43 protein-coding genes, 1 tRNA gene and 1 pseudogene (1 of these 45 running past the window's edge) are annotated in these 41,975 nt (G+C 71.9%); 30 read left to right on the plus strand and 15 right to left on the minus strand.

Annotation, left to right across the window (positions count from 1 at the left end):
- From ACZ6N8_RS15850 to ACZ6N8_RS15860, 3 genes are all read left to right on the plus strand, one after another.
- A protein-coding gene (locus ACZ6N8_RS15850; protein WP_466010577.1) for an acyl-CoA dehydrogenase family protein crosses the window boundary here: on the plus strand, positions 1–66 show its 3' portion. The gene continues 1,101 nt to the left of window position 1, outside the view; 66 of the gene's 1,167 nt are visible here — the last part of the coding sequence; its start codon lies beyond the left edge, outside the window; its stop codon occupies positions 64–66.
- 91 nt (positions 67–157) lie between these two features.
- The gene (locus ACZ6N8_RS15855; RefSeq protein WP_466010579.1) at positions 158–1,201 is read left to right on the plus strand and encodes a type III polyketide synthase; all 1,044 of its coding nucleotides are present in this window, start codon (positions 158–160) and stop codon (positions 1,199–1,201) included.
- Between the two features lie 32 nt (positions 1,202–1,233).
- Complete coding sequence (locus ACZ6N8_RS15860; protein ID WP_466010581.1) at positions 1,234–1,866, plus strand: hypothetical protein; 633 nt, start codon at positions 1,234–1,236, stop codon at positions 1,864–1,866.
- Between the two features lie 10 nt (positions 1,867–1,876).
- Here ACZ6N8_RS15860 and ACZ6N8_RS15865 read toward each other — a convergent pair whose 3' ends face one another.
- On the minus strand, positions 1,877–2,563 hold the full coding sequence (locus tag ACZ6N8_RS15865; protein WP_466010583.1) for a hypothetical protein: 687 nt from the start codon (positions 2,561–2,563) through the stop codon (positions 1,877–1,879).
- 328 nt (positions 2,564–2,891) lie between these two features.
- Between ACZ6N8_RS15865 and ACZ6N8_RS15870 the strand changes: the two genes are divergently transcribed.
- From ACZ6N8_RS15870 to ACZ6N8_RS15885, 4 genes are read left to right on the plus strand one after another with little or no spacing between them, the layout of a single operon-like run.
- Positions 2,892–3,377 carry a CarD family transcriptional regulator gene (locus tag ACZ6N8_RS15870; protein WP_007073334.1) on the plus strand — a complete coding sequence of 162 codons (486 nt, stop codon included), beginning with the start codon at positions 2,892–2,894 and terminating at the stop codon, positions 3,375–3,377.
- 56 nt (positions 3,378–3,433) lie between these two features.
- Positions 3,434–4,129, plus strand: a complete 696-nt coding sequence (gene ispD / locus ACZ6N8_RS15875; RefSeq protein ID WP_466010585.1) for a 2-C-methyl-D-erythritol 4-phosphate cytidylyltransferase — start codon at positions 3,434–3,436, stop codon at positions 4,127–4,129.
- Positions 4,130–4,142: 13 nt separating this feature from the next.
- Positions 4,143–4,628 (plus strand): 2-C-methyl-D-erythritol 2,4-cyclodiphosphate synthase, encoded by a 486-nt coding sequence (gene ispF, locus ACZ6N8_RS15880; RefSeq protein WP_466010903.1) that lies wholly within the window; start codon positions 4,143–4,145, stop codon positions 4,626–4,628.
- 10 nt (positions 4,629–4,638) lie between these two features.
- Positions 4,639–5,667, plus strand: a complete 1,029-nt coding sequence (locus tag ACZ6N8_RS15885; protein WP_466010587.1) for a tetratricopeptide repeat protein — start codon at positions 4,639–4,641, stop codon at positions 5,665–5,667.
- Here ACZ6N8_RS15885 and ACZ6N8_RS15890 read toward each other — a convergent pair.
- A complete protein-coding gene (locus ACZ6N8_RS15890; protein WP_466010589.1) occupies positions 5,664–6,830 on the minus strand; it encodes a homogentisate 1,2-dioxygenase domain-containing protein in 1,167 nt (388 codons plus the stop codon). The two genes, ACZ6N8_RS15885 and ACZ6N8_RS15890, sit on opposite strands and share 4 nt — an antisense overlap.
- A 94-nt stretch (positions 6,831–6,924) precedes the next feature.
- On the opposite strand from ACZ6N8_RS15890, the gene ACZ6N8_RS15895 reads away from it, so the two are divergent.
- The 6 genes from ACZ6N8_RS15895 to ACZ6N8_RS15920 all read left to right on the plus strand — a co-directional run bounded on the left by ACZ6N8_RS15895 (position 6,925) and on the right by ACZ6N8_RS15920 (position 11,781).
- A complete protein-coding gene (locus ACZ6N8_RS15895) occupies positions 6,925–7,794 on the plus strand; it encodes a hypothetical protein (RefSeq protein ID WP_466010591.1) in 870 nt (289 codons plus the stop codon).
- Complete coding sequence (fahA, locus tag ACZ6N8_RS15900; RefSeq protein ID WP_466010592.1) at positions 7,791–8,987, plus strand: fumarylacetoacetase; 1,197 nt, start codon at positions 7,791–7,793, stop codon at positions 8,985–8,987. The genes ACZ6N8_RS15895 and fahA overlap by 4 nt, the downstream gene beginning before the upstream one ends.
- Before the next feature lie 190 nt (positions 8,988–9,177).
- Positions 9,178–9,387: a DUF397 domain-containing protein gene (locus ACZ6N8_RS15905; protein WP_466010594.1), complete on the plus strand. Its 210-nt coding sequence runs from the start codon at positions 9,178–9,180 to the stop codon at positions 9,385–9,387.
- A 138-nt stretch (positions 9,388–9,525) separates the two neighbouring features.
- Entirely contained in the window at positions 9,526–10,008 is a 483-nt protein-coding gene (locus ACZ6N8_RS15910; RefSeq protein ID WP_466010595.1) for an SRPBCC family protein, read from the plus strand.
- 75 nt (positions 10,009–10,083) lie between these two features.
- On the plus strand, positions 10,084–11,343 hold the full coding sequence (locus ACZ6N8_RS15915; protein WP_466010597.1) for an outer membrane protein assembly factor BamB family protein: 1,260 nt from the start codon (positions 10,084–10,086) through the stop codon (positions 11,341–11,343).
- Positions 11,344–11,433: 90 nt separating this feature from the next.
- Positions 11,434–11,781, plus strand: coding sequence for an LPXTG cell wall anchor domain-containing protein (locus ACZ6N8_RS15920; protein WP_466010599.1), 348 nt, complete (start codon positions 11,434–11,436; stop codon positions 11,779–11,781).
- Positions 11,782–11,800: 19 nt separating this feature from the next.
- On the opposite strand, the gene ACZ6N8_RS15925 is transcribed toward ACZ6N8_RS15920, so the two are convergent.
- The 6 genes from ACZ6N8_RS15925 to hppD all read right to left on the minus strand — a co-directional run bounded on the left by ACZ6N8_RS15925 (position 11,801) and on the right by hppD (position 17,554).
- Positions 11,801–12,715: a hypothetical protein gene (locus ACZ6N8_RS15925; RefSeq protein WP_466010600.1), complete on the minus strand. Its 915-nt coding sequence runs from the start codon at positions 12,713–12,715 to the stop codon at positions 11,801–11,803.
- Between the two features lie 127 nt (positions 12,716–12,842).
- Positions 12,843–13,397 (minus strand): hypothetical protein, encoded by a 555-nt coding sequence (locus tag ACZ6N8_RS15930; RefSeq protein WP_466010602.1) that lies wholly within the window; start codon positions 13,395–13,397, stop codon positions 12,843–12,845.
- Positions 13,398–13,531: 134 nt separating this feature from the next.
- Positions 13,532–14,635, minus strand: a complete 1,104-nt coding sequence (gene hisC, locus ACZ6N8_RS15935) for a histidinol-phosphate transaminase (protein ID WP_466010604.1) — start codon at positions 14,633–14,635, stop codon at positions 13,532–13,534.
- Positions 14,632–15,645: an RDD family protein gene (locus ACZ6N8_RS15940; protein ID WP_466010606.1), complete on the minus strand. Its 1,014-nt coding sequence runs from the start codon at positions 15,643–15,645 to the stop codon at positions 14,632–14,634. The genes hisC and ACZ6N8_RS15940 overlap by 4 nt, the downstream gene beginning before the upstream one ends.
- Positions 15,642–16,337 (minus strand): RDD family protein, encoded by a 696-nt coding sequence (locus ACZ6N8_RS15945; protein ID WP_357983102.1) that lies wholly within the window; start codon positions 16,335–16,337, stop codon positions 15,642–15,644. The genes ACZ6N8_RS15940 and ACZ6N8_RS15945 overlap by 4 nt, the downstream gene beginning before the upstream one ends.
- A gap of 11 nt (positions 16,338–16,348) precedes the next feature.
- Positions 16,349–17,554: a 4-hydroxyphenylpyruvate dioxygenase gene (gene hppD, locus ACZ6N8_RS15950; protein WP_466010608.1), complete on the minus strand. Its 1,206-nt coding sequence runs from the start codon at positions 17,552–17,554 to the stop codon at positions 16,349–16,351.
- Positions 17,555–17,684: 130 nt separating this feature from the next.
- Here hppD and ACZ6N8_RS15955 point away from each other — a divergent pair, with 130 nt between their 5' ends.
- From ACZ6N8_RS15955 to ACZ6N8_RS15975, 5 genes are all read left to right on the plus strand, one after another.
- Positions 17,685–18,176 (plus strand): Lrp/AsnC family transcriptional regulator, encoded by a 492-nt coding sequence (locus ACZ6N8_RS15955; protein WP_387114832.1) that lies wholly within the window; start codon positions 17,685–17,687, stop codon positions 18,174–18,176.
- Positions 18,177–18,246: 70 nt separating this feature from the next.
- Positions 18,247–19,692, plus strand: a complete 1,446-nt coding sequence (locus tag ACZ6N8_RS15960) for an outer membrane protein assembly factor BamB family protein (RefSeq protein WP_466010905.1) — start codon at positions 18,247–18,249, stop codon at positions 19,690–19,692.
- Positions 19,693–19,762: 70 nt separating this feature from the next.
- Entirely contained in the window at positions 19,763–21,430 is a 1,668-nt protein-coding gene (locus ACZ6N8_RS15965; RefSeq protein WP_466010610.1) for a fumarate hydratase, read from the plus strand.
- Between the two features lie 259 nt (positions 21,431–21,689).
- Positions 21,690–24,671, plus strand: coding sequence for an AfsR/SARP family transcriptional regulator (locus tag ACZ6N8_RS15970; RefSeq protein WP_466010612.1), 2,982 nt, complete (start codon positions 21,690–21,692; stop codon positions 24,669–24,671).
- A 35-nt stretch (positions 24,672–24,706) separates the two neighbouring features.
- Positions 24,707–26,116, plus strand: coding sequence for a class II fumarate hydratase (locus tag ACZ6N8_RS15975; RefSeq protein ID WP_466010614.1), 1,410 nt, complete (start codon positions 24,707–24,709; stop codon positions 26,114–26,116).
- A gap of 24 nt (positions 26,117–26,140) precedes the next feature.
- Here the strand turns inward: ACZ6N8_RS15975 and ACZ6N8_RS15980 are convergent, their stop codons facing one another.
- Entirely contained in the window at positions 26,141–26,407 is a 267-nt protein-coding gene (locus ACZ6N8_RS15980) for a hypothetical protein (RefSeq protein ID WP_466010616.1), read from the minus strand.
- A 388-nt stretch (positions 26,408–26,795) separates the two neighbouring features.
- Here ACZ6N8_RS15980 and ACZ6N8_RS15985 point away from each other — a divergent pair, with 388 nt between their 5' ends.
- The 3 genes from ACZ6N8_RS15985 to ACZ6N8_RS15995 all read left to right on the plus strand — a co-directional run bounded on the left by ACZ6N8_RS15985 (position 26,796) and on the right by ACZ6N8_RS15995 (position 28,441).
- A complete protein-coding gene (locus ACZ6N8_RS15985; protein ID WP_466010618.1) occupies positions 26,796–27,608 on the plus strand; it encodes a helix-turn-helix domain-containing protein in 813 nt (270 codons plus the stop codon).
- On the plus strand, positions 27,599–27,781 hold the full coding sequence (locus ACZ6N8_RS15990) for a DUF397 domain-containing protein (protein ID WP_466010620.1): 183 nt from the start codon (positions 27,599–27,601) through the stop codon (positions 27,779–27,781). The genes ACZ6N8_RS15985 and ACZ6N8_RS15990 overlap by 10 nt, the downstream gene beginning before the upstream one ends.
- Positions 27,782–27,865: 84 nt before the next feature.
- A complete protein-coding gene (locus tag ACZ6N8_RS15995; protein ID WP_466010622.1) occupies positions 27,866–28,441 on the plus strand; it encodes a GNAT family N-acetyltransferase in 576 nt (191 codons plus the stop codon).
- Here the strand turns inward: ACZ6N8_RS15995 and ACZ6N8_RS16000 are convergent.
- On the minus strand, positions 28,408–28,953 hold the full coding sequence (locus tag ACZ6N8_RS16000) for a CGNR zinc finger domain-containing protein (protein ID WP_466010623.1): 546 nt from the start codon (positions 28,951–28,953) through the stop codon (positions 28,408–28,410). The two genes, ACZ6N8_RS15995 and ACZ6N8_RS16000, sit on opposite strands and share 34 nt — an antisense overlap.
- Positions 28,954–29,039: 86 nt before the next feature.
- Here ACZ6N8_RS16000 and ACZ6N8_RS16005 point away from each other — a divergent pair, with 86 nt between their 5' ends.
- Both ACZ6N8_RS16005 and ACZ6N8_RS16010 read left to right on the plus strand, forming a co-directional pair.
- Positions 29,040–29,996, plus strand: a complete 957-nt coding sequence (locus ACZ6N8_RS16005) for an EamA family transporter (RefSeq protein WP_466010625.1) — start codon at positions 29,040–29,042, stop codon at positions 29,994–29,996.
- Positions 29,997–30,009: 13 nt separating this feature from the next.
- Positions 30,010–30,102, plus strand: a pseudogene (locus ACZ6N8_RS16010) (HAD family hydrolase); the annotation flags it as partial.
- 104 nt (positions 30,103–30,206) lie between these two features.
- Here ACZ6N8_RS16010 and ACZ6N8_RS16015 read toward each other — a convergent pair.
- Both ACZ6N8_RS16015 and ACZ6N8_RS16020 read right to left on the minus strand, forming a co-directional pair.
- Positions 30,207–31,160, minus strand: a complete 954-nt coding sequence (locus ACZ6N8_RS16015; protein ID WP_466010627.1) for an endonuclease domain-containing protein — start codon at positions 31,158–31,160, stop codon at positions 30,207–30,209.
- 218 nt (positions 31,161–31,378) lie between these two features.
- Complete coding sequence (locus tag ACZ6N8_RS16020; RefSeq protein WP_466010907.1) at positions 31,379–32,038, minus strand: IclR family transcriptional regulator; 660 nt, start codon at positions 32,036–32,038, stop codon at positions 31,379–31,381.
- 114 nt (positions 32,039–32,152) lie between these two features.
- Here ACZ6N8_RS16020 and cysS point away from each other — a divergent pair, with 114 nt between their 5' ends.
- Positions 32,153–33,568 (plus strand): cysteine--tRNA ligase, encoded by a 1,416-nt coding sequence (gene cysS / locus ACZ6N8_RS16025; RefSeq protein ID WP_466010628.1) that lies wholly within the window; start codon positions 32,153–32,155, stop codon positions 33,566–33,568.
- A complete protein-coding gene (gene rlmB / locus ACZ6N8_RS16030) occupies positions 33,568–34,716 on the plus strand; it encodes a 23S rRNA (guanosine(2251)-2'-O)-methyltransferase RlmB (protein ID WP_466010629.1) in 1,149 nt (382 codons plus the stop codon). The genes cysS and rlmB overlap by 1 nt, the downstream gene beginning before the upstream one ends.
- 50 nt (positions 34,717–34,766) lie before the next feature.
- Here rlmB and ACZ6N8_RS16035 read toward each other — a convergent pair whose 3' ends face one another.
- Positions 34,767–35,339, minus strand: a complete 573-nt coding sequence (locus tag ACZ6N8_RS16035) for a hypothetical protein (protein ID WP_466010631.1) — start codon at positions 35,337–35,339, stop codon at positions 34,767–34,769.
- Between the two features lie 169 nt (positions 35,340–35,508).
- A complete protein-coding gene (locus ACZ6N8_RS16040; protein WP_364372646.1) occupies positions 35,509–36,600 on the minus strand; it encodes an ABC transporter ATP-binding protein in 1,092 nt (363 codons plus the stop codon).
- Between the two features lie 341 nt (positions 36,601–36,941).
- Here ACZ6N8_RS16040 and ACZ6N8_RS16045 point away from each other — a divergent pair.
- Positions 36,942–37,018, plus strand: a tRNA-Thr gene (locus ACZ6N8_RS16045).
- 6 nt (positions 37,019–37,024) lie between these two features.
- Here ACZ6N8_RS16045 and ACZ6N8_RS16050 read toward each other — a convergent pair.
- Entirely contained in the window at positions 37,025–37,660 is a 636-nt protein-coding gene (locus tag ACZ6N8_RS16050) for a CGNR zinc finger domain-containing protein (protein WP_466010634.1), read from the minus strand.
- A gap of 117 nt (positions 37,661–37,777) precedes the next feature.
- On the opposite strand from ACZ6N8_RS16050, the gene ACZ6N8_RS16055 reads away from it, so the two are divergent.
- The 4 genes from ACZ6N8_RS16055 (at position 37,778) to ACZ6N8_RS16070 (ending at position 40,549) form a co-directional block, all read left to right on the plus strand.
- A complete protein-coding gene (locus ACZ6N8_RS16055; protein ID WP_466010635.1) occupies positions 37,778–38,920 on the plus strand; it encodes an MFS transporter in 1,143 nt (380 codons plus the stop codon).
- 78 nt (positions 38,921–38,998) lie between these two features.
- A complete protein-coding gene (locus tag ACZ6N8_RS16060) occupies positions 38,999–39,397 on the plus strand; it encodes a helix-turn-helix domain-containing protein (RefSeq protein WP_387114869.1) in 399 nt (132 codons plus the stop codon).
- 35 nt (positions 39,398–39,432) lie between these two features.
- Positions 39,433–39,852, plus strand: coding sequence for a VOC family protein (locus ACZ6N8_RS16065; RefSeq protein WP_357983044.1), 420 nt, complete (start codon positions 39,433–39,435; stop codon positions 39,850–39,852).
- 61 nt (positions 39,853–39,913) lie between these two features.
- Positions 39,914–40,549 (plus strand): histidine phosphatase family protein, encoded by a 636-nt coding sequence (locus ACZ6N8_RS16070; protein ID WP_466010637.1) that lies wholly within the window; start codon positions 39,914–39,916, stop codon positions 40,547–40,549.
- Positions 40,550–41,975: the final 1,426 nt, after the last annotated feature.

The following is a 41,975-nucleotide window of genomic DNA, read 5'->3' on the forward strand; positions in this document are numbered from 1 at the left end:
GACTGGCTCGGCGTCGCGGCACTGGGCGGTGACCCGGACCGCGATGGATCGACTCCTCGTTGGTGAGTCGGCGCGGCACGACTGACGTGGAGGAACGGCCGGGCACGATGGCCGGTGGGACGGACCGGGGGACAACTTCGGACGAGAGGTGGCGATCGTGCCCGTACCAGTGATCGCGGGGCTCGGGGTGGCGCAGCCGCCATCGGCCTCGCAGGACGAGTTGTGGGAGGGCTTCTTCTCCCGGCACTTCTCCGGTACCACAAGGTCATTGGCCCAGCGGATCTTCGCCAACTCGGGGGTGACCCGGCGGCAGGCCGCCGTCAATCCCCTGTTGGAGGACGTCTCGGACTGGCCCACCGAGCGCCGGATGCGCCGCTACCAGGTGGAGGCCCTGCCGCTGGGCAAGGAGGCGGTGGGCCGTGCGTTGACGGCGGCCGGGTTGGACGCCGGGGACATCGGGTTGTTCATCGTCTGTTCCTGCACCGGGTACGCGACCCCGGGCCTGGACATCCTGCTCGCCCGGGATCTCGGCATGGCACCGGACACGCAGCGGATGTTCGTGGGCCACATGGGCTGTTACGCGGCGCTGCCGGGGTTGGGGGCGGCGAGTGACTTCGTCACCGCCCGGGGGCGTCCGGCCCTGCTGCTCTGCGCCGAGTTGACAAGCCTGCACATCCAGCCCGCCAGCGCCCGGGTGGACACGCAGCAGATCGTCTCGCACGCGCTCTTCTCGGACGCGGCAGTCGCGGCAGTGGTGGTGCCGGACGGCCGGGGGTACGCGTTGAGCGAGGTCACCGCGGTGACGGACACGTCCACGGCCGACCACATGACCTGGGACGTGACCGATGCGGGTTTCCGGATGGGGCTGTCGTCGAAGGTGCCGCAGGTGCTGTCGCGGCATGTGAGCGCCCTGGTGGACGACCTGCTGGCCCGGCACGGCACGACCCGTTCCGAGGTGGACGGTTGGGCGGTGCATCCGGGTGGGCCGAGGATCCTCAACGTGGTGGAGCGGGAGTTGGCGTTGCCGCCGCAGGCGCTCGCGGCGTCCCGGGCGACGCTCGACGAGCAGGGCAACTGTTCCTCGCCGACCGTGTTGCTGATCATGGACCGGCTGGCGCGTGCGGCTCCGCGCCGGATCGTGATGCTGGCGTTCGGTCCCGGTCTCACCCTGTACGCCGCTCTGCTCGATCGACAGGACTGATCGTCCGCGGTCCCGGCGGTACGCTCACCACCATGGACGGGGCGGACGACCGGCTGCGGTCGGCGGTGCTGGTCGGGGTGGCCCTGGCCGCGTTGGCGGTGGGTGGCTGGTGGTGGCGGGCGTCCGCCCCTGCCCCGACGGCCGGGTCCGCCGGCCCGCCGACGGCCGCGCCGAGCGTCAGCACCGAGCTGGAGCGCGTCATCGCTTCAGCGATGCCCGATGAGCGGGTGACCATCCGGGTGGACGCCCGGACCGGCGACGTCGCCGGCTTCGAGCGCCGCCCGTCGCTCATCGACCCCGCGACGGGCGCGTTCACTGGTGTCGACGGCGACGAGGGGGTGCTCTCACCGGGGAGTGATCTGCCGTCGTTCCGCGAGACGATCTGGCGGGAGGACACGGATCTCGTTCCGGGCCAGGAGTTGGTCCGGCAGGCTGCCGACGACGGTTCCCGTTATCTGCTCCAGTACCGGTGCACCCGGCCCGGGACGATGGCGGTGACGAGCACCGAGGCCGAGATCGTCGGCCCGCCGCGTATCGACTGCGACGGTACTGTCGCCTCCGCCGAGGTGCTGCCCATCGGCGGGCCGTTCCGGGTGTCCCTGTCGGCCGTCGGCGATCAGCCGATCGTCGCCCAGGCGCAGCTCGTCGCCCTGCCCCCTCGCTAGACCGGGCCGGTCAGGCGGCCAAGGCGCTGAGGTCTCCCCGGTACGCGTCGATCGGCCCCAGCTCCGGCAGCACCCGGGTGACAGTGCCGGCGCGGTCGACGAGCAGCGCCGCCGCGGTGCCGGGGCGGGCCGGCTGGCCGAGGAAGGAGCGCAGCCCGCCGGCGGGGTCGGCAAGCGCCTGGACGCCGTGCACAGGTGGCGGCGCCGCCGTTCGCCCGCCGGTCACGGTGACAACTGTTACTCCGGCGGGCGCCGCCGCCACGGCCTCCGTGACGACGGCCGGGCACGGGCAGCCGTCCACGAGGATGATCATGGCGGGGAGCAGGCCGCGCAGCGGCACCGGCGCCTGTCCGGCGTCGACCAGGTCCAGCGCGGGCAGCGCCCGGCCGGTGAGGGCCGGGGGTGGCGAGGAGGGCGTCAGGGTGGGCCGGTCGGTGCCCCGGTTGGCCCGTGGCAGGGTCACCGCGATCAGGCCGGCCAGCGTGGTGAGCAGCGCGACAAGCAGGACCAGCATCGGCAGGACCAGCGCGCGGTGCGGGCCGGTCCGCCCGGCGGCCCGGCGCAGCTCACGGCGGATCTGGGCGGCCTCGTCGGCGAGCGCCGAGGCGTCGTCGGGGACCACCACCCGACCCCATTCGGGGGGCAGGTCGGGCAGACCGTCGGACGGCCCGTGGCCCTCTGCGTCCGGCTTGCCCATCGGACCCCCTGGAAGCGTCTCGAGAGCGGACTGCTGTGCGACCTCAAGCGTCCCGCACCGGGGGCACCTCTCGCCACACCTGGGCGCGATCGCGCAAGGCGGGATACCATGAGGTGAGCGCATAGCCCTTGATCTCGACGTTCTGTTCACCCGTACCGGGCAGTCATCCGTACGTTACGGAGCGTGTTCGAACCATCGGTTTGACCGCCTGTCAAGCTGAAGAAAGACCTCTCACAGGGCCCCTGAGCTGCGCCAACAGTCAGGACATCGGTGAGACATCGGTGCCTGACCGTGTTACCCTAGACACAGCGAAAGGGGTTTCGAACCTATGGTTTTCAGTGTCGGCGAGACCGTTGTTTACCCCCACCACGGGGCCGCACTCATCGAGGCAATCGAGACTCGGGTCATCAAGGGCGAGCCTAAGCAATACCTCGTCCTGAGGGTCGCGCAGGGTGACCTGACGGTCCGGGTGCCCGCCGAGAACGCCGAGATCGTGGGCGTACGCGAGGTGGTCGGCGAAGAGGGCCTCGGCAAGGTCTTCGACGTTCTCCGGGCTCCGCACACCGAGGAGCCGACCAACTGGTCGCGGCGTTACAAGGCCAACCTGGAAAAGCTGGCTTCCGGCAACCCGCTCAAGGTCGCCGAGGTCGTGCGCGACCTGTGGCGCCGGGAGCGGGAGCGGGGTCTTTCGGCGGGTGAGAAGCGGATGCTCGCCAAGGCCCGCGACATTCTCGTCGGCGAGGTCGCGCTGGCGGAGAAGAGCACCAAGGACGAGGCGGAGACGCTGCTCGACAAGGTGCTCACCGAGGCCTAGTCCGCACAGCATCGTCGTACCCGATTAGTAGCGAACAAACCACCGAGGACCGCGACGTGACCGCGCAGCTCAACCCGCGCGGTGACGTCGCGGTCCTCGTGCCTGCGGCGGGCGCTGGCGTACGGCTCGGCCCCGGCCGACCGAAGGCGCTGCGCCTGCTCGCGGGCGAGCCTCTGCTGGTGCACGCCGTACGGCGGTTGGCGGCGGCGCCCTCGGTGCACACGATCGTGGTCGCCGCTCCGGCCGCCGAGGTGACCGCGGTCCGCGAGCTGCTGGCCCCGGTGGCGCCCGTGACAGTGGTGCCCGGTGGCGCGGAACGGCAGGCCTCGGTCGCCGCGGCGCTGGCCGCGGTGCCCGACGGGCCGACGATCGTCCTGGTGCACGACGCCGCTCGCGCGCTGACCCCGCCCGAGCTGGTGGAGTCCGTCGCGGCGGCGGTCCGCGACGGGTGTGCCGCGGTGATCCCGGTGCTGCCGGTCGTCGACACCATCAAGGAGGTGGGCGCGGACGAGGTGGTGCTCGGCACCGTCGACAGGTCCGCCCTGCGCGCCGTGCAGACCCCGCAGGGTTTCCGCCGGGCGGTGCTCACCGCCGCGCACGCCGCAGCCGGTGATCCGCTCACCGACGACGCCGGGCTCGTCGAGAAGCAGGGCGTCCCGGTGACCTGCGTACCCGGCTCGGAGTACGCGCTGAAGATCACCCGCCCGTTCGACCTGGCGCTGGCGGAGCATCTGCTCGCCGCCGCCGGTTGACGCGTACCCTCTGATCATGATCGTTCCCCTGGTGGCCATCGGCACCGACGTGCACGCGTTCGAGCCCGGGCGGCCCTGCTGGGTGGCGGGCCTGCTCTGGCCCGAGCAGGACGGCCTGGCCGGGCACTCGGACGCCGACGTGGCCGCGCACGCCGCCTGCAACGCGCTGCTCTCCGCCGCCGGCCTCGGTGATCTCGGGTCCGTCTTCGGGGTCGGCCAGCCGGAGTGGGCCGGGGCCTCCGGGGTGGCTCTGCTGACCGAGACCGCCCGCCGGGTGCGGGCCGCCGGCCTGGAGATCGGCAACGTCTCCGTGCAGGTCGTCGGCAACCGGCCCAAGATCAGCCGTCGTCGGGAGGAGGCCCAGCAGGTGCTCTCCGCCGCCGTCGGCGCTCCGGTGACCGTCTCCGCCGCGACCACCGACGGTCTCGGTTTCACAGGCCGCGAAGAGGGTTTGGCGGGCATCGCGGTGGCGCTGGTGTACGACGCCACGGCCGCCTAGGCTCGCCGCGATGTCCAGCGACCCCACCCCCGACCAGTCCGCCGCCGACGGCTATCTGCAGCGCGCCCAGCTCCTCGCCGAACTCGGCCGCCATGACGAGGCGGCCGGTGAGCTGACGTACGGGCTGGCCCTCCAGCCGGATGACGTGGCCGCCCTCACCATGCTGGCCCGGGTGCACCTGGCCGCCGGCCGGCCAACGGATGCGCTGGCCGCAGCCGACACGGCCGTCGCCGCCGCACCGGACGCGCTTGCCCCGCTCGTCACGCGTGCCATGGCGCTGGCCGACCTGGAGCGGTACGCGGAGTCGGCCGCCACCGCCGACCGGCTCCTCGCCCTCGGCCCGGCCGACGCGTACGCCCAGCGGAGCGCGGCGGCGATCCTGGCCGACTCGCGTAACGGCCAACCGGCGTTGAACGCCGCGTGGCGTGGGGTCGAGCTGGCGCCTGACGAACCACAGGCACATCTGGTGCTCGGCCTGGTCGCCGCCCGGCTGGAGTTGTTCGACCTGGCCGAACGGGCCTACTCCGAGGCGTTGCGGCTCGACCCGCGCCTCGCCGACGCCCCCCACGACGTGGGTGTCATCCGCCTGGAGCAGCGCCGCTGGTCGCAGGCGTTGGCACACATCGCCGAGACGGTCACGATCGGCCCGAGTCGGATGGACTCCGGGCGGACCATCGCGTACGGCCTGCACCGGCTGGTGCTCTACGGCGCGGGCTGGTCGTTGATCGCGGCGGTGCTCGTGGCGTTCGCGGCCTCGGCAAACGGTGGCCTCTCCCGCATCGTCGCGGTGCTTGCCGCGCTTACCGGTGGGGTCGTGGTGTGGCAGCTCGCGGCGCGTCTGCCGGGGCTGACCCGGACGGTCCTGCCCGCCCTGGTGCACTCGGACCGGGCGATGGCCCTGGCGGTCTACGCCGTGGCCGCCGCGCCGGTGCTGCTCCTGGTGTACGCGGTGGTCGGCTCCCCGTGGCCGCTGGTGCTGGCCGTGGCCGTGACAGCGATAGCCGAGTTCGCCATCTTCACCAGAACCACCTTCCGCTAGACCCGACGTGCCCAGGTCCAGGCGTACCCGTCGTCCTCGCAGGTGCGTGCCGCGTCGCAGAGGTCCAGCGGGCGGAACGTGTCGACCATGACGGCCAGCTCGTCGAAGTAGTCGGCGCCGATGGAGCGTTCGGCGGCGCCGGGCTGCGGGCCGTGCGTGAACCCGGACGGGTGCAGCGAGATCGAACCCTGCTCGATGCCGGAGCCGCGCCGGGCCTCGTAGTTGCCGCCCGTGTAGAAGAGCATCTCGTCGGAGTCGACGTTGTGGTGGTTGTACGGCACCGGGATCGACTGCGGGTGGTAGTCGACCTTGCGGGGCACGAAGGAGCAGATGACGAAGTTCGGCCCCTGGAAGGTCTGGTGCACGGGCGGGGGCTGGTGGATGCGGCCGGTGATCGGCTCGAAGTCGTGGATGGAGAACGCCCACGGGTAGAGGTGCCCGTCCCAGCCGACCACGTCGAACGGGTGGTTGGCGTAGACGTAGCGGGTCCAGCCACGCCTGTGGCGGACCAGCACCTCGACCTCCTCGTCGTCGACGAGCAGCGGGGCGTCCGGTCCGCGGACGTCGCGCTCGCAGTACGGGGAGTGCTCCAGGAACTGGCCGCGTACGGAGAGGTAGCGCTTGGGCGGGCCGATGTGCCCGGCCGCCTCGACGGTGAGCAGCCGGACGGGCTGGTCGCCGGTGGGCACCAGCCGGTGGATGGTCGAGGTGGGGATGATGACGTAGTCGCCGGCTACCGCGTCCAGGACGCCGAACGGGGACTCGACCCGCAGGGTGCCGGCCTCGACGTAGAGGCAGTGGTCGCCTGTGGCGTCGCGGAACAGCGGCGAGGGTCGGTCGGCGAGCACGTACCCGATGCGCACGTCGTCGTTGGCGAGGAGGTACTGCCGGCCGAGGATCGGGTCGGCGCCGCCTGTGTCGAGCTTGTGGGTGCGCAGGTGGCGGGGTTTGAGGGGCAGGTTCGGCGTACGGGTGAACGCGGGCGGGGTGAACTCGTCGGCGGCGAGGATCGCGGTGGGCGCGTGCCGGTGGTAGAGCAGTGACGAGTCGGAGGAGAAGCCCTCCTGGCCCATCAGCTCCTCGGCGTAGAGGCTGCCGTCGGGTTGGCGGAACTGGGTGTGGCGCTTTCGCGGCACCTCGCCGACGCTGCGGTAGTACGGCATCTCGCCTCCCGATATGTCCCGTTCACCGGTCGAAGGCGTCCGATAATCGGACGCTGTTGTCCGTTCCTTGTAGCGTCCCGTAGATTCTTGTGTCGTGTCAACGCAGGTGCCCGCACTCCTCGACGGCCTGGTGGACGACGCCGCCGTCTTCCCGCCGGGCAGCGCCGCGCTCCCCGACGCGCTGACCGCCCACCGTCGACACCGCGCCGCCTGGTACGCCGACCTGGTCGGCCCGCTGCTCGTCCCCGCCTCGACAGTCGCGGCCGGCAGGCTGAACGGTCTCGTGGACCCGGCCGAGGGCCTGGTGGTCGGGGTGATCGGAGACACCGGTATCGCCGGCCTGCCTGTCGCGCTTCCGTGCCTGGCACCGGGCGGCGTCACCGTCCGGCAGGTCGAGGTGGCGGTCGCCAAGCGGGGCGAGGACCCGCTGCCCGGCATCACCGAGCTGCTGCGGGTGACCGCCACGACCCCCGGCGTCGAGGCTGTCTACGCCGAGCTGCCGCTGACCTTCGGGCTGATGGGCGCGCTCGACGCGCTCGCCGCCGCCCGCGCCGACGGCGTGCCGATCGCCGCCAAGTTCCGCACCGGCGGCCTGGCCGCCGAACTGTTCCCCACCCCTGCCGAGATGGCCGCCGTCATCTGCGCCTGCCGGGACCGGGCCCTGCCGTTCAAGCTCACCGCCGGGCTGCACGAGGCGGTGCGGCACCTCGACCCGGAGACCGGCTTCACCCATCACGGCTACGCCAACGTGCTGGCCGCCACGCTCGCCGCCGCCGGCGGCGACGGTGTACGCGCCGTCGCCGAGCTGCTGACCGTGGCCGACCCGCGCCCACTGCTGGAACACCTGAACGGGCGGCTCGACGCGCCACGCCCCCTGTGGGTGGGCTTCGGCTCGTGCAGCATCCTGGAACCACTTACCGATCTGATCCGGCTGGGGCTGGTGAACGGGGGCTACGACGCATGACCTGGGTGACCGGCGCTGACGGTTCGCCGTACGGGGTGACGAACCTGCCGTACGGGGTGTTCTCCTCCGGCGGGGGCCAGCCGCGGATCGGCGTACGCATCGGGTCGTGGGTGTTCGACCTGGCCGGCGCGGAGGCGGCGGACCTCGTGCTGGCGGCAGGCGCGCTGTGCCACCCCACCCTCAACGGGTTCATGGCGCTGGGCCGTCCGCAGTGGACGTCGGTGCGGCAGCGGATCACCGAGCTGCTTACCGACCCGGCGCACCGGGCGGCCGTGGAGCCGCTGCTGGTGCCGCTTGCCGAGGTGGACATGCTGCTGCCGTTCGAGGTGGCCGACTACGTCGACTTCTACTCCTCGGAGCACCACGCGTCGAACGTCGGGCAGATCTTCCGCCCCGGTCAGCCGCCGCTGCTGCCGAACTGGAAGCACCTGCCGATCGGCTACCACGGGCGGGCCGGCACCGTGGTCGTCTCCGGCACGCCGGTGACCCGGCCGACCGGGCAGCGCGCCTCGGCCGAGGGCCCGGTGACCGGCCCGTCCGTACGCCTCGACATCGAGGCAGAGGTCGGCTTCGTGGTGGGCGTGCCGAGCGAGCTGGGTGACCGGGTGGGCGTCGACGACTTCGCCGACCACGTCTTCGGCGTGGTGCTGGTCAACGACTGGTCGGCCCGGGACATCCAGGCCTGGGAGTACCAGCCCCTCGGCCCCTTCCTCGGCAAGTCCTTCGCCACCTCGGTGTCGGCCTGGGTGACGCCGCTGGACGCGCTCGCCGACGCGTTCGTGCCCGCCCCGGACCAGGACCCCCCGGTGGTCGACTACCTGCGCGACGTGCCGCACCTGGGCCTCGACCTGCGCCTCGAGGTCGAGTGGAACGGCGAACGGGTGAGCGAGCCACCGTTCGCCACCATGTACTGGACGCCGGCCCAGCAGTTGGCGCACCTCACCGTCAACGGGGCGTCAGTGCGTACCGGCGACCTGTACGCCTCGGGCACCGTCTCCGGCCCGGACCGGTCGCAGGTCGGCTCGTTCCTGGAGCTGACCTGGGGAGGGGCGGAGCCGGTGAAGCTCGGCGACGAGACCCGCACCTTCCTCGCCGACGGCGACACGGTGACCATCACCGCTACCGCGCCCGGCCCGGACGGCACCACAATCGCCCTCGGCGAGGTCACCGGGACGGTCCGTCCGGCCCGCTGAGCGTCTTTCCAGGCCGGAGCGGTCCTCTGTCTCGTCTGCGGGACTGATGATCGCACCGACTGTGCGATAACCACCGCCGGTTGCCGCGTTGATCGTCGCGGATTCCGTCGCTCCACCGCGCGGTACGGGCCGGGCCCCCCGCCCGGATGCCGGCGGTGGGGCAACCCATCGCACACGGAGGTAGACGACGATGCACGATCTCTCGCGCGCGGTCTGGCGTACCAGTAGCCGCTCCAACGACCAGGGACTCTGCGTGGAGGTGGCGGACAACCTGGTCGACGTCCTCGGCCTCGTCGCGGTCCGCGACTCCAAGGACCAGGCCGGCCCCACACTGGCCGTGAGCCCGCCGGGGTGGACAGCGTTCGTCGGAGCGATCCGGGCCGGTCGCTTCGAACGCTGAGCGGCGGCGTCGTACCTGTCGACAGGTACGACGCCGGCCGCCCGAACGGACAGCGGGGCCTCCGGGTGGTGGAAATTCCGTCCCGGGGGCCCCGTCCGGCGCTCACGCCGCGTACCGTCGACGACACGGGAGGGTGTCATGTCGACGGTGGCGGTTACCGGGTTCATCGAGGCGCACGCCGTCGATGTCTGGCGTCTGCTGACCGACCTGCCCGGCCGTGCGGCCCGCATGACCGCTGCGGGCCCGACCGAGCTGCTCACCCCGGGTCCGTTCGGGCCGGGCACCGCGTGGCGTGAGGAGCGCGCCCAGCCGGGCGGCGGCACGCTGACCGAGGAGTTCCTCGTGGTGGAGGCGCTCGCCCCGCATCGGCTGGTGCTCTGCTCCTCGGGCGCCGACGTGGACTACCGGATCACCTGGACCCTGCGGCCGGTCCGGCGTCGTCGTCGCGGCTGCACGGCTGTCACCGTCACACAGGAGGCGGTGCCGACGGCTCCGTACCCTCGGGTGGTCGCCCTGCTGCTCGGTGGGCTCGCCGCCCGGGCGGTCGAGGTGGCGTTGCGGCGTGATCTCGCCGATCTGACTGTCGCGGCGAGGCCCTCCGGCGCTGTGGAAGCGGCCTGACCGGGCCCGTGAGCGGCGCGACCTGACCGGGCTCCGGCGGTCTCCGCTGGGTAGGGTGCCGGGCGGAGGTGCGGCATGGGGTTCCCGAAGGGCCGGCGACGGCTGGTGATGGCGGTCGCGGCGCTGCTCGCCGTCGCGGCCGTCGCGGTCGTCGTCCACCGGGTGCTCGCTCCGGCCGAGGTGAGCACTGTGGCCCGGGGTGACTACCCGGCCGCGCCCCGACCCGAGCCCGGCGCGATCGGCCGGCTGCCCGCCGCCCCGCTGATCGTGGACTCCCGACTGCGGGTGTACGCGGCGCACCGGCAGGTCTACGCCGACCGGCCCGTCGACTGGCGGTACCGGACCACGCCGTTCTGGTCGTACCGGCGCTGGCCGGCGGAGCTGAGCGGGGTGGTGGCCAGCGGCCGTACCATCGTGAGCCGTTGGTCCGACGGTCGGTTGGTCGCGCTCGACGCTTCGTCCGGGCGGGTGCTGTGGCGGGCCGCGGGGCCGGCGCCGGCCGAGGACGACGCGGTGGCGCGGCGTACCGGGGCGGCCACCGTCTGGGATCCGCGTGGGCTCTACCTCACCGACCTCGCGGACGGCCGGACGGTGCTCGTGGTCACGGGGACCGCCGAGGCCCGTGCGGTGCAGGTGGCTGACGGCAGGGAGTTGTGGCGGGTCGACCTGCCCGGCTCGTGCCGCAGCGACGTCGGCACCAGCGTGGCCGGGCAGCTGATCGGCCTGGACACCTGCGCCGGACCGGCCGCTGTCGAGTTCCGGGACGCGGCCACCGGGCAGGTACGCGAGCGCTGGCAGCCGCCGGGGGTGGCGGCGGACGGGCTTGTGGTGTCCCCACTCGGTTGCCGGACCGGTCGGTCGGGCTGTCCGGCCGTGCGGACGGCCGGACCGGGTGACGCCGGCGGTCGGGGCTGGCTGGTGACCGGCGGTGAGCCGGTGGCCGCTCCCGCTCTGGATCTAGCCGGTGCCACTGTCGTCGGCGACCGGGTGGTCTCGGTGGTGGACGGGGTGGCGGTGGGCCGGGCGGCGCGGTCGGGCGTCGAGCTGTGGCGCTTCGGCGGCCTGGGCGCGGCGCGGGTGCTCGCGGTGCAGCCCGGTCGGGTGCATGTGCTGACCGAGGCGAACGAGTTGGTGACGCTCGACCCGGTGAACGGTACGCAGCTCTCCCGCTTCACCCTGAACGTCGGCTCGGACGGTACGGGTTGGGCGCCGGGGGCGGTGGCCGCCACCGACGGATATCTGGCTGTGGAACGGTTGCGGGAGCCGGTCGACCCGGACGGGGACGACCAGCGCTACTACTTCACCGCCGAGGCGGTGATCCTCGCCGCCACCTGATCGGGGCGTCGAACTGCGAACCTTTCACCATTAATGACCAGAAACGGTACGTTTCTCACGGTTCAGGTTTCCGGTGAAGGGGGTTGGCGCATGGGTGCGACGGCAGCCAGGTGGCTCGTGGGCGGGATGCTCGCCGCCACCGCGAGCCTCGTGGTCGCGGTGCCGCCGACCCTCGTGTCGGACCCGGCCCGGTCGACCGCGTACGCCGCAGCGCGGGCCGAACCGTCGGGTGACACGAGCGTCACCTTCGAGGTGGTGCCCGCCTCGCCTACCGTCACCCCGCCCACGCCGACCCGGCACCCGCCCACCCCGACCCCCAGTCACGGGGGTCAGTTGCCGGTCACCGGTCCGGGCGGTTCGGTCCTGCTGCTCGCCGCGCTGGGCATGACCCTGCTTGCCCTCGGGTGGCTCGCCGCTCGCCGCCGACGGCCGAGCTGACGCAGGGCCGCCGGCGGTCTCAGTGGTCGACCGGGACGCGCTCCCGGGGTGGGACGGCAGGGGCGCGACGGGACCGGCGCACGAGCACCCCGACAGTGGTGAGCAGCAGCAGCGCCGCCACTGCCGCACCCCCGGTCCAGCCGGTGAACAGTCGGGAGACGACGCTGCCCTTCCTGCCCACCTGACCGGGATCGGGGAAGGCGATCCGCACGGTCGCGCCGCGCTTCACCGTCCCGCTCTCCAGGTTCACCTCGGCCTTCCAGGGTCCGTTCGGCAACTCGGCGGGGAACCGGGCGACGACCTGCCCGGAGCCGCCCGGGGGCAGCGTGACGCCCTGCCCGACGGGGAACGGTCCGGCCCGGCTTCCGGCCGGTCCCTCGCTCAGTGCGATCGCGCCGGTCAGGTCCACGGCACGGCCGCCGGTGTTGGTGACCTGGACGGTCACCGACGGCACGCCCTCGGGGCTGCGGGCCGGCCGCAGCTCGCCGATCGCGAAGTCGGAAGCCGGCTCGCCGCCGGGGCCGACGTCGAGATACATCCGGACGCCGACCCGGTGAATCTGGTTGATCTCGCCGCTGGCCCGGGCCGCGGATCTGGTGGCCGCCCAGACCACCCCGTACCGCTCGCCGCGCGAGGCGGCCGGCGGCACCGTGATTGTTGCCCGGACCCGGGTCTCGCCCCACGGCTCCAACTCCACCGAGCTGCGATCGAGGGTGGTCCACGAGGTCAGCTCGTTGGCCGCGCGGCCCTCGCCGAACCGGAACGCCGAGCCGTCCAGGGTTGCCGCTGCCGGGTAGACGTCGACCTGGCGGGGCTCGGCCGTGCGGTTGACGATCAGCAGTTGTCGCCTGATGGTGGTGCCCGGCGGCAGGTGGTCGACGATGTAGCGCAGAGCCCGTGGGTCGGCGCGGCGGTCGGTCGGAGCCTCCAGCAACCGGATACCGATGCTGCCCTCGTCCGAGCCCGCGTCCGGCTCGGCCGCGCCGGCCCGGGTCGGCAGACCCGGACCGGCGAGGCAGAACAGGGCGAGCGCGACCGCGAGGGCCGACCGCCCCCGGCGGCTACGCCACCGAATGTGTCACCGTGCCGGTGTAGACGCCCGCGATGCTGTCCAGCGGGACGTTGACCACCAGGGTGGGGTTCCAGGCGGCGGTGTTGCCGCCGGTGCCGCCACTGTGGGTGAACGCGGTGAGCGGGAGGGTGCTGGACAGGGGCGCCGCGTCGCCGGCGGTGAGCTGCCCAGGGGTGAAGGTGCCGGTGCCGGTGGTCGCTGTTGCCGGGCCGGACCAGTAGTTGATCTCCTCGGGGAGGACCGTCTCGGGTGGGGAACTGGTGCCGGTCTGGAAGACGGTCGCCGTCACCGACGCGGTCCAGGACGCGTCGGAGGCGCCCCGGGAGTCGGTGACCGTCACTGTGCCGAGTTGGCCGGTGATGGTGCCACCGGGAGCGCCGGAGCCGAGGTCGGCGGTGGCCGGCGCGTCGATGTCGAGGGTGCCGGCCAGCACCTCGAACGTGGTGGTCGTGGTGTCGGTGGGCGCGGCGGCGGCCGGCGCGGCGAGAAAGCCGACCATCGCGGCGGCGGCCGCCCCGGCGAGACAGATCCTGGCAGTACGCACTGTTCGTTACCCCGTTTTCTCGAAGCGAGCCGACGCGGGTCCTCGCCACGTCGGCTACTTCGGAAGATAGGGCAGATAGTGGGTCAAACAGGACAAAGCGGTCTTATGTCACCGGATGGTCACAATGCACGCCGTCAGGTCAGCGCCGCCTCCGCCGCGGCCAGGAACGCGTCGTTCTCGGCAGGGGTGCCGATCGTGACCCGCACGCCGTCCCCGGCGAACGGCCGCACGATCACCCCGCGCGCCTCGCACGCCTTCCCGAAGGCCACCGCCCGGTCGCCGAGCGGCATCCAGACGAAGTTGGCCTGGCTGGTCGGCACGTCGGGCACGAACTTGCGCAGCGTCTCGGTGACCCGGTCCCGCTCGGCGACGACGAGCGCGCAGCGGCGCTCCATCTCGGCGGCCTGGGTCAGCGCCGCGAGCGCACCGGCCTGGGCTGCCGTACTCGTGGAGAACGGCGTCACCACCTTGCGGATCGCCGCCGCCACCGTCGGCTGCGCCACGAGCCAGCCGATCCGCAGCCCGGCCAGACCCCACGCCTTGGACAGGGTGCGCAGCACCGCGACGTTCGACCGGTCCAGGTAGTCGAGCCCGTCCGGCACCTCCGGATCGGTCACGAACTCCCGGTACGCCTCGTCGATGACCACAAGCACGTCGTCCGGCACCGAGTCGAGGAAGCGGTCCAGCTCGGCCCTGCGGACCGCCGTGCCTGTCGGGTTGTTCGGGTTGCAGACCAGGATCATCCGGGTCCGGTCGGTCACCGCCGCGGCCATGGCCGCCAGGTCGTGCCCGTGCCCGGCGTCGTTGGGCACCCGCACGCTCGTCGCGCCGCTGGTCGCCGCGATGATCGGGTACGCCTCGAAGGAGCGCCACGAGTAGAGCAACTCGTCGCCGGGCAGACAGGTGGCCCGGACCAGGTGCTCGGCGAGCGCCACCGACCCGCAGCCGGTGGCGATCCGGTCGGTGTCCACGCCGTACCGCTGGGCCAGGGCGTCGCGCAGCGCCACCACGCCCATGTCGGGGTAGCGGTGCGAGGCGGTGACCGCCTCGGTGACCGCCTCGACGACACCGGGCAGCGGGCCGTACGGCACCTCGTTGCTGGCCAGCTTGATCGCCTCGGGCAGACCCAGCTCCCGGGCGAGGTCGGCGGGGCTGCGCCCCGGCACGTAACTGGGCAGCGCGTCCAGGTCGGCGCGGGTCAGCCGCAGCGCCGGCTGGTGACGTCCGGAGTCGGTCATGGGGTGTCTCCCGGGGGCTGGTCGTCGTTCGAGGGGGCGGAGGCGGTGCTGGCGGGGACCTCGACCACTACCGTCTGCACGCGCTTGTCGTGCAGCGCCTGACGCAGCGGGTGGTCGAAGAGGGGGGACAGGGCGTCGACCAGTTGCAGCACCAGGCCGAGGCCGGCGCAGTACCAGAGCAGGGTGGGCAGACCCATGGTGGTCCACCTGCCGAACGCCCTGGCGAAGCCCAGCGGCTGGTCGGCGGCGAGCGGCACGGCGCGGATCCGCATCACCCGCTTGCCGAAGGTCTGCCCGTGGGAGGCCATGGCGGGCACCTCGTACGCCAGCCAGAGCGCCGTGGCGATCAGCAGGATCACCACCTGGAGCAGCCCGGCCTGCTCGCCGATCTGCGGCAGGTTGTCGGTGGAGGTGTCGCCGGCGAACGCCCGCCGGAACACCTCCCGCCAGTACGGCAGCATCTCCTCGATCAGCCGCCAGACGAACCAGCCGTTGACCAGGGCGTTCAGGGCGAAGACGACAGTGAAGTCGATCAGTCGGGCGGCGAACCGGCGGCCGTACCCGGCCAGTCTCAGCCCGTGCGGGCGCGGCTCCGGCGGCCGGCCGGGCCAGCCCGGTGGCACGCCCTGCGGCGACCAGCCGGGCGGGGCGCCCTGCGGTGTCCAGCCGGGGGGAGCGCCCTGCGGCGACCAGCCGGGCGGACCGGCCTGCGGTGCCCAACCCGGGCCCGGCCCCGGCTGGGGACCGTGCGGCGACGGGGTGCCGTGCCCTGGCTGGGTGCCGTGACCCGGCGCGGGACCCGAGCCGGTGTGCGGCGGCCAGCCCGGGGCTGTCGCCGCCGCGTCGGGTGCCGTCTGGGCGACCGGGACGGGCGGTGGCTCGGGCGGCGGCGGCCCGTCCGGCGGGGTCGCGTCGACCGGAATGGGCGCGCCGAGCCAACCCTCGCCGTCCCAGTAGCGTCGGGTCTCAGGGTCGGCGGGGTCGACGTACCAACCCGGTTGCACACTCACGAAGCCACCTTAACGACGACCGTGCCGGCGAACTTGTCGTGGAGGCACTGCTGCCAGGGCTTGTCCCAGAGCTGCCACAACCCGTCGGCGTAGCTCGCGCCCGGCACCAGCGAGCACGCCAGGTGCTGCACGAGCCACCGCCGGCCGGCCATCCGCCGGTCGAGGGTGCCGTTCGGGTCCAGCGGCACCACCCGCAGCTTCATGACCTTCTTGCCGAGGGTCTGACCGCCGCGCTTGAGGTACTCCACGTGATACAGCCAGTAGAGCCCGAGCAGCACCACGAACAGGCCGGCCTGGAACAGCAGGATCGGCAGGAGGAACGTGACGAAGACGGTGTTCGGATCGGGCTCCACGAAAGTGCCGTCCGGGTTGGTCCGCGTCATCTCGGAGAACATCCGCCACCAGAGGACCAGGAAGACGGGCATGAACAGCGCCATCGCGACGACACTCGCCAGCGCCGTGTCGATCAACCAGGCCAGCAGTCGGTCGCTGAAGCTGGCCAGTGGCTGCCCGGCCGGGCTCACCGCCGGTGGTGGTGGGGCGTACCGCGGCGGCACCGCGTACCCGGGTGGGGCGTACTGCGGCGGCACGGCGTACCCCTGGGGGTGTGGTCCGGGTGGCGGCGCGAAGCCGCCGGCGGCGGGCTGGGGCCCACCTGCCGGCGGCGTCGGGTACGACGGAGGCTGCGTCACGCCCGCAAGTGTTACAGGTTGCCGCGGGCTTCCTGCTCCCGCTCGATCGCCTCGAACAGCGCCTTGAAGTTGCCCTTGCCGAAGCCCAGCGAGCCGTGCCGCTCGATCAGCTCGAAGAAGACGGTGGGGCGGTCCTGCACCGGCTTGGTGAAGATCTGGAGCAGGTAGCCGTCCTCGTCCCGGTCGACCAGGATCTTGCGGGCCTTCAGCTCCTCGATCGGCACCCGCACGTTGCCGATCCGGGCGCGCAGCTCCGGGTCGTCGTAGTACGAGTCGGGGGTGTCCAGGAACTCGACACCGGCGGCCCGCATCGCGTCGACGCTCGCCACGATGTCGTTGGTGGCGACCGCGATGTGCTGGGCGCCCGGGCCCTGGTAGAACTCCAGGTACTCGTCGATCTGCGACTTCTTGCGGGCCACCGCCGGCTCGTTGAGCGGGAACTTCACCTTGCGGGTGCCGTTCGCCACGACCTTGCTCATCAGCGCCGAGTAGTCGGTGGCGATGTCGTCACCGATGAACTCCGCCATGTTGGAGAAGCCCATCACCCGCTTGTAGAACTCGACCCACTCGTCCATCCGGCCCAGCTCCACGTTGCCCACCACGTGGTCGACGGCCTGGAAGAAGCGCTTCGGCTGGATGCCGGCGTCGATCATCGGCTGCCGGTCCACGATCGGGCCGCGGGCCACGAAGCCGGGCAGGAACGGGCCGGTGTAGCGGGACCTGTCGACCAGGGTGTGCCTGGTGTCGCCGTACGCGGCGATGGAGGCGACCCGGACGGTGCCGTGCTCGTCGGTGATGTCGTTCGGCTCGACCAGGCCGGTCGCGCCCTGCGCGGTGGCGTGGGCGTACGCGGTGTCCACGTCGGGCACCTCGAGGGCGATGTCGATGACGCCGTCGCTGTGCTTGACGACGTGCTCCGCGCCCTTGGCGTCCGGGCGGACGGCGCCGGTGAGGACGAACCGGGCCGAGCCGCTGGTCAGCACGTACTCGGCGTAGTCCCGGAAGCCCTGCTCGGGTCCCCGGTACGCCACGCAGGTCATGCCGAAGGCGGTGGAGTAGTAGTGCGCCGCCTGCTTGGCGTTGCCGACCATGAAGTGCACGTAGTCGAGGCCCTTGACCGGGAACGGGTCGTGGCTGATGTCGTGGTCGACAGCGCCGACGAGCTGGTCGACGTCGACGTCCTCGGTCGACTGGGGTCGGTCGATCGCCTGGGTCATGGTGGCCTCCCTCGCGTACCGGCCGGCCTCGTGGGCCGGTTGTTGTCCGAAGGATCGCCGCGCCGGCATCAGGTGGGCAACTGTCGGTGTAAAAGCTGGTCAGGTTGCGCATTCAGTATGGTCTGAACCCATGAAGGGTGAGCAGGCTGTACAGCTCGACGCGCTCGACGTTCGCTTGGTCGAACTGCTCGCCGACGAGCCACGGATCGGGGTGCTGGAGTGCTCCCGGCGGCTCGGCGTGGCCCGGGGCACCGTCCAGGCGCGTCTCGACAAACTGGTCGACAGGGGTGTCATCGGCGGCTTCGGCCCGGAGATCTCACCCGCCGCGATCGGGTTCGGGGTGACCAGCTTCGTCACCCTGGAGATCAGCCAACGGCACGGCCACGACCCGGTCACCGCCCACCTCGCGGCGATCCCCGAGGTGCTGGAGGCGCACACCATCACCGGCTCCAGCGACCTGCTCTGCCGGATCGTCGCCCGCTCCAACACCGACCTGCAACGGGTCATCGACCAGATCGTCTCGTCCGCCGGCATCACCCGGGCGTCGACGATCATCGCGCTGGCCGAGCAGATCCCGTACCGCACGCTTCCGCTGGTACGCAGCGCCGTACGGACGCTCTAACACCTTCGAGTACAGAAAGCGCGGCGACACGGCGGCGCGGGCGTACGGAAGATCCGTGATCGTGGCTACGGTGTGCGGTGTGGCGAAGGGGAGCGTGCGCGGTGGGCTGCTGCTCGGCCTCGCCGTGGTCGTCGCCCTCGCCGCCACAGGTGTCTGGAATCCGTTCCCCGGGCTGTGGGACTGGGTCGACCGCAGCGACCCCATCTCCGAGCCGGACGTGGTCTGGCAGCAGCGGATCGGCGGCACCCCGCGCAGCGTGACCATCGCCGGCGACACGGTCGTGGTGGAGCAGCGCACCAGGGTCGAGGCCCGCAGCCTGGCCACCGGCACCCAGCTCTGGGAGCGCAAGGCGGACTGGGCGGCGGTCGCCGGCGGTGACCGTGATCCGGTCGTCGCCGTGGGGAAATTGCTGGTCAAGGGGTACGAGCTGCTCGACCCCACCACCGGGGCGACGCGGCGGCGCGACGACGACGCGGTGGCCGTGTGGACGTACCGCAACCTGCTGCTGGACGCCAGCTGCACGGACGCCACCGACTGCACCCTGAGCGCCTGGGACCCGCGCGGCACGGCCCCACTGTGGACGGCGTTCCTGCCCGGGGTGCACAGCGGCCTGCTCGCCGACAACCCGGGACTGCGCGGCACCCGCCGGCTCACCGCCCCCCGGGTCGACGACGGGGTCGCCGGTCCCGAGTCGGTGCCCCCGCTGCTCGGCTTCCCCGTCGACGGCCGGGTGCACGTCGTCGACACCGCCACCGGCCGGGTCCTGCAGAACGTGGAGCCCGGCCAGGACGAACGGCTGTCGGTGGTGGGCGGCCGGATGCTGCGGATCGCCGCCCGCTCGCAGGACGGGTCCTGCTACTTCGCGATCTCCGCCCGCGACCCGGCGACCGGGCAGGAGGCCTGGCAGCGGGCCGGCGTCAACCTGCGGACCGCCGACAACGCCGGCTGCGCGCAGCGCGAGGATCCGCAGGGCGCGCGGAACGTGCTGATCGGCGTCGGCGCGGACGGCCGCGAGGCGGTCATCGACGGGTACGACGGACGGCTGCTGTGGGTGGGCGAACCGGGCACCAGACTGGTCGCGGTCGACGACAGGTACGCGGTGTTCCGGGCCGCCGACAAGCGCTCGGTGACGGCCCGTGAACTCGGCACCGACCGGGTTCTGTGGACCCGCCCCGCCAGCGGCAAGGCCGGTGCCGCGCTCACGCCGTACGCGGCGCTGATCGCCGACGAGAAGCCGTCCCGGTTGACGGCGCTGGACCCGCGTACCGGGCGGGAGTTGGCAGTCGTGCGGACCTCGGCGAACGCCCTAGCGGTCGGGCCACAAGGCATGATCATCGGGGAGGGGCGGGAGATCGGTTACATCCGCTTCGGCGCCTCCGCGGGCACCCCCGGCCGGCCCGGCGACGGCGGCGTCCCGCGCCCCGGCGGCACCGGCCCCGCCGGCCCAGACGGCGGCGACAACTGCGGACCCAAACGGGAACTCTGCCCCGACCCGGACGGCGGCAAGGACGGCTGATGAGAGCGGCGTCCCAGACGCAGCCCGGCGGGTGGGAATGATCGACCGGTCTGCCCTAGGCTTGCCGCTCATGAGCAGTGCCGCCGCATTCTCGTACGCCCCCCTCCTGCCGACCGGCCCCGACCAGACGGACTACCGCCTGGTCACCGACGAGGGCGTGGACGTCGTACACGGCCCCGGGGGCCGCCGGTTCCTCACCGTGGAGCCGGCCGCGCTCACCGCGCTGACCGCCGAGGCGATGCACGACATCGCGCACTTCCTGCGCCCCGCGCACCTGGCCCAGCTCCGGTCGATCATCGACGACCCGGCCGCCTCGCCGAACGACAGGTTCGTCGCACTGGACCTGCTGCGCAACGCCAACATCGCCGCCGGCGGCGTGCTGCCGATGTGCCAGGACACCGGCACCGCGATCGTGATGGGCAAGCGGGGCCGGCACGTGCTTACCGACGGGGCCGACGCCGAGGCCATCTCGCGGGGCGTCTACCAGGCGTACACCCGACTGAACCTGCGCTACTCGCAGCTCGCCCCGCTGACCATGTGGGACGAGCGGAACACCGGCAGCAACCTTCCCGCCCAGGTGGACCTGTACGCCGAGGACCCGGACGGGCACCCCGACGCGTACAAGTTCCTGTTCATGGCCAAGGGCGGCGGCTCGGCCAACAAGTCGTACCTCTACCAGGAGACCAAGGCGCTGCTCAACCCGACGCGGATGATGCAGTTCCTGGAGGAGAAGCTGCGGCTGATCGGCACCGCCGCCTGCCCGCCGTACCACCTGGCCATCGTCATCGGCGGCACCTCCGCCGAGTACGCGCTGAAGACCGCGAAGTACGCGAGCGCCAAGTACCTCGACGCGCTGCCCACCGCCGGCTCGATGAGCGCCCACGGCTTCCGGGACCTGGAGCTGGAGGCGCAGGTGCTGGAGCTGACCCGCAACTTCGGCATCGGCGCCCAGTTCGGTGGCCGGTACTTCTGCCACGACGTACGGGTGGTCCGGCTGCCCCGGCACGGCGCCTCCTGCCCGGTGGCGATCGCCGTCTCCTGCTCGGCCGACCGGCAGGCCGTCGCCAAGATCACCCCGTCGGGCGTGTGGCTGGAGCGACTGGAGACCGACCCGGCGCGGTTCCTGCCCGACGTCACCGACGACTCCCTCGACGGTGAGATGGTCGTCCGGGTCGACCTCAACCGGCCGATGGACGAGATCCGCGCCGAACTGTCGAAGTACCCGGTGAAGACCCGGCTGTCCCTGTCCGGCCCGCTGGTCGTCGCCCGGGACATCGCCCACGCCAAGATCGCCGAGCGGCTCGACGCCGGCGAGCCGATGCCGCAGTACCTGCGCGACCACGCCGTCTACTACGCCGGCCCCGCGAAGACCCCCGAGGGGTACGCTTCCGGCTCCTTCGGCCCCACCACCGCCGGCCGGATGGACGCCTACGTGGAGAAGTTCCAGGCCGCCGGGGGCTCGCAGGTGATGCTGGCCAAGGGCAACCGCTCGGGTCAGGTGACCAGGTCCTGCCAGCAGCACGGCGGCTTCTACCTCGGCTCCATCGGTGGGCCCGCCGCCCGCCTCGCCCAGGACTGCATCAAGCACGTCGAGGTGCTCGAGTACGCGGAGCTGGGCATGGAGGCCGTCTGGAAGATCGAGGTGGAGGACTTCCCCGCCTTCATCGTCGTCGACGACAAGGGCAACGACTTCTTCGCCGAGGTCACCAAGCCGGTGCTCACCGTCGGCCGCCGCTGACCCGACACGTACGGCGAAGGGGCATCGGGCAGTCGCCCGGTGCCCCTTCCTGTCATCCGTGCTGAACCGACATCGGTGCGCCCGCCCCGCTGGGGTGGGGCGGGCGCACCGCCCCCGTCGGATGCCGTCACCGACAACCCGGAGCGAGTGTGCTGCGCACCGCTGTCGATCCGCTCTCAGATCACTATCGCCTGACTGCGCTGATCTGTGATCGCCGGACTACTCTGCTGAAGTTTGCACCACTGATGCGGGGGAGTAGATGCGGTTCGGGATCCTGGGGCCTCTGCGGGTCGGCGGTGGTGAGTCCACTGTCACCGCCGGCCGCGACCGGATCGTCCTCGCCATGCTGCTGCTGCGCCCCGGACGGCTGGTGCCCGTCGAGGAACTGGTCGACGCGGTGTGGGAGGAGCACCCTCCGGCCACCGCCCGGGCCCAGTTGCAGACCTGCGTGTCGCGGCTGCGCCGCAGGTTCACCGAGCTGGGCCTCACCCCGGAAACCATCATCACCGACCCGGCCGGGTACGGCATCCGTACCGCCCCGAACGATCTGGACGCCGACGTCTTCGCCCGCACGGTGGAGGCCGCCCGTGCCGCCGTCGCGGCCGGCCGGTTGGGCGACGCCCGTGTGCGGTTCCGCGCGGCCCTGGCGCTGTGGCGCGGACCGGCGCTCGGGGGCATCCCGAGCCGCAGCATCCGCCGTCGCGCCCAGGCGATCGACGAGCAGCGCCTCACGGTGCTGGAGGAGTGCGTCGACGTCGAGCTGCGCCTCGGGCGTGCCGCGGAGCTGATCGAGGACCTGACCGAGAGCGTCGACCAGCACCCGCTGCGCGAGCGTCTGCGCGGCCAGTTGATGCTCGCTCTCTCCTCGGTCGGCCGGCAGGCCGACGCGCTGGCGGTCTACCGGGAGGGCCGGCGGCTGTACGCCGACGACCTGGGCATCGAACCGGGCGCCGAGTTGCAGGAGCTGCACCAGCGGGTGCTCGCGGGCGACCTGGCCCTGGTCGGTCGGGAAGCCCGGTCGACCCTGCCGGTCCGTTCGCTGCCCCGCGCGATCGGTGACTTCACCGGTCGACAGGAGACGCTGAATCGCCTGGTCAAGGAGATCGAGGAGGACGGCACCCGGATCCAGCTGATCGACGGAATGGCCGGCAGCGGCAAGACGACACTCGCGGTGCACGTCGCCACAGCCCTCGCCGATCGCTACCCGGACGCCCAACTCTTCATCGACCTGCACGGGCACAGCGAACGCCGCCCGCTGACAGCGGCCGCGGCCGTGGCCGCCCTGCTGCGCCAGCTCGGTGTGCCGGTCGAGCGGATACCGGAGGACACCGACGACCGGCTGGCACTGTGGCGGACGGAGTTGGCCGGCCTGCGGGCGCTGGTGGTGCTGGACAACGCGGGCACCGCCGACCAGGTGGCCCCGCTGCTGCCCAGCGGCTCGCACTGCCTGATCCTGATCACCAGTCGTCGTCGCCTGGTCGGGCTCGACGAGGGCCGCCCGTCGTCGTTGCCCGTGCTCGACGCCGACGAGGCGATCGAGCTGCTCGGCCGGGTCGCCGGCGTGGAGCGGATCGCCGCCGAACCGGATGCGGCAGCCGAGGTGGCGCGTCGCTGTGGCCATCTGCCGCTCGCCATCCGGCTGGCCGGCGCACGCCTCGCGCACCGACCGCGCTGGCGGGTCGCCGACCTCGCCGAGCGGCTGGTCGCCGGGGCGGGTCCACTGGCCGAGCTGACCGCCGGGCAGCGTTCGGTGGGGCAGGCGTTCGCCCTGTCGTACGCGCAGGTCTCACCACTGGCGCAGCGTCTGTTTCCGTTGCTCGGCCTGTATCCGGGTGTGCGCCTGGACAGTCGGGTCGCCGCGGCCCTGGTCGAGCTGCCCCTGGCCGAAACACAGGAACTGCTCGACGAGCTTGTCGACACGCACCTGGTGGAGGAGGTGCAGCCGGGTCGGTACCGGTTACACGATCTGCTTCGCGAGTACGCCAGGTTCCTGCTTGTCGGCCCGGATCGGCAGGTGGAGCGCCGGGCTGCCCTGGAGCGGCTGCTGGACCATCACCTGTCCGTCGCGTTGGAGATCGCCCGGACGATCGAGGCGGCGGGCAGTCGCCGCAACATCCCCGCGCACACGCCCGGCCGGCCCGACCTGATGGCCGTCCCGGTGGCCGAAGGGCGGGCGTGGTTCGAGGAGAACCATGTCGCGCTCACCGCCCTGGTCCGGGTGGCCGAGGAGGAGGGCTTCCCCGTCCATTGCTGGCAGTTGGCCCGTGCCTGCTGGCGACTCAACTTCGAGAGCGGGCACCTCGACGAGGTGATCGAGACCCACACGATCGGGCTTCGTGTCGCCGAGCGGCTGGGCGACGAGGCTGCCGTCGCCACGATGCTCAACTACGTCTCCTCGGCGTACTTCCGGCTGGCTCGCTTCCGTGAGGCGATCAAGGCGATGGAGGTGGCCCTGGCCTTGCGCAGACGGCTCGGCCTGCGCGGCGATGTGCTCACCACGCTGTGGAACCTGGGCATCTCGTACGCCGCGAACGGTGACCTCCATCAGGCCGAGGCGAAGTTCGACGAGGCGTTCGGCCTCCTCCGGGGGATGGACGACGTCAATGCGATGACCAATCTGCTGAACAACCTGTCGTACACGTTGATCGGCTGGGGCCGGTACGGCGAGGCGCTGCGCCTGACCCGGCTGCACCTCATGCTGGCCCGGCAGACGCAGGACCGCCGGCAGACCGAGAACGCGATGGGTCACCTCGCCATTGTCCGGCACCGGATGGGCGATCTGGGCCCTGCCCGTCGTCTGCTCCATGTCGCGCTGTACCTCAAACGGCAGGACGGCAACCGGTTCGGCGAGGGGGAGGTGCTCAACGAGATCGGTGTGATGGAACGCGTCGCCGGACAGCCCGAGCGTGCCGCCGCCCGACACCGGGAGGCGCTGGTGGCGATGGTGGACGCCGGTGACCGGGTCGGGCAGTGTGCGTCACGAAATCTGCTGGCCCGGTCGATCCTGGAACAGGGGGATGCCGCCAGCGCGCTGGACCTGTACCGCCGGGTTCTCGCCGACGCCAGCCGGCTCGGTGCCCGCTATGAGCAGGCCCGGGCGTTGGAGGGCATCGCCCGCAGCGTGTGGGCCACCGACCCGGCGGCTTCCCGCGCCCACCTGGAGCAGGCGCTGGCGCTGTTCCGGCAGATCGAGTCGCCGGAGCGGCACGAGGTGGAACGGCTGCTCGCCGAGTTGGGCTGACGGATCATCTGCGAGTCGGCCACGGGCGCGGCAGGATGGTACGCGTGACGACTCCAGAAGCGACCGGATACCGGATCGAACGCGACTCGATGGGCGAGGTGGAGGTGCCCGCCGAGGCGCTGTGGCGGGCGCAGACCCAGCGCGCGGTGCAGAACTTCCCGATCTCCGGGCGGGGCATCGAGCCGGCCCAGATCAAGGCCCTCGCGCAGATCAAGGGCGCGGCGGCCGAGGTCAACGGCGAGTTGGGCGTGATCGACGCGAATGTCGCGGCGGCCATCGCCGCCGCGGCGGCGCACGTGGCCGACGGCGGTTACGACGACCAGTTCCCGGTGGACGTGTTCCAGACCGGTTCGGGCACCTCGTCGAACATGAACACCAACGAGGTGATCGCCACCCTGGCCAGCCGTGAGCTGGGCTCGCCGGTGCACCCCAATGATCACGTCAACGCGTCCCAGTCGAGCAACGACGTGTTCCCGTCGTCGATCCACCTGGCCGCCACGCAGTTCATCGTGGAGGATCTGCTGCCGTCGCTGAACCACCTCGCCGCCGCGTTGGAGGAGAAGGCGGCGGAGTTCGAGACGGTGGTGAAGGCCGGGCGTACCCACCTGATGGACGCCACCCCTGTCACCCTCGGCCAGGAGTTCGGCGGGTACGCCGCCCAGGTCCGTTACGGCGTGGAGCGGCTGGAGGGCTCGCTGCCCCGGCTGGCCGAGCTGCCGCTGGGTGGCACAGCCGTGGGCACCGGGATCAACACCCCGCTCGGCTTCGCCGCCGCAGTGATCGAGAAGTTGCGCGGGTCGACCGGGTTGCCGCTGTCCGAGGCGCGTAACCACTTCGAGGCGCAGGGGGCCCGCGACGCGCTCGTGGAGACGTCGGGGCAGTTGCGGACAGTGGCCGTCGGCCTCTACAAGGTCGCCAACGACATCCGCTGGATGGGTTCCGGCCCCCGCGCCGGCCTGCGTGAGCTGCGCATCCCCGATCTCCAGCCCGGCTCGTCGATCATGCCGGGCAAGGTCAACCCGGTCGTCGCCGAGGCGATGCGCCAGGTGTGCGCCCAGGTGATCGGCAACGACGCGACGGTCGCCTTCGCCGGCTCCCAGGGCGACTTCGAGCTGAACGTCATGCTCCCCGTGATGGGCCGCAACCTGCTGGAGTCGATCCGGCTGCTGGCCGCCGCGAGTCGGCTGTTCGCCGACCGCCTGGTGGCCGGCCTGGTCGCGGACGCCGAGGTCTGCCTGGCGTACGCGGAAGGGTCGCCGTCGATCGTCACCCCGCTGAACCGCTACCTCGGCTACGACGAGGCCGCCTCGATCGCCAAGGAGGCGCTGGCCAAGCAGACCTCCATCCGCGAGGTGGTGATCTCCCGGGGGCACGTCGACTCCGGCAAGCTCACCGAGACCCAGCTGGACGAGACCCTGGACCTACTCCGCATGACCCACCCCTGAGGCCTGACCGCCGCGCGGTGCCGCTCAGCCGAGGAAGCGGGCGAAGAGGGCCGCCGGTTCCGGCCCGTCGTGCGGGTTGAGCCGGTACAGGTCGGCAGCCGCGTCGTGCAGGACTGTGCACAGGTAGATGCTCAACGCGATCCGGTCGTGGGCGTACTCCTGGCGGAGGGTGAGTCGGGCGACCGGGCACGGCCAGGGCGCGGCGCAGACCCGGCAGAGCCAGAGCGGACGTAGCGGCAGGTGCGGCCTACGGGGTGTCGTCGTGCGGTCGTCAGGCGCGGTCCGGGGCATGCTGCGGCCTTCCTCTGGAGCTGAACCGTCTGTGGCATCACCCCGCTCGCTCTGGCGCCCGTGCCGTGCCTTGCCACGATCACGCTCGATCCTGGATTGAGGGGTATCCGCACGCCAGGACCCCACTACTTCCAGGATCGAGCACGATCGTGCGCAGCTCGTCGGCTTCGTCAGGGGGGTGGGACCGCCCGGCACGGGGGAGCGGGCGGTCCCGAGCGACGCCACAGATCCCGGGGGACGGGGAGCGGTGCCGCGCTTCACATTCTGGTGACCGGACGACTACGGTCGGAAGGGTTCGGCAGGCCTGTCGTGGCTGCCCTGTTCCCGGCCGCGCCGGCTCTGTTGGTCGGCTGGAGTTGATCGTCGGCGGGTTGGAGAGTGGTTGGGCATGGCCGATGGGCAGATGACGGCGGCGGCGTTCCTGGTCGCGGAGCTGCGTCGGGCGCGGGCCCGGCGCGGCTGGAGTCAGGACGAGCTGGCCAAGGCCGTCAACTACTCGGCGTCGATGGTCAGCGCCGTCGAGTTGGGGCAGCAGCCGCCCACGGCCAAGTACCTGGAACTGGTCGACCGTGCCCTGGACACCGGCGGCCTCTTCGGTCGCATGTCGACAGAGCTGGTGAGCCTGGACCGGGCTCAGCCATGGCTACGCGGCTGGCAGGCGATCTTCGAGCAGGCGCGGATGGTCCGGTGGTACGAGCACTGTTACGTGCCAGGGCTTTTCCAGACGGAGGCCTACGCCCGAGCGGTCTTCGAGGCGGGCGGCCTGCTCGCTCCCGAGGAGGTCGACCGGCGGCTGACCGACCGGATGAACCGCCAGGCGGTGCTGCACAGTGAGCGTGTGCCGCAGATCGTGGCGGTGCTGGACGAGGCGGTGCTGCGGCGACGGGTGGGCGGGCGGAAGGTGATGCGCGACCAGACCCTGCACCTGGTCGGCATCGCCACCGGGCACCCTCGGATCCGGCTGCACGTGGTGCCGCGATCCGCCGAGGAGTACCCGGGGCTCGGTGGGCAGTTCGCGCTCGCCGTCCTGCCCGACGGCACGGAGGTGGCCTATCTGGAGTGCCAGGTGCGCGGTCAGGAGCTGGACCAGCCGAGGGATCTGCTGCGGTTGCAGCGGGTCTGGGAGGCTACCTTGGGCGAAGCCCTGCCCCCGCAGGCATCCATCGAGCTGATGAACGAGGTGGCCGAGTCGTGGAGCTGACCGAGGCTCGCTGGCGCAAGAGCAGCCGCAGCAACCAGGACAACTGGTGCGTCGAGGTGGCTACGAATCTGGAGGGCGTGGTCGGGGTGCGGGACAGCAAGGACCCGGACGGACCCGTGCTCGTTGTCGACGCGTACTCCTGGCGGCTCTTCGTGGTCGCGCCTCCGCGCTGACCCGACCGCCTCGCCCGCGACGGCGGTCGCGGGGTCCCGGCTAAATGGCTCGACGGGTCTCCGGGCGGGCGGGATGATCCGGTCATGGGTGGAGTGCCTCCGGCGACCGAGCGGCTGCTGTTGCGGCGGTTGACGATTGCCGACGTGGACGCGCTTGTGGAGCTGGACAGCGACCCGGAGGTGATGCGCTTCCTCACCGGTGGCGTCGCCACGCCGCTCGCCACCGTCCGGGATGAGCAGTTGCCGAAGTTGCTCGCCCAGTACGAGAGGCATCCCGGGCTGGGGCGCTGGGCGGCGCTCGACCGGGGGACGGGCGACTTCCTGGGCTGGTTCGCGCTCGACCCGTCGGTCGACGGCACCGAGGCCGAGCTGGGTTACCGGCTGCGCCGCTCGGCGTGGGGGCGCGGCCTGGCCACCGAGGGGTCGCGGGCGCTGGTCCGGTACGCCTTCGACCGGGTGGGCGTGCGTCGGGTCTGGGCCGAGACGATGGCGGTCAACGACCGGTCCCGGCGGGTGCTGGAGAAGGCGGGTCTGCGCCACGTGCGCACCTTCCACCTCCAGTGGGACGACCCGATTCCGGGCACCGAGCACGGCGAGGTGGAGTACGAGGTGCGGGCCGACGCCCTTCAGGAACGGCCCGCGGCCCTGCGCGCCCGGTAGGCGGTCACCGCCGCGCGGTTGCCGCAGCCGGCCTCGCAGAAGCGCCGCGACCGATTGCGGGACAGGTCGACGACCACGTTGTCGCAGTCCGGAAACTCGCAGATCCGCAGTCGACGCAGCTCGCCGGCGCGGACCAGGTCGGCCATTGCCATCGCCGCCTCCACCGCGATGCGGGTCGCCAGCGGGGCGTCCCGGGGTACGGCGTGCAGGTGGTACGGCTCGTCGTCGTGCTCGATGAGCTGCGGCAGCGCCCTGTGCTCCAGCAGCAGGCCGTTGACCAAGGTGACGATCTCGGGTGGTTCGGCGTACCAGATGCGGCGCAGCCGGGGCCGCAGCTCCCGGACGGCGTGCAACTCGGCGTCGGTGTGCTCGTGTCGACCGCTGTAGCCGTGCCTGACGAAGAACGCGTCAAGGGCGGCGACGTCGGGGAGGAGTTCGCCGTCGCGGCCCGCCGTGTTGACGAGCGCGGCGGCGGCGATCAGCGAACACTCGGTGTCATGAGCGAAAAGCAACTTGACTCCTGTCACAGGCTACGCCTAGCGTCATGGGCACAAGGATAGTTTGCTCATGACACCCGTGCCGTACCGAGGAGCGCGAGATGCACCGACGACCCGCCGCCGCCGGGGCAGCGTTGGCGCTGCTCTCCGCAGTCACCTTCGCCACCTCGGGCACCTTCGCGCGCTCCCTCATCGAGGCCGGCTGGTCGGCCGAGGCCGCCGTCATCGCCCGGGTCGGCATCGCCGCCCTGGTGCTGGCGATCCCCGCAGTGCTGTCGCTGCGCGGCAGATGGGACGTGCTGCGGCGGAACACCACGGCGATCGCCATGTTCGGGCTGCTCGGGGTCGCGCTGGCCCAGGCCTGCTTCTTCAACGCCGTGCGCTACCTGCCGGTCGGCGTCGCGCTGCTGCTGGAATACCTAGGCATCATCCTCGTCGTCGGCTGGATGTGGCTGCGCCACGGGCAGCGTCCCCGCCAGCTCACAGTTGTCGGCTCGGTGGCCGCCCTGGCCGGACTGGCGTTCGTGCTGAACCTCGCCGGTAACGCCGACTTCGACCCGGTGGGCGTGCTCTGGGGGCTGGGCGCCGCGCTCGGCCTGGCCGGCTACTTCGTCCTCGCCGGCCGCGTCGACCCCCGGCTGCCCTCCGTCGCCATGGCCAGCGGCGGCATGGCCGTCGGCGCCGCCGTACTGCTCCTGATCGGGCTCACCGGTCTGCTGCCGCTGCACGCCACCTTCGGCGAGGTCACCTTCGCCGGACAGCGCACCAGCTGGCTCCTGCCCATCGTCGGGCTCTCCCTGGTCGCCGCCGTCGTCGCGTACCTGGCCGGGGTCGCCGGCACCCGGATCCTCGGGCCCCGGCTGTCCTCGTTCGTGGGGCTGACCGAGGTGCTCTTCGCGGTGCTCATCGCCTGGCTGCTCCTGGACGAACTGCCCACCGCCTGGCAGTTGTTCGGAGGCGCGCTGATCGTCGCCGGGGTCGCGCTCGTACGCCTCGACGAACTGCGCGCCTCGCCCGCACCTGCCCCACCCGAGCCCGCGCTGGCGGCCAACGCCTGAGACGGTGGACGGCGTGCTGACCACAGTGGTGTTCGACGCCGACGAGACCCTGCTGGATCTGCGCCCAGCGGTGACCGGTGCGCTGGCCGCCGTCCTGAACGAGATGCTCGCCGCGTGTCGTTGATCGACTCCGTATCGGCGATCCGGCGGGCTGCGGCTCTGTCTGATCGCCCCATGTCGGTGAGCTGGAGTTGATCGAGCGCCGGGCGCTCACCGACGCCAGCCGCGGGACAACAACGCTGATCTGACCTCCCCCAGGACGGTCGGGAAGTCGTTGTGCAGCCGTCGACCGGTGACGTGCAGGATCAACCACCCCGCACCCACGAGCAGGTTGAGCCGACGGCGGTCACGGTGTAGTTGCTCCGGATCGGAGTGCCGCCGGCTGTCGTACTCGACGGCGACCCGGAACTCGGGCCAGGCCAGGTCGGGATGCAGCACGAGCCCGCCGGCCACGCGGATCGGGTGCTGGGTCACCGGCCGGGGAAGCCCGCCCAGCACCAGACGTACCCGTAGCTGCGACTCGGGGGGCGACTGCGCGCCCGGATCGGCCAGGCCGAAGGCCCATGTCGCCCGGCGGCCGCCCGGCCGGTCCGCGTTGGCGGTGCCGACGGTCATCAGCGCCGCCTGGGTGGTCAGGCCGCACGCCAGGAGCGAGTCGATGATCGGGACGGCGCGCAACGGATCCAACCAGACAGCCGTCTCCCAGGCTGCCGAGGTGGGGTCTGTGCGGCGCGGTGCGATGGCGCCTCCTACGTCGCCCATCGGTGGTACGAGGGGTGGGGTGGCGGCCGGACTCGCGCCGGTGAGCGCCGGGGCGTCGGTGCCGAGCACGTGCACGCGAAGGCGGTGTCGGGAGTCGACGCGACAGGCCCTCGGCACCAGGACATGGACGTCGTCGTCGAACCCCGCGGCGTGCTCGACGCCGTGCAGGTAGGCCGACGAGGGGCCGGCGATCACCGCCTCGGGTGGCAGCCGCAACGCCGCCGCCCGGCAGGCCAGCGCGTGGTCGCGATCGAGGCGCGCGTCGGCGTACACGTCGTGCCGCAGGCGGATCCAGGACGCGCCACGTAGCTGATGTCTGGTGGCCAGTCCCTGTCGGATCACGTCGGAGCCGCGGAAGACCTGCCAGGCGAGGGCGGGAGGCCGGTGGGGACGAGGAGGCATGTGCTCAGACTCGGACCCCGACCCGGCACCCCGATACCCCTGTGGACAGCGCCGGGAAGGCCGACCGAGCGTGCCTGTGGATGACCGCCGAACACCGGGTTCGGAGTGCTATACGGCGAGATCAACACCATATCGGCGTAGTGGCGCTATCGATCGGCGGAGATACCGCCACATCGGCGATCTGGAGTCGATCAAGGCCGCGGGTCCGGGTCGGCGCGTCAGCGGAGGGCGTCGGCGACGGCCGTGGCGGCGGCCCGTACCTGCGGGCCGACCAGTCCGACGTCCAGCGGGGCGAGGGCCACCACGCCCACGCTCGCCTCCAACCCGGGTACGCCGAGCACCGGCGCGGCCACCCCGTACGCCCCGGACTGCAACTCCCCGCTGCTGCTCACCGGCTCCGCCACACCGGCCCGGCCGGCCAGGATGGCCCGCCCCGCCGCCCCCCGATCCAGCGGATGCCGCGCCCCCGTCCGGTACGCCACGTGGAACGACGTCCAGCTCGGCTCGACCACGACCAGCGCGACGCAGTCGCCGCCCTCGACGACGGTCAGGTGCGCTGTCGCGCCGGCCTGCTCGGCCAGCCGACGCAGGGCTGGCAGCGCGCCCTCGGCGAGCAGTGGTTGGGCCCTGCGGGCCAGGTGCAGCACCCCTGCGCCGAGGCGGAGCCGCCCGTCGGCGTCGCGGCGCAGCATTCCGTGCCCGGTCAGCGGGCCGACCAGCCGGTAGATGGCGGCCCTGCCGATCCCCAGCCGGGTCGCGGCCTCGGTGACGGTGAGGCCGCCCGGAGCGTCGGCGACCAGGTGCAGCAGCCGCAGCCCTCGGTCCAGTGTCTGCGCGGTCTCCCCACCCCGCCCGGCGACCACGTCGGCCGGAGCCACGACAGCCTCGGCGCTGGCGGGTGGCTCACCGGAGCGTGCTGTCGCATCCACGTCTGGCAGCGTACGACCCGGCACCGGCGGATCCGGACAGGCGTGGACGGCTACCCTTGTACGGTGACGCTACGCCTGTATGACACCGCCACCCGATCGGTGCGGGACTTCGTTCCGCGGGAAGCCGGCAAGGTGGGGGTCTACCTGTGTGGTCTCACCCTCCAGGCGCCGCCACACATCGGCCATCTTCGCTCCGGCGTCAACTACGACGTGTTGCGCCGCTGGCTGCTGGCCGCCGGTTACGAGGTCACGTTCATCCGCAACGTGACCGACATCGACGACAAGATCCTGGTCAAGGCGGGCGAGCAGGGTCGGCCGTTCTGGTCGATCGCGTACGCCAACGAGTTGATCCTCGCCGAGTCGTACCGGGCGTTGAACGTGCTGCCGCCCACCTACGAGCCGCGCGCCACCGGGCACGTCCCGGAGATGCACGAGCTGATCACCAAGTTGATCGGCGATGGGCACGCCTACCCGGCTACCGACGGCTCCGGTGACGTCTACTTCGACGTGGCGTCCTGGCCGGCGTACGGGTCGCTGTCGGGTCAGTCCCCGGACGCGATGCAGTCGGCCGGTGACGCCCCCGACCGGGGCAAGCGTGACCCGCGCGACTTCGCCCTGTGGAAGGGCGCCAAGCCGGACGAGCCGGCGGACGCCTACTGGCCGTCGCCATGGGGGCTGGGCCGCCCGGGCTGGCACATCGAGTGCTCGGCCATGTGCTGGCGTTACCTGGGCCCGGAGTTCGACATCCACGGCGGCGGTCTGGACCTGACGTTCCCGCACCACGAGAACGAGATCGCCCAGTCCCAGGCGGCGGGGCTGCCGTTCGCCCGCTACTGGGTGCACCACGGGCTGCTCAGCATCGGCGGGGCCAAGATGGGCAAGTCGGCGGGCAACGCGCTGGGCCTGGCGTACGTGGACTCGCTTGGCGTGCGGCCGGTGGAGCTGCGCTACTACTACGCCGCCGCCCACTACCGCTCGGTGATCGACTACTCGGAGGATTCGCTGCGCGACGCGGCCACCGCGTACCGCCGGATCGAGGGTTTCGTCCAGCGGGCCGCCGAGCGGGTAGGCGTCGGGCAGCTCGGCGAGCTTCCGGCCGGTTTCGTCGCCGCCATGAACGACGACCTCAACACGTCCGCCGCCCTGGCCGTGCTGCAACAGCACATCCGGGACGGCAACACCGCGCTCAGCGTCGGTGACGATGTGACCGTCCGCACCACCCTGGCCGTGGTGCGGGCAATGCTGGATATCCTCGGCATCGACCCCCTCGACCCGGCGTGGACCGGTGGCGGCCGCTCGGATGACCTGCGCGCCGTGGTGGACTCCCTGATCGCGCTGGCCCTGGAGCAGCGCGCGCAGGCCCGGGGCCGCAAGGACTGGACCGCCGCGGACGCGGTACGCGACCAGCTCAAGCTGGCCGGCGTGGTGGTCGAGGACACCCCCCAGGGCCCCCGTTGGACTATTGGAGAGCAGGACTGATGGCCGGCAACTCGCAGCGCCGTGGCCGGCGACTGACGCCGAAGGCGGGTGCCCCCAAGGGCTCCGGCGGCAAGAACAAGGACTCCCTCGCCGGTCGGGGGCGTACGCTGCCCGCCGACGAACGACCGTGGCACAAGGGTTACTCGGGCACCGAGAAGCTGCCCCAGCGCACCGCCTGGAAGCAGGACAAGGAGCGCCGGGCGGCGGCCGAGGAGGGGCGTGCCCCGAAGATCGGTCAGCCGGGCAGCAAGGACACCACCTGGGGCAAGGGCGGCGGCCGAGGCGTACCTGGCGGCCGGGGTGGCGTGGCCGGCCGCGGTGGCGCCGCCGGACGGGGCGGCAAGCCCGCCGGCCGCGGTGGCCCCCGGGTCGCGCCCGGGCGCAAGTCCAACCCGTCGAAGGACACCCCGGAGCTGCTGGTCGGGCGCAACCCGGTGCTGGAGGCGCTGCGCGCCCAGGTGCCGGCGACGGCGCTCTACACGGCCCAGGGCATCGACATGGACGACCGGATCAACGAGATCATCCGGACCGCCGCCGACCGGGGCATCGCCAACCTGGAGATCAGCCGCGCCGAACTGGACCGGATGACCGGCGGGGTGTTGCACCAGGGCGTCGGGTTGCAGGTGCCGCCCTTCGCGTACCAGCCGTTCGACGACATGGTCGCCGCCTCCCTGGAGCAGCAGGCGCCGCTGCTCGTCGCACTGGACGGGGTCACCGACCCGCGCAACCTGGGCGCGGTGATCCGTTCGGCCGCCGCGTTCGGCGCGCAGGGTGTCTTCGTACCCGAGCGGCGGGCCGCCGGGATCACCGCGACCGCCTGGCGGACCAGCGCCGGCGCGGCCGCGCGGGTGCCGGTGGCGCAGGTGACCAACCTGACCCGGTCGTTGAAGGCGTGCCGCGACGCCGGCTTCATGGTGGTCGGCCTGGACGCCGACGGCGACACCGACCTGTACGACCTGGAGGCAGCCGTCGGTCCGCTGGTGGTGGTGGTCGGCTCCGAGGGGCGCGGGCTGTCCCGGCTGGTCGGTGAGACCTGCGACCTGACCGTCAGCATCCCGATGATCTCCGAGGTGGAGTCGCTCAACGCCAGCGTGGCGGCCGCCGTCACCCTGGCCGAGGTCGCCCGCCGGCGCTCGATCGAGCTGTAGTCACGTCACGAGGCCCCTCCCCGACTCCGGGGAGGGGCCTCGTCGTGTGCCTAGATCTGGCGGGTCCAGGCGACGAAGAGCAGCGCCCCGGCCAACGCCGTCAACAGCGTGGTCGGGATCAGCCAGCGCGGGCGCGGCTCCCCGTCGAGGCTGGCGGTCAGCCGCTGGTGCACGGCGGCGATGCCGATCAGCGCGGCCAGCCCGGCCGCGGCCAGCGGCAGGCCGACGAGGAAGTGCGCCAGCCACGCGCCGGCCCGGGTCGGACCACCCCAGGAACTGTCGTACGGGCCGGGGTCGACCAGCCCGTACAGCACGCCGCGCAGCACCATCAGCAGTTCCACGCCGAGCGGCAGCAGGGCGACCGCGCCGAGGAGCAGGCTGAGCACCGCGTGGCCGAGCACCGCGACCGTGCCGGGCCGCCGGCCGGTCGCGGCCGTCGGTGGCAGTCCGAGCAGTCGGGTACGCAGGGAGCGCCAGCGTGCGACGGCGCCGCCCAGCGGGGCGGTCACCAGCGCGAGCAGGGCGACCGGGATCAGCGTCGCGCAGTAGACAAGGCTGCGACCGGCCAGCCGGGTGAGCCGGTACGGCCGGGAACGGATGATCGGCTGGGCGGTGGCGGACACGGCGTCTCCTCGGGGTGCGGGTTGCCGTGACGCTACGAACCCGGCCCGCCGTGCCGAATCCCTCTTCAGAGCCATTCCCGCGCTGACCCCACAGGGTGAGGCGACCCGGCCGGTACGACGAAAGGGGCGGCCCGCCGAAGCGGACCGCCCCTTTCGGTACTGCGTTACGTCAGATCCGGCTGCCCGTGGCGGCGTGGAAGACGTGGCTGCGGCCGGTGCGCGGCTTGACGAACACGGTGTCACCCATGTTCGGCATGCTGCGCCGGTCGGTGCGGACGACGAAGCGCTCCGAGTTGCCACCCAGCGCGGCGTGACCGTAGACGTTCGCATCCGAGCCGAGGTCCTCGACCAGCTCGACGACGACGGGCATGCCGCCCTCGGTCGGGCTGACCAGGTCGCAGTCCTCCGGGCGGAAGCCCACGGTCACCTTGCCGTCGCCGCCCTCGGCGCGGGCCGCGGCGACCTGCTCGCGGGTCAGCGGGATGTGCAGCTCGGCGAACTCGGCACCCTGCTCGTTCAGCGGAACGGTCTTGATGTTCATGGCGGGGGAGCCCATGAAGCCGGCGACGAAGACGTTGGCCGGGGTGTCGTAGAGCGCCCGCGGGGTGTCCACCTGCTGGAGGACACCGTCGAGCAGGACGGCCACCCGGTGACCCATGGTCATGGCCTCGACCTGGTCGTGCGTGACGTACACGGTGGTGACGCCCAGCTTGGCCTGGAGCGACGCGATCTGCGTACGGGTCTGCACACGCAGCTTGGCGTCGAGGTTCGACAGCGGCTCGTCCATGAGGAAGACCTGCGGCTCGCGGACGATCGCGCGGCCCATGGCGACACGCTGACGCTGACCACCGGAGAGCGCCTTCGGCTTGCGGCTGAGGAACTCCTCCAGCTGGAGCAGGCCGGCCGCCTCCTTGACGCGACGGTCGATCTCCGACTTGGAGGTCTTGCGCAGCTTCAGGGCGAACGCCATGTTCTCGTACACCGTCATGTGCGGGTAGAGGGCGTAGTTCTGGAAGACCATCGCGATGTCGCGGGCCTTCGGGGGGAGGTGGGTGACGTCGCGCTGGTCGATGTAGATCGAGCCGGCGTCCACGTCCTCCAGGCCGGCGAGCATCCGCAGGCTCGTGGACTTGCCGCAACCGGAGGGGCCGACGAGGACGAGGAACTCGCCGTCGCCGATCTCGAGGTCCAGCTCGTTGACGGCGGGACGCTCAGTGCCCGGGTAGATCCGGGACGCCTTGGAATAGGTGACCGTAGCCATGGTGAAGCGCTTCCTTTCACCGGCAGGAACGTGCCGGACGATCCGAGTGAAGGAGCGACAGGCACGTGTCCGTGCCGGTCAGCGGACGGCGGCCAGGTCGCGGGGGCGGCCGGGTTGTCGTCCGTGTCACTGCACCGTAAACGGCTTTCCCCGCGCTGCCAAGGCGGGGGAGGGTCGAACGTGGCCCATCAGCTACACATTCCGGTCAGTCGGGCACGGTAGACCATCAATCGACTTGTCGTCATACCAATAGGCGTCGGGTTCTTGACGTTTCCCGTGCTCGGGAGCCCTCGCGAGCGGGATATCCGGACGTCACTCGCTATGCTGACCACGACGCACGCGCCCCTGTAGCTCAGCTGGCCAGAGCACTCGCCTTGTAAGCGAGATGTCGCCGGTTCGATCCCGGCCGGGGGCTCCAATTTCATCAGGCTTTTCTCGGAGCGGCGCCGCCGCGGGTGCGCCTCGCGGCGACGTAGCGGCGCATCTTCTCGGCGGTTCCGCAGTCGTCCATGCTGCACCAGCGGCGGCTGCGGTTCTTGCTCTCGTCGTTGAAGAGGAAGCGGCAGCCGCCGCATCCCTTGATCCGGTCCAGCGCTCCCGTGGTGAGCAGCTGGACCGCTGCGTGCACCACCGGTCGTAGGGGCCGGGCGAGCGTGCGGTCATCTCGCCAGACCCACGCGTACGTGCTCCCGCCCTCGAGCTGCGCGTGGCCGAGCGCGTCCGCCTCGTCGTCCCGCAGCCGGGCCAGCGCAGCCGCGCCAGGTGCCCCGCCGGCGGCCAGCGACCGGAATATCTCGTCGAGGTAGTCGCGGGTGCCCAGCGCTCGCGAGAAGGCGGCGCGAGCGCCGTCCGGATCGGCGCGGGACAGTCGGCGTAGCGCTGTCGCCTCCGACCCGGTGAGGGTGCCCGCGTACGCGCCCCAGGCGAGCAGCTCCGGATAGCCCGTGAGCACGTCGTCGTCGGACGGCCCGGCGGGTGGACCGGTGCGGGTGTTGACGAAGTCCAGGGCGAGGCTGCCGCCCACCAGGTGCATCCGCGTGACGTCCTCGGCTGTTTCCATCAAAACGCACTTTACCAGTTGACCACTGTGGGGGCCGTCACTAGCCTGTTTCTGGCGTACCGGATTTAGCCGGAAACAGTTGGGGGATGGATGGGTCACTGGCGAGCAGTGGGAGCGTTGATCGGCTTGTCCGGCGGCACGTTCCTCTACACCACCGCCGAGGCACTGCCCATCGGCCTGCTGCTCCCGATGGCAGCGGACCTCGCCGTCGCGCCGTCGCGGGTGGGCCTGCTCGTCACCGCGTACGGCGCGGTGGTCGTTGTCGCCTCGATCCCGTTGACGGCGCTGGCCAGGAGAATTCCTCGCCGGCGACTCCTGTCGGCGCTCCTGGCCGGTTTCGTCGTCAGCACCGCGATCACGGTGTTCGCGAGCACGTTCGCGCTGCTGCTGGCGGCCAGGATGGCGACCGCGGCGACCCACGCGTTGTTCTGGGCGGTGGTGGTGCCGGCCGCGGCCGAACTGTTCCGACCCGGGTTACGCGGCCGAGTGGTCGCGATCGTGTTCGCAGGTGGCAGCGTCGCTCTGGTCCTGGGCGTGCCCGCGGGCACCTGGCTGGGCGAACGCGCTGGCTGGCGGGTGTCGTTCCTGGCGGTGGCCGGACTCGGCGCGATCGTGCTCGTCGCGGTGGCCTCGCTCCTGCCGTCGACGCCGCCCGAGCAGGGGCACGCCGCCCGGGGCGAGACACCCGACGTCTACCGCTTCTGGCTGCTCGTCGCGGTGGCCATCCTGACGACCGCAGGTGCCATAGCCGCATACACCTATGTCGCCCTTTTCGTCACCGAGGTCAGCGGTTTCGCCGCCTCGTCGGTCGGGGTCATCCTGCTGGTGCGCGGCGTCGCGAGCGTGCTCGGGATCCTCGCTGTCGGAGCGGTGGTGGACCGTAGTCCGTGGCTCGCCCTGGTCGCGACCATCGTGCTCCAGTCGGTGGCACTGCTCGGGCTGTACGTGGTCGGCCACCAGCCGGCGGTCGCCGTGGGCCTGCTCGCTCTGGCAGGACTGGCGTTCGCGGCGTTCACCGCGGTGCTCGGCGGCGTCGTTCTTCAGGTGGCGCCCGGACGCTCCGACCTCGCCGCCGCCACCGTCTCTGCCGCCGTCAACGTCGGCATCACAGGCGGTGCCCTGGTCGCCGGCCTCGCGCTACCGAGCCACGGCGTGCACAGCACGGTGCTGCTCGGCGCCCTGCTCGGCGTCGTCGCCCTGATGCTGGCCGCCGGTGGCTTCACCGGCCGGGTCACCGGCGCTGTCGCACCGCAACGCTGAGCGCCCAACTGGTCCCCTGCACTGTCCCCGCCCGGCGGTAGCCTTGGTCGGGCAGCGAGCCGAGCGGGACGGGGGCCGATGAGTCGCGCGGTGGAGGAGTCGAACCGGGCGATGCTGCGTGCCCGGGACGCGATGGACCGGGCGTACGCCGAGCCGCTGGACATTCCGGCGTTGGCCAAGATCGCGCACGTCTCGGAGGCCCATTTCATCAGGACATTCCGGGCCACGTTCGGTGAGACCCCGCACCGCTACCTGCAACGCCGCCGGGTGGAGCGGGCGATGTGGCTGCTGGTGGAGACCGAGCGGGACGTGACCGACATCTGTTTCGCGGTCGGCTTCAGCAGCCTGGGCACGTTCAGCCGGACGTTCCGGCAGATAGTCGGTGAGTCGCCGACTGGCTTCCGTCGACGCGCCACGCCGACGAACGTGCCGTCCTGCTTCACCAAGGCCTGGACCAGACCGATCAGTTTTGGATAAGCAGCAGGTCAGGGGCGACCTCTAGCGTCATGGGCATGACGATGAACGCGATCAGCCGCTCCCAGATCTACGTCCTCGACCAGGACGAGGCGCTCGACTTCTACGTGAACAAGCTCGGCATGGAGGTCAACACCGACCAGGACCTCGGGTTCATGCGGTGGTTGACAGTCAACCTGCCCGGCGACCCGGAGCGCGAGATCCTGTTGGAGAAGCCGGGCCCGCCGGCGCTCGACCCGGCCACCGCCGAGCAGGTCCGCGAACTGCTCACCAAGGGCGCCCTGGGCGGGTACCTGTTCATGACCACCGACGACGCCCGTAAGACGCACGAGGATCTCGTGGCGAAGGGCGTCGAGATCACCGACGAGCCGACCGAGCGCCCGTACGGGATCGACTTCGGCATCCGCGACCCCTTCGGCAACAAGATCCGCATCGGACAGATGTTCCCGCGGGGCTAGTCAGCCGTTGGCCGGGAGGCGCCGGGCCGATCCCGCGCCTCCCGATGTGGTTGGGTGGGCCATGATCACCCGTCTGTTGTATCTGGCCCGACATGGTGAGCAGGACCTGACCGGGGCGGACGATTCGGAGGAGCCGGACTCCGGCCTGTCCGAGCGCGGCCGGAGGCAGGCTGCGCTGCTCGGCGAGCGCCTGCGGGGCCGCCAGTTCGCCGCCGTGCACCACGGGCCGCTGCTCCGGGCCGCGCAGACCGCCGAGCTGGTCGCCGCGTCGCTGCCGGGGGTTCCGGTGTACGCGACCGAGTTGGCCGGCGACCACCTCCCGCACGACACGGATCCGGCTGGCCTGCCGCCCGCGTACGCCGATTTCCTGGCCGAGTTCCCGCCGGCCGCGCGGGTCGACGGGCCGCGGGTGACGGCGGCGGCGGTCCGCCGTTTCACCGGCCCGGTCGACGGCGACGGGGGCGGCGGGCCGGTGCGTGAGCTGGTCGTGACGCACAACTTCCTGATCGGCTGGCTGGTCCGGCACGCGCTCGATGCGCCGGAGCGGCGGTGGCTGGGCGTGAACTCGCACAACGCGGGGCTGACCGTGATCCGGTACGGGCCGGCCGGCCCACCGAACCTGGTCGCCTTCAACGACGTGGCGCACCTGCCGCCGGAGCTGCGGGGCACCGGCCTGCCGGCGGACTATTTGGTGTGAGTGCCGACGGTCAGTCGGTGGGCCCGCAGGATCAGCAGGTCAGGGGCGGCCTCTAGCACTCCCAGTTCTACGTCCTCGATAAGGCTCGACTGCCAGCGTGTCCACCGAGCCGCTGACCTGCTGGGGCCAGAGGTCCGCTGCTTCTATGGGCGGAGGGCCCTCCCAGCCCTCTCCGCTGGCGCTCTCCGGCCCGACCTCGTTGAAGGCGAAGGGCGTTCAAGGCAGCCCTGAAATCCTTCATGTTTTCGCTCCAACATCTGCGCGATCCCTTGTGGCCACAGCAATCGTTCGACCGAGAATCCTGAACGCGCTGGCCTGAGGTGAAGCCTCCTCCGGTATGGGTATCTCCAATACGTCCCGTATGTCGATTTTGCATACCTAGGCTACGAGTACGCAGAACAAGGGGTCTGCGGGGTATCGATCGATCTTGGTGGAGGCCATGGGGCGACGGAAGCCAGTGAGCGGGCTCAAGCAGGTCAAGGCAGCCTCCGGCCTGAGTTCCATCATGTTGATGGCTGGCATGACGACGGGGGCCAGCCCCGCGTCGGCGGTCGAGGTCGTCCACAAGACACACTCCGAGCGCGTCAAGGTAGGGACACCCGGGCCCCTCGGGAACCAGCATTCCTGGCTGTCCGTCGGCTCCCTCGTCAGGGATGGCGGAGCCGCCGACGACCTCGACGGTCCGGTGCACGGCCCGCAGGGCTGGCAGTGGCAGGAGCAGAGGCCAGGTTGGCACGGCCCCGGTAAGGGTGGGATCCCAGGACCGCAAGGAGCCCAAGGGGTGCCGGGGCCGCCAGGCCCTTCCGGTCCTCAGGGCCCGCAGGGCTCTCAAGGCGATACAGGTATCCCGGGTGCGCAGGGTTTCCAGGGTGAGGCCGGTGCTCAGGGCGCTACTGGCGCTCAGGGCGCGATCGGGGCCCAAGGCGCGCAAGGTTTCCAGGGCGCTCAGGGTGCGGCGGGTGCGCAGGGCGACGCCGGCGCGCAGGGTGCTCAGGGCGCGACCGGGGCTCAGGGCGATGCGGGGGTTCAAGGCGCGCAGGGTTTCCAGGGCGCTCAGGGTGATGCCGGCGCGCAAGGTGCTCAGGGCGCGACTGGTGCTCAGGGTCCGCAGGGTTTCCAGGGCGCGCAGGGAGATGTCGGCGCGCAGGGCGCTCAAGGTGCGACCGGGGCTCCTGGTGCTCAGGGTGATGCCGGCGCGCAGGGTACTCAGGGTGCGACCGGGGCACAGGGTGATGCCGGCGCGCAGGGTGCGACCGGTGCTCAGGGCCCGCAGGGTTTCCAGGGCGCGCAGGGCGATGCCGGCGCGCAGGGCGCTCAAGGTGCGACCGGGGCTCAGGGCGATGCCGGCGCGCAGGGTGCGGCCGGTGCTCAGGGTCCGCAGGGTTTCCAGGGCGCGCAGGGCGACGCTGGCGCGCAAGGTGCGCCC

The organism is Micromonospora sp. NPDC047521 (assembly GCF_055587305.1).

Coding starts and splice junctions, on each gene's coding strand:
- ACZ6N8_RS15860 (WP_466010581.1), top strand. CDS start 1,234: ATGGACGGGGCGGACGACCGGCTGCGGTCGGCGGTGCTGGTCGGGGTG.
- ACZ6N8_RS15995 (WP_466010622.1), top strand. CDS start 27,866: ATGGGTGGAGTGCCTCCGGCGACCGAGCGGCTGCTGTTGCGGCGGTTG.
- ACZ6N8_RS16040 (WP_364372646.1), bottom strand. CDS start 36,600: ATGGCTACGGTCACCTATTCCAAGGCGTCCCGGATCTACCCGGGCACT.
- hppD (WP_466010608.1), bottom strand. CDS start 17,554: ATGACCCAGGCGATCGACCGACCCCAGTCGACCGAGGACGTCGACGTC.
- ACZ6N8_RS15985 (WP_466010618.1), top strand. CDS start 26,796: ATGGCCGATGGGCAGATGACGGCGGCGGCGTTCCTGGTCGCGGAGCTG.
- ACZ6N8_RS15975 (WP_466010614.1), top strand. CDS start 24,707: ATGGTACGCGTGACGACTCCAGAAGCGACCGGATACCGGATCGAACGC.
- rlmB (WP_466010629.1), top strand. CDS start 33,568: ATGGCCGGCAACTCGCAGCGCCGTGGCCGGCGACTGACGCCGAAGGCG.
- ACZ6N8_RS16060 (WP_387114869.1), top strand. CDS start 38,999: ATGAGTCGCGCGGTGGAGGAGTCGAACCGGGCGATGCTGCGTGCCCGG.
- hisC (WP_466010604.1), bottom strand. CDS start 14,635: ATGACCGACTCCGGACGTCACCAGCCGGCGCTGCGGCTGACCCGCGCC.
- ACZ6N8_RS15885 (WP_466010587.1), top strand. CDS start 4,639: ATGTCCAGCGACCCCACCCCCGACCAGTCCGCCGCCGACGGCTATCTG.
- ACZ6N8_RS15970 (WP_466010612.1), top strand. CDS start 21,690: ATGCGGTTCGGGATCCTGGGGCCTCTGCGGGTCGGCGGTGGTGAGTCC.
- ACZ6N8_RS15965 (WP_466010610.1), top strand. CDS start 19,763: ATGAGCAGTGCCGCCGCATTCTCGTACGCCCCCCTCCTGCCGACCGGC.
- ACZ6N8_RS15915 (WP_466010597.1), top strand. CDS start 10,084: ATGGGGTTCCCGAAGGGCCGGCGACGGCTGGTGATGGCGGTCGCGGCG.
- ACZ6N8_RS16005 (WP_466010625.1), top strand. CDS start 29,040: ATGCACCGACGACCCGCCGCCGCCGGGGCAGCGTTGGCGCTGCTCTCC.
- ACZ6N8_RS15870 (WP_007073334.1), top strand. CDS start 2,892: ATGGTTTTCAGTGTCGGCGAGACCGTTGTTTACCCCCACCACGGGGCC.
- ACZ6N8_RS16015 (WP_466010627.1), bottom strand. CDS start 31,160: ATGCCTCCTCGTCCCCACCGGCCTCCCGCCCTCGCCTGGCAGGTCTTC.
- fahA (WP_466010592.1), top strand. CDS start 7,791: ATGACCTGGGTGACCGGCGCTGACGGTTCGCCGTACGGGGTGACGAAC.
- ACZ6N8_RS15910 (WP_466010595.1), top strand. CDS start 9,526: ATGTCGACGGTGGCGGTTACCGGGTTCATCGAGGCGCACGCCGTCGAT.
- ACZ6N8_RS15890 (WP_466010589.1), bottom strand. CDS start 6,830: ATGCCGTACTACCGCAGCGTCGGCGAGGTGCCGCGAAAGCGCCACACC.
- ACZ6N8_RS15955 (WP_387114832.1), top strand. CDS start 17,685: ATGAAGGGTGAGCAGGCTGTACAGCTCGACGCGCTCGACGTTCGCTTG.
- ACZ6N8_RS15980 (WP_466010616.1), bottom strand. CDS start 26,407: ATGCCCCGGACCGCGCCTGACGACCGCACGACGACACCCCGTAGGCCG.
- ACZ6N8_RS16050 (WP_466010634.1), bottom strand. CDS start 37,660: ATGGAAACAGCCGAGGACGTCACGCGGATGCACCTGGTGGGCGGCAGC.
- ACZ6N8_RS15920 (WP_466010599.1), top strand. CDS start 11,434: ATGGGTGCGACGGCAGCCAGGTGGCTCGTGGGCGGGATGCTCGCCGCC.
- ACZ6N8_RS16070 (WP_466010637.1), top strand. CDS start 39,914: ATGATCACCCGTCTGTTGTATCTGGCCCGACATGGTGAGCAGGACCTG.
- ACZ6N8_RS16065 (WP_357983044.1), top strand. CDS start 39,433: ATGACGATGAACGCGATCAGCCGCTCCCAGATCTACGTCCTCGACCAG.
- ACZ6N8_RS15865 (WP_466010583.1), bottom strand. CDS start 2,563: ATGGGCAAGCCGGACGCAGAGGGCCACGGGCCGTCCGACGGTCTGCCC.
- ACZ6N8_RS15905 (WP_466010594.1), top strand. CDS start 9,178: ATGCACGATCTCTCGCGCGCGGTCTGGCGTACCAGTAGCCGCTCCAAC.